Raw genomic sequence first — 54,844 nt, 5'->3', positions numbered from 1 at the left:
GCGAGGGGGCCGAGGTCGGCTCGGTCGGCGAGGGAGTGGGGGTCGGCGTCGGCGTCGGGGATCCGTTCGCGCCCATCCCCTCGCACGACAGGTCCGCCGCGAACGGGAAGTAGTGGATCTCCCCCGCGTTCACGTCCGTACGCCCGTCCGCCGCGAGCGGCCCGGCGACCAGGGACTTCACGATGATGTCGCCCTCCATGTTGGAGGCGTCGAGGTCGGTGAGGTCGGCGCTCGGGGCGAAGACCGTGCCCTCGATGGTGTCGCCGTCGGCGACGGTGATGGAGGTGGCGTCGGGGAAGTTCCAGAGCATGGAGGGCGCGGCGGCGCCGCCCGCCCCGGCGAGGGTCGGGGTGTGCCAGGTGAAGTCGCCGCCCTCGTCGGTGGTGTCGACGACGACGAGGAACGGGGTGTCCGCGGTGGGCGGGTTCGTGAACGTCAGGTCGCCGATGTTGTTCAGGTTCGCGCCCGTGATGTGCAGGACGTTCGTGATGCCCTCGGTGAGGGTGACCTTGAGGTTGGCGTTCGCGGGCACGGTGTCCTGGTCGGCCAGCGGGGTGCCGTTGCCGTCGCGGAGCACGACGTTGTCCGTGCAGCGGGCCATCTCCTGGGCGCGTTCCCGGTAGGTGGTGAACAGCGCGGGGAAGTCCATCAGGTCCGCGGGGCCGACGGACGACGCCGGTTGCGTGGTGGTCAGCTCGATGCGCGGGGTCGCGTCGTAGGAGCGGCCGGTGGCGTCGATGTGGGTGTGCACGATGGCGCCGTTCTGGTCCCGGTTCAGAGCCTGGCTGCCGGTCATGTCGCCGATCTTCACGTACGCGTCGCGCAGGACCTTCAGGACTCCGGTGGGGCTGCTGCCCGCGTAGTCGACGCTTCCGCCGACGAGGAGGGCGGTGGGCTCGGAGTCGCCGGGGGCGGTGTAGCCGCCGGTGTGGTTGAGAGCCACGTTGTAGCCGTCGCCGAAGCGGAGGTCGCCGCCGATCGCGACCGGCCCCTCGGACTCGGTGCTGCCCAGGGTCGCGTTCTGTTCGGTCACGACCCCGAAGCCGTTGTTGCCCGCCACGGGGTTGCCGATGGTGAGGGTGTCCTTGACGGCCAGGGGGGTCCCGGCGCCGGCCGTGCCCGGCAGGGAGAGGGCGAGGCACAGGGTGCAGGCCGCGCCCGCCGTCAGGGCGAGCGTCTTCGTCGCACGTGTCATCCCGCGACGCTAGGGGCGGGCCCGCGCCCGCCCGCGTATGTGGGCGGCGCGCCCCGGGAAGACAACCGGATCGTCGTATTCCCGGCGATGTCGGTACCGGCGACTACGCTCGCCCCATGGCTGCCAACACGTCTCCGGACGCCCCCCTCCCCGTGGGCGAGGTCTCCCGTCTCATCGGCGGCTGGATCGACCGGCTCGGCGCGGTGTGGGTCGAGGGGCAGATCACGCAGTTGTCCCGCAGGCCGGGCGCCGGCGTCGTGTTCCTGACGCTGCGCGATCCGTCGTACGACATCTCGGTCTCGGTCACCTGCTACCGGCAGGTGTTCGACGCGGTGGCGGACGTGGTGCGCGAGGGCTCGCGGGTCGTCGTGCACGCGAAGCCCGAGTGGTACGCGCCGCGCGGCCAGCTGTCGCTGCGCGCCGCCGAGATCAAGCCGGTCGGAGTCGGGGAGCTGCTCGCCCGGCTGGAGCAGTTGAAGAAGTCGCTGGCGGCGGAGGGGCTGTTCGCGGCGGACCGCAAGAAGCCGCTGCCGTTCCTGCCGCAGCTCATCGGCCTGGTCTGCGGTCGCGCTTCGGCGGCCGAGCGGGATGTCCTGGAGAACGCGCGGCACCGCTGGCCCGCCGTCCGCTTCGAGGTGCGCAATGTCCCGGTGCAGGGCGTGCACGCGGTGACCCAGGTCGTCCAGGCGGTCAAGGATCTGGACGCGCGGGACGACGTGGACGTGATCGTCGTGGCGCGCGGCGGCGGCAGCGTGGAGGACCTGCTGCCGTTCTCCGACGAGCAGCTCGTACGGGCCGTGGCCTCCTGCCGGACGCCCGTCGTCTCCGCGATCGGCCACGAGCCGGACAATCCCTTGCTCGACTACGTGGCCGACCTGCGCGCCTCCACCCCGACCGACGCGGCGAAGAAGGTCGTGCCGGACGTCGGCGAGGAGTACGAGCGGGTGCGGTTCCTGCGGGACCGGGCGCGGCGCAGCGTGGAGGGTCTCATCGACCGGGAGGAGCGCGGGCTCGCGTCGGCGCTCGCCCGTCCGTCGATGGAGGATCCGCACCGGATGATCGACGAGCGTGAGCAGCAGATCGCGGCGCTGGCCGAGCGCGGCCGCCGCACCCTCGGCCACCTCCTGGACCGCGCCGAGTCCGAGCTGACCCACACGCACGCGCGCGTGGTCGCCCTCTCCCCGGCGGCCACGCTCAAGCGCGGGTACGCGGTGTTGCAGAAGGCGGACGGGCATGTGGTGCGCGCGCCGGACGAGGCGGCGCCCGGCGACGAGCTACGGGCCCGGGTCGCCGAGGGCGAATTCACCGTACGCGTCACAGAACCAGCAGCGAACGAAGCGTGAGGACGGACAGCAGCATGGCCACGAAGACGGCACAGACGGCCGACGAGGCGCTCGGCTACGAGCAGGCGCGGGACGAACTGATCGATGTCGTACGGCGGTTGGAGGCCGGCGGCACGTCCCTGGAGGAGTCGCTCGCGCTGTGGGAGCGGGGCGAGGAGCTGGCGAAGGTGTGCCGGCGCTGGCTGGACGGGGCGCGGGCCCGGCTCGACGCGGCGCTGGCGCACGACGCCGAGGGAGAGGACGGCGAGGGCGGCGGGGGTGGCGAGGGTGGCGAGGACGGCGCCGACGAGGAGGTCTGAGGGCCCGGCGGGGTGCTTGTGAACAGGGTCACGAGAGGTTTTGTTGAAAGTTGAACCTCATCGGCGTACTGTCGTGACCGTCGGCAGGTCAGACGATCGCGCCGGCATTCGTATCGAAGTTCGTTTCGAAGTCGCACCGAGAAGGTTGATCGATGTCTCTCGTTCTTGACCCCGCCGCTCAGGACCTGCTCTTCCGCGAGGCCCGCACCGCGAACACCTTCACCGACGAGCCGGTGACCGACGAGCAGATCCAGGCGATCTACGACCTGGTCAAGTACGGCCCGACCGCCTTCAACCAGTCGCCGCTGCGCATCACCCTGGTCCGCTCCCCCGAGGCCCGCGAGCGCCTCGTGCGGCACATGGCCGAGGGCAACCAGCCGAAGACCGCCGCCGCCCCGCTGGTCGCGATCCTCTCCGCGGACAACGAGTTCCACGAGGAGCTGCCGCAGCTCTTCCCGCACTTCCCGGCCGCCAAGGACGCGTTCTTCTCCGAGCGCCCGGTCCGTGAGGGCGCCGCCGCCCTGAACGCGACGCTCCAGGCCGCGTACTTCATCATCGGTGTGCGCGCCGCGGGTCTCGCCGCCGGTCCGATGACCGGGCTCGACTTCGCCGGTGTCCAGAAGGAGTTCCTGGACGACGACCACACCCCCCTGATGGTCATCAACATCGGCAAGCCCGGCGAGAACGCCTGGTTCCCGCGCTCCCCGCGCCTGGAGCTCGACCAGGTCATCACCACCGTCTGAGCCACCGGCGTCCGTAGACGCACAGGAAGAGGGGCTCCCGGCATCGCGCCGGGAGCCCCTCTTCGCGTGCGTCCGGGACGGCTACGCGGCCGTCGCCCTCTTCATCTTCAGGGCGTCGGCCATCCGCGCCAGGCCGTCGAATCCCGCGGTGCCGGTGACCACGGTCGTGGCGCCGTTCTTCTCCAGCACCAGGGCGTCGTACTTCTCGCCCTTGTAGCGCTGCCACGTCTCACCGGCGATGCGCTGCGTGCGGCTGGTCTTCTCGGCGCCCTGACTCGCCTCGTCGATGAACCGGGACGGCCGGTCCGTCGACTGCTCGACGGCGACGTACTGCCCGTCGGGGTCGAGGAAGCCCAGGTGCCAGGACTCGTTCGACTCGCCCTGGTAGCGCACGGACGTCGGCTTCCACGCCTTCGGCAGGCCCTCGGGAGCGGCCACCGGGTACGACGCCGCACGGCGGGCCGTCAGCAGCTCGATCCTGTAGTCCACGCGCTTGATCGGCGTCTTCTGCGACTCGTCGTGCGGGACGAAGATGTAGATCACGCCGGCCGCGACGACGCAGGCGCCGAGGGAGAGGACGAGACTCCCGACCGTTTTCTTGCCGTTTCTAGCTGCCACGCGCCCCATCGTCGCAGGTCCCCCGATGATCTCCGCCGGGAGGTCCGGAAACGTCCGGTCTGACATGCACTCGCCCGCTCATCCGTGGGGCACCCTGCTCACATTGTCGGACTGGCGATAGAGTCACCCCCACACACCCTCGTCCGCCCGCCCGTCGCCGACCACCGCCCTTCGGGCGCTCCTCCTTTTTTGTCGCAACCCGGTGAAATCCGGAACAGAAAGGTGCGTCTCGATGACCGAGCATCACCAGCTTCCGTCCGAACTCGAGGTCCCCTCTGAGGCCCCCGACCGCAACCTCGCCCTGGAACTCGTCCGGGTCACCGAAGCGGCGGCGATGGCCGCGGGCCGCTGGGTCGGCCGCGGTGACAAGAACGGCGCGGACGGCGCGGCCGTCCGCGCCATGCGCACGCTCGTCTCCACCGTGTCGATGGACGGTGTCGTCGTCATCGGCGAGGGGGAGAAGGACGAGGCCCCGATGCTCTTCAACGGGGAGCGCGTCGGTGACGGCACCGGCGCCGAGTGCGACATCGCCGTCGACCCGATCGACGGCACGACCCTGACCGCGAAGGGCATGCCGAACGCGGTGGCCGTGCTCGCCGCCGCCGACCGCGGCACGATGTTCGACCCGTCCGCCGTGTTCTACATGGACAAGCTGGCGGCCGGCCCCGAGGCCGCGGACTACGTCGACATCAACGCCCCGGTGGCCGTCAACATCCGCCGCGTCGCCAAGGCGAAGAAGGCCTCCCCCGAGGACGTCACCGTCGTCATCCTCGACCGGCCGCGCCACGAGGGCATCATCAAGGAGGTCCGCGAGGCCGGCGCCCGGATCAAGCTGATCTCCGACGGCGACGTCGCGGGCTCGATCCTCGCCGTCCAGGAGGAGAGCGGCGTGGACCTGCTGCTCGGCATCGGCGGCACCCCCGAGGGCATCATCTCGGCGTGCGCGATCAAGTGCCTCGGCGGCGTGATCCAGGGCAAGCTGTGGCCCAAGGACGACGAGGAGCGCCGGCGCGCGCTCGACGCCGGGCACGACCTGGACCGGGTGCTGTCCACGGACGACCTGGTCTCCGGCGAGAACGTCTTCTTCGTCGCCACCGGCATCACCGACGGCGAGCTGCTCCCGGGCGTGCGCTACGGCTCGGAGCGCGCCCACACCTCGTCCCTCGTGATGCGGTCCAAGTCGGGCACCATCCGCCGGATCGACTCCACGCACCGGCTGAGCAAGCTGCGCGCCTACAGCTCGATCGACTTCGAGCGCGCCAAGTGAGCCACGCGCGGTGAGCCGCACCGCGTGACGGTCGTCCGTACGTGAGGGAGGGCGCCCGCGGTCCGCGGGCGCCCTCGACGCGTTCGGGCCGGTACGCCGCTACCCGGCCGCCGCGATCGTGTGGGCCGCCTTCTTCAGCTCCACGTCCCGGCGGCGGCGCCGGGCGAGGACGACGCGGCGCTCGGCGGCGGTGAGGCCGCCCCACACCCCGTACGGCTCCGGCTGGACCAGGGCGTGCTCACGGCATTCGACCATCACGGGGCAGCGCGCGCAGACCCGCTTGGCCGCCTCTTCGCGCGCCAGGCGCGCGGCGGTGGGTTCCTTGGATGGGGCGAAGAAGAGGCCCGCCTCGTCGCGCCTGCACACGGCCTCCGTGTGCCACGGTGCGTCCTGATCCCTGTCCTTCAGCGGCACCCGCTGCTGCGGAACGGTGGCGACCTGCAGGGACTGATGCGGCGGATGCAGCACGGTCTACTCCTGACGACGGCTTACGACGGCTTTCGCGAGCGAGAGACGATGCAGCAAGCTCTACCCGCTGTGTCGACGCCTATGCACTGAGTTCCGAAGCACGGAAGTTCCCCCGTGCATACGGGAGTTCGCCGCCGGAGCGCGACCGGTCAGTCGAGGTGCTTGCGCAGCTGCTTGTCGACGTACCGGCCGACGTACTTGTGGAGGTCCTTGACCAGCTTGCCGCGCTTGGGCTTCGCCTCGATGTTGCCCAGGACCGCGACGCCGTCCACGTAGACGACGGGGGCCTCGGCCTCGGTCGCGTCGAGCGTGTCCACCTCGAAGTTGCCGAGGACGCCGCCGCCGCTGCCGCGCAGCGAGATGTTCTCGGGGACGGTGATCTCCACGTTCCCGAAGACGGAGACCGCTTTGATGTAGATCTGCGGGTACTCGAAGATCGCCTCGCTGAGGTCGATCTCCACGTTGCCGAACACGGCGTACGCGTGCGTGCGGCGGCCCACGCGCCAGCGGCCCCGGCGGGTGGTGCTGCTGAACACCGCCACCAGGTTCTCGCCGGGCAGCTGCGGGATCGCGCCGGGCGCCGGCTGGTTCGGCGGCGGCCCGTGCGGGACGGACGGGCGCGGGGTGTGGGCGCCGGGCAAGTCCCTGACCAGCGGCTCCAGTTCGCCCACGGTCTTGGCGCGGTAGACGCCCTCGACCCGCTCCGCGTGCTCCTCCGCGTCGATCCGGCCCTCGGCGAGCGCCTCGCGCAGGATGTCCGCGACCCGGTCCCGGTCGGCGTCGGACGCGCGGAGGGCGGCGGGCTCGACAGGCTCCGCGGGTTGCGGGGCGGGGGCGGTCGGCTGGGGTCGCTTGTGAAGGTCCACGGCAGCAGCGTACCGAAACGCGATAGATCGCGACAGTCCCGCGGAAGGGCGAACTGAGCCTTACCTCACAGGTCCGGCGCGTCCGCCAGGTTCTACGCTGGTTGGCGCTGCCAACGGATGCCAGCTGCTACCCGGCCGAAAGAGGAATGGGCGAGATGCCTGAGTTCGCGTACACCGATCTGCTCCCCCAGGGCGAGGACACCACCCCGTACCGCCTGGTGACCTCGGAGGGCGTCTCCACCGCCGAGGGGCCGGACGGCCGTACGTTCCTGAAGGTCGAGCCCGAGGCGCTGCGCAAGCTCGCCGAGGAGGCGATCCACGACATCCAGCACTACCTGCGCCCGGCCCACCTCGCGCAGCTGCGCCGCATCGTCGACGACCCCGAGGCGTCGAACAACGACAAGTTCGTGGCGCTCGACCTGCTGAAGAACGCGAACATCGCGGCGGCCGGCGTGCTGCCGATGTGCCAGGACACCGGCACCGCGATCGTCATGGGCAAGCGGGGCCAGAACGTGCTGACCGAGGGCCAGGACGAGAAGGCGCTCTCCCGGGGCATCTACGACGCCTACAAGAACCTGAACCTGCGCTACTCGCAGATGGCCCCGCTGACCATGTGGGACGAGAAGAACACCGGCTCCAACCTCCCGGCGCAGATCGAGCTGTACGCGACCGACGGCGGCGCCTACAAGTTCCTCTTCATGGCGAAGGGCGGCGGCTCGGCCAACAAGTCGTTCCTCTACCAGGAGACGAAGGCCGTCCTGAACGAGGCCTCCATGATGAAGTTCCTGGAGGAGAAGATCCGCTCGCTCGGCACCGCCGCGTGCCCGCCGTACCACCTCGCCATCGTGGTGGGCGGCACGAGTGCCGAGTACGCGCTGAAGACCGCCAAGTACGCCTCCGCGCACTACCTGGACGAGATCCCGAGCGAGGGTTCCGAGCTGGGCCACGGTTTCCGTGACAAGGAGCTGGAGGAGAAGGTCTTCGAGCTGACGCAGAAGATCGGGATCGGCGCGCAGTTCGGCGGCAAGTACTTCTGCCACGACGTGCGCGTGGTGCGCCTGCCGCGGCACGGCGCGTCCTGCCCGGTCGCCATCGCCGTGTCCTGCTCGGCCGACCGCCAGGCCGTCGCGAAGATCACCGCCGAGGGCGTCTTCCTGGAGCAGCTGGAGACGGACCCGGCGCGCTTCCTGCCGGAGACCACCGACGAGCACCTCGAGACCGAGGGCGACGTCGTGCGCATCGACCTGAACCAGCCGATGGACGCGATCCTCGCCGAGCTCACCAAGTACCCGGTGAAGACCCGCCTCTCGCTGACCGGCCCGCTGGTCGTGGCCCGCGACATCGCGCACGCCAAGATCAAGGAGCGGCTCGACGCGGGCGAGGAGATGCCGCAGTACCTGAAGGACCACCCGGTGTACTACGCCGGTCCGGCCAAGACCCCCGAGGGCTACGCGTCCGGCTCCTTCGGCCCGACGACGGCCGGCCGCATGGACAGTTACGTCGCGCAGTTCCAGGCCGCCGGCGGCTCGAAGGTGATGCTCGCCAAGGGCAACCGCTCGCAGCAGGTCACCGACGCGTGCGACGCGCACGGCGGCTTCTACCTCGGCTCCATCGGCGGCCCGGCCGCGCGCCTCGCGCAGGACTGCATCAAGAAGGTCGAGGTCGTCGAGTACGAGGAGCTCGGCATGGAGGCGGTCTGGAAGATCGAGGTCGAGGACTTCCCGGCGTTCGTCGTCGTCGACGACAAGGGCAACGACTTCTTCCAGAACCCGGCCCCGGAGCCGACGTTCACGCACATCCCGGTGCGCCAGGGCTCGCAGCTGTCGTAGGGGCCGCTCAGGCGCCCGGCAGGAACAGGCAGAACGGGTGGCCGTGCGGATCGCGCAGCACCCGCACGTCCTTCTGCGGCTGGTACGCCTCCAGCGTCGCCCCGAGCGCGCAGGCCCGCTCCGTCTCGGCCTCCAGGTCGTCCACCTGGAGGTCGAGGTGCGCCTGCATCTGCTGGGTGCCGGGGCGCTGCGGCCAGACCGGCGCGGTGTGATCGGCCTCCAGCTGGAAACCCAGACCGGGACGCTCACGGCCCGGCTCGCCGAGTCGCACCCACGCGGGATCGCGCTCGATCTCCTCCCAGCCGAGCAGCGCGCGGTAGAAGTCGGCCAGGGCCGACGGGTCGGGAGTTCCCAGAACATATCCACCCAGAGTTGTCGTCATGGCCCACGGGTGCCCACGACACCGGCACGCCATACGGACGGAATACCGGCCGGGTGAGCGACGCTGGCAGGGACGGGGGCACGACGACACGAGGAGGACCACGGCCATGCCGAACGACGCCGGATTCCGGATCGAGCACGACTCCATGGGCGAGGTGCGGGTCCCCGCCGACGCCAAGTGGCGTGCGCAGACGCAGCGCGCGGTGGAGAACTTCCCCGTCTCCGGGCAGCGTCTGGAGCGCGCCCACATCGAGGCCCTCGCCCGCATCAAGGGCGCCGCCGCGAAGGTCAACGCGGACCTCGGCGTCCTCGACAAGGACATCGCCGACGCCGTCGCGGACGCGGCGGCCGAGGTCGCCGAGGGCCGCTGGGACGACGAGTTCCCCGTCGACGTGTTCCAGACCGGCTCGGGCACGTCCTCCAACATGAACACCAACGAGGTGCTCGCCACGCTGGCCACCGAGCGCCTCGGCCGCGACGTGCACCCCAACGACCACGTCAACGCCTCGCAGTCGTCGAACGACGTGTTCCCCTCCTCGATCCACATCGCGGCGACGGCCGCCGTCACCCATGACCTGATCCCGGCGCTCGAACACCTCGCGGCGTCCCTGGAGCGCAAGGCGGCCGAGTTCGCCGATGTCGTGAAGTCGGGCCGCACCCATCTGATGGACGCGACGCCGGTCACCCTCGGCCAGGAGTTCGGCGGGTACGCGGCGCAGGTCCGCTACGGTGTCGAGCGGCTCACCGCCTCGCTGCCCCGGCTCGCCGAACTCCCCCTGGGCGGCACGGCGGTCGGCACCGGCATCAACACGCCCCCCGGGTTCTCGGCCGCCGTCATCGCGGAGGTCGCGCGGGCCACGGGCCTGCCGCTGACCGAGGCCCGCGACCACTTCGAGGCGCAGGGCGCGCGCGACGGGATCGTGGAGACCAGCGGGCAGCTGCGCACCATCGCCGTCGGCCTCACGAAGATCGCCAACGACCTGCGGTGGGCCGCGTCCGGCCCGCGCACGGGGCTGGCCGAGATCAACCTGCCCGACCTCCAGCCCGGTTCGTCGATCATGCCGGGGAAGGTGAATCCGGTCATTCCCGAGGCGACCCTGATGGTCGCCGCGCAGGTGATCGGTAACGACGCGACGGTGGCCACGGCGGGCGCCGCGGGCAACTTCGAGCTGAACGTCATGCTGCCGGTCATCGCCAAGAACGTGCTGGAGTCGATCCGGCTGCTCGCGAACGTCTCCCGGCTCCTCGCCGACCGCACGGTCGACGGCATCACCGCCAACCGCGAACGGGCCCGCGAGTACGCCGAGTCCTCCCCCTCCGTGGTCACGCCGCTCAACAAGTACATCGGCTACGAGGAGGCCGCCAAGGTCGCCAAGAAGTCCCTCGCGGAGCGCAGGACGATCCGCGAGGTGGTCCTCGACGGCGGATACGTGGAGCGCGGCGACCTCACCGTCGAGCAGCTCGACGAGGCGCTGGATGTCCTGCGGATGACCCGCCCGTAACAGCGGGTGGCGTCCTGACGCATTCGTGACGCGGACCGCTGCGTCGTATGCCCTTGGCACCTAATATCTGCGCATGACAGACGACTACCGCAGCGGCGAGGGGCGCTGGGCGCCCGGGGAGCCGATCCTGTGGCGCTACCGCGCCAACGGCGGCGACGGCTTCCACATCTGCCGTCCGGTCACCGTCGTCGAGGACTCCCGCGATCTGCTCGCCGTATGGATGGCACCCGGCACGGAGTGCGTGAAGCCGGTGCTCGCCGACGGCACGCCGGTGCACCGCGAGCCGCTCGCCACCCGCTACACGAAACCGCGTGCGCTCCAGCGCGACCACTGGTTCGGCGCGGGCGTCCTGAAACTGGCGCGCCCCCACGACCCGTGGTCGGTCTGGCTGTTCTGGGACCAGGACTGGACGTTCCGGAACTGGTACGTGAATCTGGAGCAGCCGCGCGTGCGCTGGTCGGGCGGCGTGGACTCCGAGGACCACTTCCTCGATCTGTCGGTGTACGCGGACCGCAGCTGGCGCTGGCACGACGAGGACGAGTTCGCGCAGGCCCAGGCCGTGGGGCTGATGAGCGCGGGACAGGCCGAGTCCGTACGGGAGGCGGGGCGGGCGGCGGTCGAGGCGATCGAGCGGTGGGACAGGCCGTTCTCGGACGGCTGGCAGCACTGGCGGCCCGATCCGGGATGGCCGGTCCCGGCGCTTCCCGCCGACTGGGACCGTACGCCCGCGCACGTGTCCTCATGAGACCCTTGATGCGCCCCCATGGGGGAAACGTAGGATCGTCCTCCGCAAGTGCACAGGAAGGCGCACAGAGTCGCGCGGGATTCGTCACAGCCGACAACTCTTTGCGTGCGCCGCAGGTCTGACACGATGTCAATGAGGCCATCGAGGGGCGGCGGGACCGTGAACGTGGGTGGAACGGGCAGGACGGACCGGTCGGGACAGGCCGCGGCGTTCGACGCGATCGGCGGGCGCTACGACGAGGCCTTTCCGCACAAGGAAGGCCAACTGGCCGCCGTGGAGCGGATGCTGGACGGCCTCGGGCCCGCACCCCGGGTGCTCGACGTGGGCTGCGGCACGGGCGTTCCGACGTCCCGCCAGCTCGTCGACGCGGGCGCGCGGGTGGTCGGCGTCGACCTGTCGGCGGGCATGCTGGAGCTGGCCAGGAAGAACGTGCCGGAGGCGGAGTTCCACCACGGCGACCTGACCGACCTGACCGCCCAAGGCCCCGACGGTGTCGGCGAGTTCGACGCCGTCACCTGTTTCTTCACCCTGCTGATGCTGCCGCGCGCGGAGATCCCGGGCGCGCTGCGACTGCTGCACTCGTTGCTGCGGCCCGGTGGCCGGTTGGCGTTGTCGATGGTCGAGGCCGATCTGGACGACGCGGAGATTCCGTTCCTGGGGAACACAATCCGGGTATCGGGATTCCTGCGGGCCGAGCTTCATCAGGTCGTACGCGACACGGGCTTCGAGATCACCGGGGCGGAGACGTACGCGTACGCTCCGGCGAGCCCCGACGCCCCACCCGAGCACCAGCTGTTTCTCAACTGCCGGCGCACCGGCCAGTGACACGGCGCGCAGCCCCGGACGGACGGATTCGACACGCGTGACGGAGCACTCAGCCTCTTACCAAGGCTCCCACGAAAGCCGCCACCACGGCACGGCGGCCCGCCCCGCCGATCCCCGCGGGGCCCTGCGGCGTACCCCTGACGCGTCCGGAAACCCGGCGACGGGCGGCTTACCGGAACAGCCGCGCCGCGCCGCCGCACCGCCGCCCCCGCCGCCGCCCCCGGCGGACGCCGAGCACTCGCAGCCCGCGTCCCCCTCGCCCGAGCCGGTGCGCCCTCGGGACCCCCGGACGGGACCGAGCGGCGCTCCGGGCAGCCACGCCCGGCGGGGCAGCCGACCGCGATGCGGCGCGACGGGGACCGGCTGCGGTTCGTGGGCGCCGCGACCCGGCGGATCGCGCGCGGTATCGACCTCGACGAGATCGTCATGGGGCTGTGCCGGGCGACGGTGCCGACGTTCTCGGACGCGATCCTGGTCTATCTGCGCGAGCCGCTGCCCGTCGGCGACGAGCGTCCGACCGGACCCATGGTGCTGCGCCTGCGCCGCACCGACCGCATCCCCGACGCCGACGACACGGAGACGGAGAACGGCGCACCGGCCGCCGCGGTCTCGCCGCAGGGCGAACTGGCGGCGGGCTGCGCCGAGTTGTGCGAGGTCCAGGCGGGCGGGGCGCTCGCCGAGGTACTGCGGGGCGTGCGCCCGGTGTTCGCCGACTCGCCCGCGGCGCTCGCCGCGCTGCCCGAACTCCTCGGCGGGGAGCCGCCGTTGCCGACCGGGCACCGCGCGATCCTCGCGCCGCTGCGGGGGCGGCGCCGGGTGATCGGCGCGGCGGTGTTCCTGCGCCGCCCGGACCGGGCCGCGTTCGACGCCGACGACCTGCTGGTGGCGGGGCAGCTCGCCACGCACAGCGCGCTGGGCATCGACAAGGCGGTCCTGTACGGGCGCGAGGCGTACATCGCCGACGAGTTGCAGCGCACGATGCTGCCGGAGACGCTGCCCCGCCCGACGGGTGTGCGGCTCGCCTCGCGCTACCTTCCGGCGGCGGAGACGGCGCGGGTCGGCGGCGACTGGTACGACGCGATCCCGCTGCCGGGCAGCCGGGTCGCGCTGGTGGTGGGCGATGTCATGGGGCACTCCATGACCTCGGCGGCCATCATGGGCCAGCTGCGCACGACCGCGCAGACCCTCGCGGGGCTCGATCTGCCGCCGCAGGAGGTCCTGCACCATCTCGACGAGCAGGCGCAGCGGCTCGGCACCGACCGGATGGCCACGTGCCTGTACGCGGTGTACGACCCGGTCGCGCACCGCATCACCATCGCCAACGCCGGGCATCCGCCGCCGGTGCTGCTGCACCTGGGCGGGCGCGCCGAGGTGCTCCGGGTCCCGCCGGGGGCGCCGATCGGTGTCGGCGGCGTCGACTTCGAGGCCGTGGAGCTGGACGCGCCCGCGGGGGCGACCCTGCTCCTCTACACGGACGGGCTCGTCGAGTCCCGGCTGCGGGACGTGTGGACCGGGATAGAGCAGTTGCGGGAACGGCTCGCCGCGACCGCCCAGTTGACCGGACCGGACCACCCGCCGCCGCTCGAAGCGCTCTGCGACGAGGTCCTCGACATGCTCGGCCCCGGCGACCGGGACGACGACATCGCGCTGCTCGCCGCCCGGTTCGACGGGATCGCGCCGAGCGACGTGGCGTACTGGTTCCTGGACCCGGAGGACGCGGCGCCGGGCCGGGCCCGCCGGCTCGCCAGGAGCGCCCTGGCCCGCTGGGGCCTGGAGGAGCTGTCCGACTCGCTGGAGCTGCTGGTGAGCGAGGTCGTGACGAACGCGGTGCGGTACGCCTCCCGGCCCGTGACCCTGCGCCTGTTGCGGACCGACGTGCTGCGCTGCGAAGTCGGCGACGACGTACCGCAGTTGCCGCGCCTGCGGCAGGCCAGGGCGACCGACGAGGGCGGCCGCGGCCTCTATCTCGTGAACCGGCTGGCCCGGCGGTGGGGCGCGACGCGCCTGTCGACGGGGAAGGTCGTGTGGTTCGAGCTGCCGGTGCCGTAGGCGGCGAATCGGCCGGGCGGGTGGGTGCGGGGCCGTGCCCACCCGCTTCGGCGTGCGCGGCGTGCGCGGGCGGGCGGGGGCGTCTGCAATGGGGGGCATGTGCCACTACTGCGGTTGCCGTGAGATCCCGCTGATCAAGGAGTTCATCGCCGAGCACGAGCGCGTCACCGACGCCGCGGGGGACGCGGTGCGGGCCCTGGAGCGCGGTGACGCGGGGGCCGCGCGCGTGCTCGTCGACACGATGGCCGCCGAGCTGGCCGCGCACTGGAAGGGCGAGGAGGACGGGCTGTTCGCGGTGATGCGCGACGATCCGGCGAACCCCGAGTACGGGCCGTACATCGACGCCCTGGTCGCCGAACACCGCGAACTCGCGGCGCTGCTGCCCGCGTTGGACCTCACGGATCCCGGCGACGTACGGCGGTTCGTGGCGGCGGCCGACGAGCTGCACCGGCACATCGCCAAGGAGGAGGACGGCCTCTTCCCCGCGTCGCTGACCGCGCTGTCCGGTGACGACTGGGACGCGTCGATGGCGGCGTGGCGCGCGGCGCACCCGGCCTGAGCAGCCGGGGCGGCCCCGCTCACAGGCCGACCGGGACGTACCCGGTGGCTCGCCCGGTGTCGTCGAGCAGCCGCCCCATCCGCTTCACGGTCCGCAAGGTCACGGTGCGGTCCTCGACCCGGAGCCCCGGGAACCGGTCGTCGAGGTGGGACTCCAGCGCGGCCATGCCGTCGAGGTCGCGCAGCCAGACGGAGAAGAGCAGATTGCAGGACCCGGTGACCGAGGTGCACAGGCGCGTCTGCGGGAGCCGGGCCAGCGCGGCGCCGGTGGCGTCCAGTTCCCCGTGCGGGACGGTCGCCCGGTAGGTGGCGAGCGCGGGCCATCCGGCCAGTTGCTGGGCCAGGTCGCAGCGGAGCATGATCTCGCGGTCCCGCAGTTCGCGGGCGAGTCTGCGCCGTACGGTCGACTCGCCGATGCCGACCCGCTCGGCCAGCTCCGCGTATCCGGCGCGGCCGTTCGCGCCGAGGGCGAGCAGCAGCGCCCGGTCGACGTCGTCACGGGGCGGAACGCGCGCCGCGCCGGAACGTGCCCCCGGCCGGGGCGAGCCGGGCGCGGCCCGCGGGTTCCATGGCGCGCACCTTCCAGCCGCTGCCCTCCTGGTAGAGCCGCATGCTCAGCCGGGTCCGGGTGGCGCGCACCCCGGGCAGCCGGCCGATGGACTCGCTGACGCGGCGCCCGAGCGCGGGCAGGTCGGAGGCGGCGACGGACAGGAAGAGGTCGTAGTCGCCGACCACGTGTTCCGCGCTGAACACCCAGGGCAGGGTCACGAGCCGGGCCGTGAGTTCCTCCAACTCCCCCGGTGTGCAGGTGAGTTCGACGTAGGCGACGGTGGCCGTGGCCGGGCCCGCGTACGCCGTGATCCAGGCGAGGCCCTCGCGCTCCAGACGTGCCCAGCGCCGGGCCGCGGTCGTCGCGTCGATGCCGACGGCCGGGCCGATCCGGGTCCAGGGGGCGCGCGGATCGGTCTGGAGGGCGTCGATGAGGGCGAGGTCCGCCTCCTCGAAGGCCGCGGCGGATTCCGGCATGAGCGGTCCGATACCGCCGTTTACCTGCATCTGAGACACCCTCCCGTACGGCGGCCGGATTCTGTCCCCACTTCCGAGCCGCATCCCCGCACCAGCCCGCCCACTCTAGAAGGAGTGCCCGTGGCCATACCTGAGCGCGCCCGCACCAGGGAACGCCTCGACCGGAGCGCGAAGATCACGGTCGGGCTGCTCTTCGCCGCCTGGCTGATCGACTACGTCGACCGGCTCGTCATCAATCTCGCCCTGCCCTCGATCGGTGACGAGTTCGACCTCAGCCGCACCGAGCAGGGCATCGCGGTGTCCGTGTTCTTCGTGGCGTACGCCGCCTGCCAGATACCCGGCGGCATGCTGGCCGACCGCTTCGGCGCCAAGCGGGTCACCTGCTGGGCGCTGCTGATCTGGTCGGTGTTCACGGCGCTGACCGGACTCGCCGGGTCGTTCGCGATCCTGCTCGTGGTGCGCTTCCTGTTCGGGGTGGCCGAGGGCATCTTCCCCGGCGCCTCGATGAAGGCGGTCAGCGAGCGGACCACGCCGGGGCAGCGGATGGGCGCCAACGGCCTGGTGCAGTCCTCGAACGCGGTCGCGGCGGTCGTCGCGCCGCTGGTCGCCGCGCCGCTCATCGCGCACTTCGGCTGGCGCTCGGCGTTCTTCAGCGTCGCCGCCGTCGGTGTGTTCGTGTACGCGGCCGTGCGGCTGTGGCTGCCGGAGCCGCGCGCGGCCGTCGCCCCCGCCCCGGCGAGCGGCACCAGGACCGTGGTGCGCTCGGGAACGCTGTGGGCGTTCGCCGGGATGTTCTTCGGCTACGACATCATCGTGTGGGGCCTGAACACCTGGGTGCCGTCCTACCTCAACGACGAGCGCGGCCTCTCGCTGACCTCGTCGGGGGCGCTCGCGATCCTGCCTGCGGGCGCGGCCACGGTCGCGGTGATCGCGGGCGGGCGGCTCGCGGACCGCTTCGAGGGGCATCCGCGCAAGGTCGTCGTCCCCGCGATGGCCGTCTCCTCGCTGGCGCTGCTGCTGATGGCGACGGCGTCGAGCACGGTGGCGTTCGTCGCCTGGATGACCGTGGCGATCTCGGCCGCGTCCCTCTCGTACATGCCGATCTTCGCCGTGCCGCTGCGCAGCCTGCCGCCCGAACTGACGGGCGCCGCGGCCGGGCTGATCACGTTCGGCGGGCAGCTGGGCGGTGTCGTCGCGCCGACCGCGATGGGGCTGCTCGCGGACGCGGCGGGGTTCGGCGCCGCGTTCGGGTTCCTCGTCGTCGGCGCCGTCGTCGCCGCCGTCCTCGCGTGCGTCACGCCGCAGGACACCGTCTCCTTCCGGCGGGCGCTGCGGCTGCCCGATCCGGCCCCCTCGGACCGACCCGTCACCGTAGAGCGCGTAGAGAGCGAGCAGGCATGACCACGCACACGACCACCGGACAGGACCTCGCCGACGGACTCGACGCCCGGCTGCCCGGCCTGCGCGAGCTGTACCAGGACCTGCACGCCCACCCCGAGCTGTCCCTCCAGGAGACCCGCACCGCGGGGATCGTCGCGCGGCGGCTGCGCGCGCAGGGCGGCTGGGAGGTGACGGAGGGCGTCGGCGGCACCGGGGTCGTCGGGGTGCTGCGCAACGGCGAGGGCCCGTCGTCCTGCTGCGCGCCGACATGGACGGGCTGCCCGTCCTGGAGGCGACCGGCCTGCCGTACGCGTCCGTGGCGCGCGGCACGGACCGCGACGGCAACGACGTACCGGTGATGCACGCCTGCGGCCACGACATGCACGTCACGTGTCTGCTCGGCGCGGCGGCGCAGCTCGTCGCGCACCGTGACGGCTGGCGCGGCACCGTCGTCGCCGTGTTCCAGCCCGCCGAGGAGATCGGCGAGGGCGCGCGGGACATGCTCGCGGACGGGTTCGCGGAGCGGTTCCCGACCCCCGACGTGTGCCTGGGCCAGCATGTGGGCCCGTTCCCCGCGGGGGTCGCGGTGACCCGGCCCGGCCCGGTCATGGCGGCCTCCGACAGCTACCGCGTACGGCTCTTCGGGCGCGGCGGGCACGGGTCGACGCCCGAGTCGACCGTCGACCCGGTGGTGATGGCGGCGGCCGTGGTGCTCCGGCTCCAGACGGTGGTCGCGCGGGAGGTCGGCGCCTCGCAGGCCGCGGTCGTGACGGTGGGCTCGATCCACGCCGGCACGAAGGAGAACATCATCCCGGACGAGGCCGAGCTGAAGCTCAACATCCGGTCCGTGGACCCCGTCGTGCGCGAGCGGGTGCTCGCCGCGGTGCACCGGATCGTCCGGGCGGAGTGCGTGGCGTCGGGCGCGCCCAGGGAACCGGAGTTCACCTCGCTCGGTTCGTTCCCCGTGACGGTGAACTCGGCGGAGGCCACCGCGACGACGATCGAGGGGCTGCGCCGGGTCCTGGGCGAGCAGGCCGTGCTCGTGCTGCCGCAGCCGATCAACGGCAGCGAGGACTTCGGTCTGTTCGGTGACGTGCTCGGGGTGCCGTCGGTGTTCTGGCACTTCGGCGGGGCGGACCGGGCGGCGTTCGAGGGCCTCGAACCCGGGACGCTCGCGACGCGCGGACTGCCGCCGGAGGTCGCCGTGAACCACTCCCCGCAGTACGCGCCGCTCCAGGACCCGACGATCGAGCTGGGGGTACGGGCGATGCTGGGGGCGGCGCGCTCCTGGCTCGGCTGAGCACGCCGAAGGGGCGCCGAGAACCCCGCGGTTCCCGGCGCCCCTTCGGCGTGCCTGCTCAGTTCCTGCCGTTGCCGTTGCCGTTGTTGTCCTGTGGATCGACCGGGTCCAGCGTGATCCCGCCGGTCGGATCCCCGGTGTCGGTCGGGTCCGTGGTCGGCTCGGTCGGCTCGTCCGTCGGCGGCTCGGTGGTCGGCTCCTCGGTCGGCGACGTCGTGGTCGACGGCGGCTCCGTGGACGGCTCCTGCGTCGGCGACGACGGGGTGGACGGCTCCTGCGTCGGCGTGACCGGCGCCGTCGTGGTCGGCTCGACGCCCGCACCCATGTCGGTGTCGAGGTCGAACGTGCTGTTGGAGCTCGACGAGTTGAAGGTGTACTGCGCCCAGATCCGGGCCGGGAAGCTGCCGCCGTCGACGCGCGGCAGGCCGCCGGCGCCCTTCATGGAGACATGCGCGCCCGCCTCCGACGTCTTCAGCGCACCCTCGCCGAACAGGCCGACCGAGGTGACCAGGTCCGGTGTGTACCCGGTGAACCAGGCCGACTTGTTGTCGTCGGAGGTACCGGTCTTGCCCGCGACCTGCTGGCCGTCGCGCGCCGGGTTGTCGCGCACCGACGCCTTCGCCGTACCGTCGTCGACCACACCGGTCAGGACCGAGGTGACCGAGTCGGCGGCGCCGCGGCTGATGACCTGGTCGCCGACGGCGTCCGGCAGCGCGACCTTCTCGCCCTTGACGGTCACCGACTTCACGATCTGCGGGGTGACTTCCTTGCCGTGGTTGTCGAGGGTGGCGTAGACGCCGGCCATCTCCATCGGGCTGGCGCCCATGGTGCCGAGAGTCTGGGCCGCGTACGGCTTGAGGTCGTCCTTGTCCATGCCGAGCTTCTCGGCCGTGTCCATCACCTGCTGCATGCCGACGTCGGCGCCCATCTGCGCGAAGACGGAGTTGATGGACTTGTTCATGGCGGTCTGCACGGTGACCGGGCCGTAGCTGCGGTCGTCCTCGTTCGGCGGGGCGAAGCCGACCTTCTGGCCGTCGTTGACGACCGGCCGCTTGTTGGTGCCGTCGTAGATCGTGCTCGCCTTGATCGACGAGCCGTTCTGCGTCTTGGCGTTGTTCTCCAGGGCCGCCGCGAGGATCAGCGGCTTGAAGGTGGAGGCGGGCTGGTAGTCGTCGCGGGTGGCGTTGTTGACGTAGTGCTCGCTGAGCCCCGCGCCGCCGTACATCGCGAGCACCCTGCCGGTCTTCGGGTCGACGGAGACGGCGCCGGCCTGCACGCGCGCGTCGGCCTTCTTGCTCTTGGGGTCGAGGTGGTCGGTCAGCTGCTCCTTGACCGACTTCTCCAGCTGCTTCTGCTTCTTGCGGTCGACGTTCAGGGTGATGGTGTAGCCGCCGGCCTCGAACTGGTCGTCCGTGAGGTTCAGGTCCTTCATCACCTCGGCCTTGGCGGCCGTGTAGAGGTACCCCTCCTGGCCTTCGAGGCCCGCGGCGGCCTTCGGCTGCATCGGCTTGGGGAACTTCGTCATGGCCTGGCGGGCGCTCGCGCTGAGCCAGTGCTTGTCGACCATGTTGTCCAGGACGTAGTTCCAGCGCGCCGTGACGAGCCTCTTGCCGGTGTCCGAGGCGTTGGCCCAGTCGTACTGGCTGGGGGCCTGGAGCAGCGCGGCGAGGTAGGCGCCCTCCTCCACCGTCAGCTTCGAGGCGTCCTTGTCGTAGTACGCGTGGGCGGCGGCCTGGATGCCCCAGGCGCCGCGGCCGTAGTAGCTGGTGTTGATGTACCCGGCGAGGATGTCGTCCTTGGACTTCTTCTGGTCCACCTTCAGCGAGATGACCAGTTCCTTCAGCTTGCGCGAGACGGTCTGGTCCTGCGTGAGGTAGTAGTTCTTCACGTACTGCTGGGTGATCGTCGAGCCACCCTGCTTGCCCTTGCCGGTGACCGTGTTGAGCATGCCGCGGGCGGTGCCCTTCAGGTCGATGCCCTGGTCGCTGTAGAACGACTTGTTCTCGGCGGCGACGAACGTCCGCTGGACGTCCTTGGGCACCTCGGCCAGGTCCACCAGCTCCCGGTTGACCGTGCCCGTGCGGGCCATGGTCGAGCCGTCGCTGTACTGGAAGATGTTGCTCTGCTTCTCGGCGTCCGGGTTGCCCTCGGGTATGTCGATCACCAGGTACAGCACCACGAACGCGCCCATGCACAGCAGCACGAGCCCGAAGAACGCACCCAGGAGCTTCTTCCAGGAGAAGAAGCGGCGTATGCCCGAAGGCCGCGACGCGCGCTTCTGCGCTTTCCTCGCATCGGCTCGGCCCATGACCTCAGTTGCTCCGCATCTCGTTCGGGTACCGGTTTGTGTACGCGTGGGTACGTGGTCGTCTTCTGCGTCTTCCGTGCTGAATCAGCTCATGAAGCTAACACCGTCACTTATGTCAAAACCCTGCTGATCCGGTCATTTCAGGACGTGACAATCAGCACCTACCCCATGGGAACCGACGATCGGGACGTGCGGATGGTTGCCGTCGGGCATAATGTGCTATCACTTTGATAGATCGGTTCGCGTCACACGTTTCGCGAACCCACAGCTCAGAGAGACGGGGACCGCCATGTCCGAGACGGACGCCACATCCGCCACTCCCGACGTACCGCAGATGCCCAAAGCCCGGGTGCGCGAGGTCGCGGCGCACAGCATCGGCGGTGGACTCGCCCTGCTGCTCGGGCTCGTCGGCCTGCTCGTGGGGGCCGGCCTGATCGCGATCGGCGCGGCGAGCACGTCGGCGGGGGCCAAGGCGGCGCTGATCATCGTCGGCGTCGTGATCGCGATCGCGGCGTTCTTCGCCATGTGCGGCCTGAACATGGTGGCGCCGGGCGAGGCCCGCGTCGTCCAGCTCTTCGGGCGCTACCGGGGCACGATCCGCACGGACGGCCTGCGCTGGGTCAACCCGCTCACGTCCCGTACGAAGATCTCGACGCGCGTGCGCAACCACGAGACGGCCGTGCTGAAGGTGAACGACGCCTACGGCAACCCGATCGAGCTCGCCGCGGTCGTGGTGTGGAAGGTCGAGGACACCGCGCAGGCCAGCTTCGAGGTCGACGACTTCCTGGAGTTCGTCTCGACCCAGACCGAGGCGGCCGTACGCCACATCGCCATCGAGTACCCCTACGACGCGCACGACGAGGGCGGCCTGTCGCTGCGCGGCAACGCCGAGGAGATCACCGAGAAGCTCGCCGTCGAACTGCACGCGCGCGTCGAGGCGGCCGGCGTCCAGATCATCGAGTCCCGCTTCACGCACCTCGCGTACGCGCCCGAGATCGCCTCGGCGATGCTCCAGCGCCAGCAGGCCGGGGCCGTGGTCGCCGCCCGCCGGCTGATCGTGGACGGCGCGGTCGGCATGGTCGAGGACGCGCTCGCCCGCATCACGGAGCAGGACTTCGTGGCGCTGGACGAGGAGCGCAAGGCGGCGATGGTCTCCAACCTGCTGGTCGTGCTCTGCGGTGACCGTGCCGCGCAGCCGGTCCTCAACACCGGGACGCTCTACCAGTGACGCCACCACCGCCTCCGGCGCGCAAACAGGTGCTGCTGCGGCTCGACCCCGCGGTGTACGAGGCGCTGGCCCGCTGGGCCGGGGACGAGCTGCGCTCCGCGAACGCGCAGATCGAGTTCCTGCTCAGGCGTGCCCTCGCGGAGTCCGGACGGCTGCCCGGCTCGGCGGGGCCCATCCCCCGACGAGGGCGGCCGCCCAAGAGTCCGGAGGGCCCGGCGGGACCGGCGGGACCGGCGTCCGACGGGTGAGCGGGGCTGGTCGTCAGCGTTCCCCGCACCCCTGACGGGGGCGGGGAACGCGGCGTATACACCCCGGGTATACACACGGTGTACAGTCACCGTCATGTCCATCGGCCACACCCTCCTCGGGCTCCTGGAATCCGGACCCCGGCACGGATACGACCTCAAGCGCACCTTCGACGAGACGTTCGGGCACGACAAGCCGCTGCACTACGGACAGGTCTACTCGACCATGTCCCGCCTCCTGAAGAACGGCCTCGTCGAGGTCGACGGGATCGAGGCCGGCGGCGGCCCCGAGCGCAAGCGGTACGCGATCACCGAAGCCGGCGTCACCGACGTACGGCAGTGGCTCGCGACGCCGGAGAAGCCGGAGCCGTACCTCCAGTCGACGCTCTACACGAAGGTCGTCCTCGCCCTGCTGACCGAGCGCGACGCCGCCGAGCTGCTCGACGCGCAGCGCTCCGAGCACCTGCGGCTGATGCGCACGCTCACCGACCGCAAGCGCAAGGGCGACCTCGCCGACCAGCTGATCTGCGACCACGCCCTCTTCCACCTCGAAGCCGACCTGCGCTGGCTGGAACTGACCACCGCGCGCCTCGACAAGCTCGCCGCGGAGGTCCGCCCCTCATGAGCACCGCAACGCCACCCCCCGGCTCCCTGCTCACCGCGACCGATCTCCACAAGGCGTACGGGCCCACACCCGCGCTCGACGGCGCCTCCTTCTCCGTGCACCCGGGTGAGGTCGTCGCCGTGATGGGCCCCTCGGGCTCGGGCAAGTCGACCCTGCTGCACTGCCTCGCGGGGATCGTCACGCCCGACTCCGGCACGGTCGTGTACGGCGGCCGCGACCTGGCCGCGCTCTCCGACGCGGAGCGCAGCGCGCTGCGCCGCGGCGAGTTCGGCTTCGTCTTCCAGTTCGGCCAGCTCGTACCGGAGCTGACCTGCCTGGAGAACGTCGCGCTGCCGCTCCGGCTGAACGGCGTCAAGCGCAAGGAGGCCGAGCGCCGGGCCGCGGCACAGCTGGAGCGCCTGGAGGTCGACGACCTGGCGGCCAAGCGGCCCGGTGAGATATCCGGCGGCCAGGGACAGCGCGTCGCCGTCGCCCGCTCGCTGGTCACGAACCCGCGCGTGCTCTTCGCCGACGAGCCGACCGGCGCCCTCGACTCGCTCAACGGCGAGCGCGTCATGGAACTGCTCACCGAGGCCGCGCGCGGCGCGAACGCCGCCGTCGTCCTGGTCACCCACGAGGCCCGGGTCGCCGCCTACTCCGACCGCGAGGTCGTCGTGCGCGACGGCCGCTCCCGCGACATGGAGTTCGCCCGATGACCCTGCTCGACGAGCGGCCCGCACGGGCCGCCGACGCCGGCGCCCCACCCGGTCTCGGGGGCCGCCTGCGCGACCTCGGCCTCGGCCTGCGCTTCGCCGCGTCGGGCGGCCGCGAGGGCTGGGTCCGTACGCTGCTCACCGCGATCGGCGTCGGGCTCGGTGTGGCCCTGCTGCTCGGCGCGGCCTCCGTCCCGACGTTCCTGAACGAGCGTGACGTCCGCCTGAACGCCCGCCAGGTCGGCATGAGCGACGCCACCACCCACCTGGAGCCCGGCGACCGGACCCTGCTGTACCTGGACGCCTCGTCCGAGTACCGGGACGGCAGGGTCGGCGGCTTTCTGCTGCGCCCCGACGGCGCGCACCCGCCGCTGCCGCCCGGCGTCGACCATCTCCCCGGGCCCGGCGAGATGGTGGTCTCCCCCGCCCTGAAGGACCTGCTCGACTCCCCCGAGGGCCAACTCCTCAAGGAGCGCTACGACTACCGCGTCGTGGGCACGATCGGCGACGCGGGCCTGGGCGACCCCTTCGACCTCTACCTGTACGCGGGCAGCGACACCCTCGACACCGAGCACGGCGCCTACCGCATCGACCGCTTCGGGCACCACGACCCGTCGGAGCCGCTCGACCCGGTCCTCGTCCTGATGGTCGTGCTGGCCTGCGTCGTCCTCCTCGTCCCGGTCGCCATCTTCATCGCGACGGCCGTACGGTTCGGCGGTGAGCGGCGCGACAAGCGGCTCGCCGCGCTGCGCCTGGTCGGCGCGGACATCCGGATGACGCGCCGTATGGCGGCGGGCGAGGCCCTGTTCGGCACGCTGATCGGCCTGGCGCTCGGCATCGTCTTCTTCCTGGCCGGACGGCAGATGTTCGGCTTCGTGGAGATCTGGCGGCTCGCGGCGTTCCCGGCCGACTTCTCGCCGGTGCCCGCCCTCGCCGCGCTGATCCTCGTCGCGGTGCCGCTCGCGGCGATCGTCGTCACCCTGCTCGCGCTGCGCTCGGTGGCGATCGAGCCGCTGGGCGTCGTGCGCAGCGCCCGCACCCGGGCCCGCCGCCTGTGGTGGCGGCTGCCGGTGCCGGTCGCCGGAACACTGCTGCTGCTCACGGCGGGCCCCGTCTCCACGGTGGACACACTCGGCGTCGTGCACATCGCGGCGGGCATCACGCTCACCCTGATCGGCCTGGTCCTGGTGCTGCCGTGGCTGGTCGAGGCGGTCGTACGACGGCTGCGGGGCGGCCCGGTGCCGTGGCATCTGGCCGCGCGCAGGCTCCAGTTGAGCAGCAGCGGCGCGAGCCGCGCGGTCGCCGGGATCACCATCGCGGTCGCGGGCGGCATCGCCCTCCAGATGTTCACCGTCGGCATCAACGACGACTTCGAGAAGACGACCGGCGAGGACCCCAAGCGGGCCCAGATGGGTGCCATGGCCGACTTCCCGAGTGGCAGGCTGGCGCAGCGGATGGTCGACGAGTTCAGTGCGGCCAAGGGCGTCAAGAAGGTCATCGGCACCGTCGACAGCTGGGCGAACCCGGCGGGCGTGAAACCGGACGCCGACGGCGCCGTCCCGACCCTCTCGTTCTCCGTCGGCACCTGCACCGCGCTGCGCGAGCTGGCGAAGCTGCCCTCCTGCGCGGACGGCGACGTGTTCCGGGTGACGGGATCCCACGACGCGTACAGCGACGGCCAGTTGGAGAAGTACGGCCGACCGGGCTCCCGGCTCGCCATCGACGACGCGAGCGACTACGACCCCGGCGCCCCGAAGGCGGTCCGCTGGACGATCCCGGCGGACACCCGCACCGTCGACTCCCGGCGCGACCCGGGGGGCGCCCGCTTCGGCGGCATCCTGGCCACGCCGGGCGCCTTCGACGCGGAGTCCCTGCACAACGCGTCGACGTCCGCGCAGATCCAGATCGACGAGAGCGTGCCGGACGCCGTCGAACACGCGCGCACCGCCGCCTACAGGATCGACCCGGGGATGCGGGTGTGGACGTACCGGTCGGTCGAGCGGAACCGGCAGTACGAGAGCGTCCGCTCGGGCCTGTTCACCGCGGCGGCGCTGACGATGACGCTGATCGCGGCCTCGATGCTGGTCTCGCAGATCGAGCAACTGCGGGAGCGCAGGCGCCTGTTGTCGGTCCTCGTCGCCTACGGGACCCGCCGCTCGACGCTGGCCTGGTCGGTGCTGTGGCAGACGGCGATCCCGGTCGTCCTCGGCATGGCGCTGGCCGTCACGGGCGGCCTGGGTCTCGGGGCGCTGATGCTCCGCATGATCCACAAGCCGGTCACCGACTGGTTCCTGTTCCTGCCGCTGGTGGGCGTGGGCGCGGCGGCGATCGTGGTGGTCACCCTGCTGAGCCTGCCGCCGCTGTACCGCCTGATGCGGCCGGAGGGCCTGCGCACGGAGTAGCGCGGGCACCCCCGGCCGGCTCACGGATCGCGGGTCAGAGGCTGTACTCCCGGACGACTCGGCGTACTTGGGCGACCAGCATGCCCACGTTCACCGACTTGCGGCACACCGTCACGGCGACGATGTCCTGCTGCTCGGTCAGGCGCACGAACAGATGGGTGATGTTGTCGCTGTTGACGAGGATCTCCTGGAAGAAGTGGTTCTCGTGCTCCTGGCCGCGCCGCTCCTTCCAGACGTCCTCGATCATCAGGACGGTGCGGCCCTGGAACAGGTCCAGGGTCGCACCGGCCAGCAGGTCGAGGACTTCGGCGGGGTGGTTGTCGACGGTCTCGTAGGCCAGGAGCATGCCGGTGGACATGTCGACGACACCGGCGGCGACGCACTCGGGGGCTTCCGTGCGCAGGCTCTTGACCATGCTCACGACCTGGTCGGAGAAGCTGGCGTTCAATCGCTTCGCGGCCATGCGGTCACACCCCTTCCGGGGTCTTGGCGGCGAGGATCGACTCGATCCGGTCGAGGGCGGGGCGGGTCGCCGCGTGCAGGCGTTCCACGTCCAGGCCCTCGTCGCCGAGGACGACCATCAGGGCGGTGTCGCCGACCGCGTAGAAGGCGGCGCAGCCCCGGCTGCCGTACGTCACGGTCCGGCGCAGCGAGCCGCGGGCCGTGAGTTCGGCGGTGCGCCGGGCGAGGCCGAGTCCGGCCGCGGCGACGGCGGCGAGGCCCTCCTGGTCGATGGCGTCGGCGGTGTCGGCCGCGATGAGCAGCCCGTCCGCCGCCGCGACCGCCGTGTCGGTGATGCCGGTCACCTGCTCGCGCAGGTCGCGCATCTCCTGCGCGAGAGCGTTGTGGTCCATGAGTTCAACCCCCCAGATGCGCAGCGCATCTGATCGTCACTGTTTGATGGACTGTCGTGATCGGAACGGACAGGAATGGGCGGGGAGCGGCGGTCGACGCCGGATTCAACTCGCCTGGCTGGGATGGGCGTTGAGGATCTCGTTGATGCCACTGGCGCCGGGGCTGCGGCGCGGCAGGTCGTCCGGTTCCTCCAGGGGCGCGGGCAGGGCCCGCAGCCGCCGCCGCACCATCCCGGGCCGCACGCCGGGCAGCCGGACCGGTGCGGACGCCGGTGCGCACTCCAGGAGTCCTTCGGCGAGCATCCGGGCGACCTCGACCGTGACGGCGTAGACGCCGCGTCCGGTGCGGAAGGCCAGATCGCGGGCGGTGCGGCGGCCGTCGGCGTGCGTGAGCAGTTCGCGCCGCGGGGCGGTGAGCCCGGCGGCCCGGTCGGCGCCGGGCGCGGGTGCGGGGCGCTCGCGGTCGGGGCTCACGGGGTACGGGAGTTCGCCGATCGCGAGGACGCGGCGTGCCGCGTCCTGGAGCAGCCGTCCGGGCACCTCACCGACCGGCGTCACGGCGGCGGGCGCGGCCGCGTCGGCGCGCTCGCAGTCCGCCACCTCCCCGCGATGATCCCGAACGCCGCGTCCCGCATCGCCAGCAGGCAGATCACCCGCAGTTGCGCGGCCCCGACGTACCCGTGCGCGACCAGTCCGGCGGCCGGCCAGGGCGATCCGTCGGCCTCCCGCACCAGTGCGGTCCACTGCTCGTCGCTCACCCGGCCGGAGCGCAGGAGCAGCGTCTCGGGCCCGGGGGCGCCGGGGCTCTCCACGGCGACGACCAGGCCGCTCCGCAGGTGCAGGGTGCCGCCGGGGCTGCCCGCCACCCGCACCCGGCCGGTGAACTCCTCGTGCCCACAGGCGATCAGGGTCTGGGCCAGCAGATCACAGCCGGCCTGCCCGAGAGGCCCCCAACCGTCCCATCGCATTCCCGCCATCGCACCCCCCGGCTTTTCGTACTGACGCCTGATGCGTCGCACTCAAGGGGGATGTTGTATCAGCCGTGACGCACGGCTTCGTGGCTCATTTCCTACCTGCCCCTACCTGACGCGAGTTGTTCCATCGCGCGGCACAACTGGCAGTGTCCCGGGCATATTTGACCGCTTGTCAGGTGGCTGGCACCCCAGCCGGAAGCACTCGCACGGGCAGCGGCCGCAGCGCCTCGCGCAGCGCCTCGGCCAGTTCCTCGTACTCCGTGGCCCGCGCGGCACCGGCCCGCATGGCGAGGGCGACCCGGCGCGAGGGCGCGGGCTCGGCGAAGGCGCCGGTGAGCAGCTGGGAGCTGCGGGCCGTCTCGACGCGCAGGGCCGTACGGGGCAGCAGCGTGCACCCGAGGCCGCCCGCGACGAGCTGCACCAGCGTCGAGAGCCCGGCAGCGGTCGTCGTCACGTCGACGCCGTCGCGCCCCGCCTCGCGGCAGATGTCGAGCGCCTGGTCGCGCAGGCAGTGCCCCTCGTCGAGGAGCAGCAGATCCAGCTCGCGCAGCGCCTCGCGCGGGATCCCCTCCCGGCCGCCGAGCCAGTGGTCGAGCGGCGTGACGAGCACGAAGTCCTCGTCGAACAGCGGGAGTTCGACGACGCCCGGGACCCCGAGCGGCACCGCGAGCAGCAGCAGATCGAGCCGCCCGGCAGCGAGCCCGTCGATCAGCGACGAGGTCTGCTCCTCGTGCACCTGGAGATCCAGATCGGGGTACGTGTCGTGGACCAGCCGCAGCACGGTCGGCAGCAGGTACGGCGCGACGGTCGGGATCACCCCGAGCCGCAGCGCGCCCGTGAACGGCGCGCGCACCGCCTCGGCCTCCTCCATGAGCGCGCCGACCTCGCCGAGCACGGCCTTGGCCCGCACCGCGATCCGGGCTCCGGCGGGCGAGAGCAGTACTTTGCGCGTCGTACGCTCGACAAGGGTCACCCCGAGCGTCTCCTCCAGGGCCGACACGGCCCCGGACAGGGCGGGCTGGCTCATGCCGATCGCGGCCGCCGCGTCCCTGAAATGCAGATGCTCCGCGACCGCGGCGAACGCCCGCAGCTGCGCCAGGCTCGGCTGCCTGCGCCGCCCACCCGCGGGCTTTCCACTCTGTACGGCCACTGATAGCCACCTCCGATCAACACGACCGAGTCTAGCTATTTCCGTAATCAATGCACCCTGTGCCACGATCAACAGCAGTCCAACCCACGGAAAGGCCCCCCAAAAGGGGACGTTTCCAAGCTGCAAGGAGTGCGTGTGCTCACTGTCGGTGACAAGTTCCCCGAGTTCGACCTGACTGCCTGTGTCTCGCTGGAGAAGGGCAAGGAGTTCGAGCAGATCAACCACAAGACCTACGAGGGCAAGTGGAAGATCGTCTTCGCGTGGCCCAAGGACTTCACCTTCGTGTGCCCCACCGAGATCGCCGCCTTCGGCAAGCTGAACGACGAGTTCGCCGACCGTGACGCCCAGGTCCTCGGCTTCTCCGGTGACTCCGAGTTCGTGCACCACGCCTGGCGCAAGGACCACCCGGACCTGACGGACCTGCCCTTCCCGATGCTGGCCGACTCGAAGCACGAGCTCATGCGTGACCTCGGCATCGAGGGCGAGGACGGCTTCGCGCAGCGCGCCGTCTTCATCGTCGACCAGAACAACGAGATCCAGTTCACGATGGTGACCGCCGGTTCCGTCGGCCGTAACCCCAAGGAGGTCCTCCGGGTCCTCGACGCGCTCCAGACGGACGAGCTCTGCCCGTGCAACTGGAGCAAGGGCGACGAGACCCTGGACCCGGTCGCGCTGCTCTCCGGCGAGTGAACGGAGCCCTCTGACATGGCACTCGACGAACTGAAGTCCGCCATACCGGACTACGCCAAGGACCTGAAGCTCAACCTGGGCTCGGTCATCGGCAACTCCGACCTGCCGGCGCAGCAGCTGTGGGGCACCGTCCTCGCGACCGCCATCGCCTCCCGCTCGCCGCGCGTCCTGCGCGAGCTGGCGCCGGAGGCCGAGGCGAACCTGTCGCCGGAGGCCTTCAAGGCCGCCAAGTCGGCCGCCGCGATCATGTCGATGAACAACGTCTTCTACCGCACGCGTCACCTGCTCTCCGACGAGGAGTACGGGACGATGCGCGCGGGCCTGCGGATGAACGTCATCGGCAACCCGGGCGTCGACAAGGTCGACTTCGAGCTCTGGTCGTTCGCGGTCTCCGCGATCAACGGCTGCGGAATGTGCCTCGACTCGCACGAGCAGGTGCTCCGCAAGGCCGGCGTCGACCGCGACGTCGTCCAGGAGGCGTTCAAGATCGCGTCCGTCATCCAGGCCGTCGCCGTCACGGTCGACGCCGAGGATGCCCTGGCGTAAGCACGTGAGCAGAAGTCCGGCCCCGTCGCTCGTGCGACGGGGCCGGACTTCTGCGTTCTGCGGGCGCGCGCGGCCCTACAGGCGGTCGGTCGGGTCGGCCCGGTCGGTCGGCGGTTCGACGGGCGCGAGGTCCACGGCGGTCGCACCGCGCGGCGCGGGCGCCTGCCGCAGCGACGCCTCCCGCGACCAGGCCCGCAGATAGACCACCACCGTGTTGGTCACGGCGACGAGCGGCACCGCCACCACGGCCCCGCCGATCCCCGACACCATCCCGCCCGCGGCGACGGACAGCACGACGGCCAGCGGATGCACCCGCACCGCGCGGCCGAGGATGAAGGGCTGGAGGATGTGCCCCTCGATCTGCTGCACGGCGAGCACGACGGCGAGCACCATCACCGCCGCGAAGACGCCCTGGGTCACCAGCGCGACGACGACGGCGAGCGCGCCGGAGACCACCGCGCCGACCAGCGGGATGAACGCGAACAGGAAGATGAAGACGGCCAGGGGCACGGCCATCGGAACGCCGAGGAAGAAGATCCCGAGCCCGATGAAGATGGCGTCGATCAACGCGACTATCACCGTCCCGCGCACGTACGCCGTCAGCGTCCGCCACGCCCTCGGGCCGGCCCCCGCGATCCCGGGCCTGGCCTGCGCCGGGACGAGCTTGAGCGTCCACTCCCAGATGCGCCGGCCGTCGTAGAGCAGGAAGAGCGTCGAGAACATCGTGAGGAGGATGCCCGTCATCGCCTCGACGATGACCGTCACGCCTTCGAGGCCCGCCGACGTGATCTCGTCCGTGTTGGCGCCGATCGCGTCGCGCAGCGACTTCGCGATGTCGTTGATCTGACCCTCGGTCACATGGAACGGGCTGTTGAGGAGCCACTTCCGCAGCTCGTCGATGCCGTCCTGGACCTGGTCGGAGAGGTTGTCGATGTTCTCCTGGACCTGCCAGACGACGAACCAGCCGACGAGCCCCATGATGACGAAGCCGAGGATGGCCGTCAGTGCCGTCGCCAGTCCCCGGGGCACACCGCGGCGGCGCAGCCGGGCCACCGTCGGCTGGAGCAGCGCGGTGATGAGCAGTGCCGCGACGAACGCGAACACCACCAGCTGCACCGAGCTGATGACCTTCATCAGGACCCAGACCGTGCCGGCGAGGACGAGCAGGCGCCAGGCCGCCTCGGCGGCGACCCGAAGTCCCCAGGGCACGGCGGCGACCGGTTCGGGCCGGGGTGCCACGTTCGGCGCGTACGCGGGAGGCGCGGGCACCTGCTCGTAGGCGTCGTCCGGCGACACCGGTCCGGCCCCTCGGTCGGATGCCACGTCGTCGGACTTCTCGTCCTCCGCGCGGCGCTCCTCAAGGCGCTCACCGACCTTGCTGATTCCGGCTCCGACTCGGCCGAGCCAGCCTGGAACTCGCGACATGATCCGTCCTCTTCGTTCCCCCGTGCGCACTCACCACTCCCCCCGGAGCCGTGGACTAGACCGTACATCGAGAAGCGGCGGAAGCCCCCCACCGTAGGACGGTGAGGGGCTTCGCGGGGTTGAGCCGGTCCCGGCTCAGTACCAGTGGTTGGCCTGCCAGAAGGACCAGGCCTCGCACGGGCTGCCGTAGCGGCTGTCCATGTAGTTGAGGCCCCACTTGATCTGAGTGGCCGGGTTCGTCTGCCAGTCGGCGCCCGCCGTGGAGTACTTGGAGGCGGGAAGTGCCTGGAAGAGACCGTACGCACCGGAGGAGGCGTTGACCGCTTTGTAGTTCCAGCTGGACTCGTGGTCCACGATGTTGCTGAAGCACTGGAACTGACCGGACGGCACCATCTGGCGCGCCATCGCCTGGATCTGCGAGACGGAGTACGAGGACTGCGTCGAGAAGCTGGAGGCGTCGCGCGTCGCGGAGCGGCTCGCGGCTTCCTTCTTCGCCTCTTCGCGCTCCTTGGCCTCCTTCTCGGCCTTCTCCTTGGCCGCCTGCGCGTCCTTCTGCTTGGCGATCGCGTCCTCGGCGGCCTTCTTACGGGCCGCTTCCTCCGCGGACTTCTGAGCCGCATTGTCGGCCGCGATGGCCTGCGTCTGTGCCTGCTGGGTCAGCGACGCGGTCTGAACCTGCGCCTGCTGACCGGCGGGTATGTCGGCGAGGAGGGTCGCGTCGCCTGCCGTGGCCTCAGCCTCGTTCGAGGGCTGAGCGGTGCTGCCCGAGGCAACACCCACGACGGCTCCGACGGTGGTGACCGCGGTGGCCGAAGCCACTGCGAATCCCCGGACCGAGATCCGGCTCACACGGTTTCCTTCCAGCATCGCCCGCTGTGGTGTGACCCTCGCGGACGCAATCGTGCCCCTGGCACTGGCCTCCCAACTGACGGGTCACGGGAGGCACGGGCCCGGTGGGCAACTCCCGCTGGGAGAGCGCCGCGTGGTGCTCGGGCGGCATACGACGACCTCTATGAAGTTCAGATGCAGCCGGGGCTGCGGTGGTGCATGTCCGCTGAGGGGACACAAGTGTCGTATGCGGGGCCTGACAGGACCGTGACTCTGCCGTATGCGGACGTCGCAAGGCAATTCTGTGTTGCGTGGGATACGTCACACCCCGTTTGCCCCAAGGGATTTGAGGAAACGAGCACGCAGAAAGACGCCGTCCGGCTAAGCTCTCTCGCTTTGCCGAACGGCGCCAATTCGGGTGAAACGGCCTAGATTTGGCCGTCCTCCAGCATTTCGGTCACCAGGGCCGCGATCTGCGACCGCTCCGACCGCGTGAGCGTGACGTGCGCGAACAGCGGATGACCCTTCAGCTTCTCGACGACCGCGACGACACCGTCGTAGCGGCCGACCCGGAGGTTGTCCCGCTGGGCGACGTCATGAGTGAGGACGACACGCGAGTTCGCCCCGATTCGGGACAGAACGGTCAACAGAACGTTCCGTTCCAGGGATTGGGCCTCGTCCACGATCACGAACGCGTCGTGCAGCGAACGCCCGCGGATGTGCGTGAGGGGCAGTACCTCCAGCATCCCGCGCGCGGTGACCTCCTCGATCACCTCGCGCGACGTGACGGACGACAGGGTGTCGAAGACGGCCTGCGCCCACGGCCCCATCTTCTCGGCCTCGCTGCCCGGCAGATAGCCGAGCTCCTGCCCGCCCACCGCGTACAGCGGACGGAAGACCATCACCTTCTGGTGCTGGCGTCGCTCCAGCACCGCTTCGAGGCCCGCGCAGAGCGCGAGCGCGGACTTTCCGGTGCCGGCCCGGCCGCCCATCGAGATGATGCCGACGTCCGGATCGAGGAGCAGATCGAGCGCGATCCGCTGTTCGGCGCTGCGTCCCTTGAGGCCGAACGCCTCCCGGTCGCCGCGCACCAGGCGGACGTTGCCCTCCGGCGTGACACGGCCGAGGGCCTTGCCGCGCTCGGAGTGGATCGTCAGCCCGGTGTGCACGGGAAGCTCGGCGGCCTCCGGTACGTACACGCTGTCCTCGTCGAAAAGCAGGTCGACCTGCTCGGCGGGGAGGGTCAGTTCGGACATTCCGGTCCAGCCGGAGTCCGTGATGGCCAGTTCGGCGCGGTACTCCTCGGCGAGGAGACCGACCGACGAGGCCTTGATCCTGAGCGGCAGGTCCTTCGACACGACGGTGACGTCGTATCCCTCGGCCTGCAGATTGCGCGCGACCGCGAGGATGCGCGAATCGTTGTCGCCCAGGCGGTAACCCGAGGGCAGGACGCTGGGGTCGGAGTGGTTGAGCTCGACGCGCAGCGTGCCACCCAGCTCCCCGGTGGGGATCGGGGCGTCGAGGCGTCCGAAGCGGATGCGGTAGTCGTCGAGCAGGCGCAGGGCCTGCCGGGCGAAGTACCCCAGCTCCGGATGGTGCCTCTTGGCCTCCAACTCCGTGACCACGACGACAGGAAGGACCACTTCGTGTTCGTCGAATCGGGTCATGGCGTTCGGATCGGCCAGCAGGACGCTGGTGTCGAGAACATAGGTGCGCCGGTCGGGCTGGCGCTTGTTGCTGGTCACCACGGAAGGACGTACCCCCTCGGATGAGGTCGGGGAGCGACGGAGGGTGCAGGACCGGTCAACGGCCCCCGTGCGCGGGCCGAGAACCGGCCCTCCAAGTCGTCGTCCGTACCCATCGGCATACGGTCGTCCTGGTGCAAAGGGCCTCCCGGGCGGACGGCCCCGAGCCGCCCGCTGAGATCCGGCGTCCGTGGTTCGGACGCCGACCTGGAAGGCTTATTCCCTCGAACACGCGCAGCCATGCCAGGGCATATGACGACGCGTGCGTTAACTCCTGATGACCTACGTCCCGCGGTGACTCGGTGTCAGCCGCCGAAGCGGCGGCCGCGCGCCGCGTAGTCGCGCAGCGCGCGCAGGAAGTCGACCTTCCGGAACGCCGGCCAGAAGACGTCACAGAAGTAGTACTCGGAGTGGGCCGTCTGCCACAGCATGAAGCCCGAGAGGCGCTGCTCACCGCTGGTGCGGATGACGAGATCGGGGTCCGGCTGCGCGCTGGTGTAGAGGTGCTTGCCGATGAGGTCGATGTCGACGGCCTCGGCGACCGCTTCGAGGGAGTCGCCCTTCTCGGCGGCGTCCAGGAGCATCGAGCGGACGGCGTCGGCGATCTCCTGGCGGCCGCCGTAGCCGATCGCGACGTTGACCACTATCCCGTCGACGTGGGCCGTGGCCTCGTCGGCTTCCTTCAGGACGGTCTGGAGCCCCGACGGGAGGATGTCGGTGGCGCCCACGTGGTGCACGCGCCAGCGGCCGTCGGCGGCGAGCGAGCGCACGGTGTCCTCGATGATGCCGAGGAGCGGGACCAGTTCGGCCTGGGGGCGGTCGAAGTTGTCCGTCGAGAGCAGCCAGAGCGTGACGACCTCGACGTCCGTCTCGCTGCACCAGCCGAGGAACTCCTCGATCTTGTCCGCGCCGGCCTGGTGGCCCTGGGCGGTGGTGGACCCGGCGGCCTTCGCCCAGCGCCGGTTGCCATCCATGATGACCCCGATGTGCTTGGGCACCTGGTCATGGTCCAGGTGGCCTTCCACCCGGCGCGCGTACAGCCTGACCAGCAGGCCGCGCAGCCTGTCGCGCAGGTTCACGGTCTTTTTGCCCCTCCGTGCAGATGGCGGTCCCCGAAGGCGAAAGCCTACCGCCGTGAGACGGGGTCCCAGCTATGGGGTGTCAGTGCACTGACGTAGTTTCGTACCCATGAACGACACCTCTCCTTACGTCGCCTCCGCGGACCGGTACGACTCCATGGAGTACCGGCGCACCGGCCGCAGTGGCCTGAAGCTGCCGGCGATCTCGCTCGGCCTGTGGCACAACTTCGGGGACGACCGCACCCTCGACTCCCAGCGGGCGATCCTGCGCCGCGCCTTCGACCTGGGCGTCACCCACCTCGACCTGGCGAACAACTACGGACCGCCGCCCGGTTCGGCCGAGTTGAACTTCGGCAAGATCTTCGCCCAGGACTTCGCCCCGTACCGTGACGAGTTGGTCATCTCGACCAAGGCCGGGTACCTGATGCACCCCGGCCCGTACGGCGAGTGGGGCAGCCGCAAGTACCTGATGTCGTCGCTCGACGCGTCGCTGAAGCGGATGGGTGTGGACTACGTCGACATCTTCTACTCGCACCGCTTCGACCCCGAGACGCCGCTCGAGGAGACGATGGGAGCGCTCGCATCGGCGGTCCAGCAGGGCAAGGCGCTCTACGTGGGTGTGTCCTCGTACACCAGCGAGCAGACCGCCGAGGCCGCGCGGCTGCTCAAGGAGATGGGCGTCCCGGCGCTCATCCACCAGCCGTCGTACTCGATGATCAACCGCTGGACGGAGGACGACGGGCTGCTCGACACCCTGGAGGCGGCCGGCATGGGCTGCATCTCCTTCGTGCCGCTCGCGCAGGGTCTGCTCACGGGCAAGTACCTCAAGGGCATCCCGGAGGGTTCGCGGGCGACGCAGGGCAAGTCCCTCGACCCGGACCTGCTGAGCGACGAGGTCGTGCGCCGGCTGAACGGCCTGAACGACATCGCCAAGCGCCGCGGTCAGTCCCTGGCGCAGCTCGCGCTCAACTGGGTGCTGCGGGACGAGCGGATGACGTCGGCCCTGATCGGCGCGTCCAGCGTGAAGCAGTTGGAGGAGAACGTGGCGGCGCTCGCCGCTCCGAAGCTGACCGCCGACGAGCTGACCGAAATCGACTCGTTCGCCGTCTCGACGCCCGGCACGAACATCTGGGCCGGCCGGAGCTGATCCCCCGATCGGGCCGCAGCCCCGCGACCGGGGCCTTGTCCGGACAAAAAAACGGGCCGGTCCGTGGGGGGGAGACGGACCGGCCCGAGGGGGGGTTTCCACCATAACCCTTCGTAAGTGATGCTGCGCGCATCGGCATGCCACAACTACTCTCCGGAGTCGCCCGGCGACTCCTGGAGGTAGGTTTCCGGCCGCCTCACAGCAGGCCCACGAGCGGCTTCGGCCTCGTTCCCGTGACGGCGACGCCAGAGGTTCGGCGTCCCTCTCCCGTGTCATCCGCGCGGTTGACGCACCGCTTCACGGGCGCGGCGAGGCCGCAGATATGGCGCATTCGATGCGCGCCCGAACGGGCGAGGGGGCATGCGGTACCGCGCAGCCCCCTCCGCCGCGCGGTACCGCCGCGCAGCTTTGCTCACGCGAATTGCCGTTGGTCTGAACTTACGTGAGGTTTACGTGAGGATCGAGCCAGGATCGATAACGATGCGGAATCGGTTGCCCCGGGCTGCTACTTCGAGCGTCACCCCGTCCAGGCCCACCAGGACGGTGGAACCCTCGTGCCCCCGCGACGCCCAGCGGCAGCGGGAGGTGCCCTGCCAGGTCGGAGCCGCCGCAACCCATGGCCACGCCGGTGTGCGCGGGGCGTCGTCGGGGACGGGGCCGTGCCGCCGCCACGATCGCCCGGCCCACCGGATGCTCGCTGCACTGTTCCGCCGAGGCGGAGAGGCTCGGCAACTCGTCTTCTTCGTGAGGGAGTTGAGGGACGACCGGCGTGATCCGTCACCGCGGCCGACTTGATCAGCACACCGTGGCGGCCCGCGTTCGCGATCGCCGACAGCAACGGCGGCATCGTCGCGAGGACGACGGCCCACGGCGAGGCCACGATCATGAAGGTCATGGCCGCCGGTCTCGAACAGTCGGCGTGCCCGCACGAGTTGCGGCTGTTGCGCGATCTCGATCGTCCACGCCCTGTACGACCACCACGTCGCCCGTCACGTCAGAGGCTTGCGGGCCTCGATGAGGTGGCGGGTGCTGTGGGCCACGAACGGGCCCTCCTTCTCCATCCGCTCGTGCAGCGCGCGGAGCTGGGGCTCGTACGCCTCGGCCGTGAAGCCCGGGACCATCCAGACGACCTTGCGCAGGAAGTGGACGACGGCCCCGATGTCGTAGAACTCGATGCGCAGGCGCTCGGCGCGCAGGTCGACGATCTCCAGGCCCGCCGCCTCGGCCTCGGCCCGTTCGATCTGCGGGTCGCGGCCGTTGCGCACCTCCTGCGGCTGCGGTCCGACGAAGTGCTCGACGAGCTCGAACACGCTGCTGGGGCCCACGTGCTGGGCGAAGTACGTGCCGCCGGGCCGCAGCACGCGGGCGATCTCGGGGAACGGGGCCTTGACCGGGTGGCGGGCCGTGACCAGGTCGAAGGCGTCGTCGGCGAAGGGCAGCGGGGCGTCGGAGGCCGACGCGACGACGACCACGCCACGCGGGCCGAGGAGGCGGGTGGCCTTCGCCACGTTCGGCGGCCAGCCCTCGGTCGCGGCCATCAGGGGCGGCAGCTTCGGGGCGAGGTTCAGGACCTCGCCGCCGCCGGTGTCCAGGTCGAGCGCGGAGTGCACGCGGCCGAGGCGCTCCCCCAGCAGACGGGCGTATCCCCAGGTGGGGCGCTGTTCGGTGGCCCGGCCGTCGAACCAGGAGAAGTCCCAGCCGTCGGTGGGCGCGGCGACGGCTTCCGCGACGAGCTCCTCGTAGGGGCGTCCGGTGTGCGTGGGGCGAGGGTGATCGGCGCTGGTCATGGCCGCCATGGTCGCAGGGGAACCCGGAGCGGCTCATCTTCTTTTCCCGACGGCGACGGCGGCACGGCCCTGAGCACGGGCCGTCGGCACGCTCGATGGCGCTGTCAGTGGCGCTGTCGGTGGGCGCTGCTACTTTCATGCGACCAGATCGAGCGGGACAGCGGAACAACGGGGGACACGGCATGGGCACGGAGCGGATCAGGCAGGTCCCGTTCGAGGGCGACGAGAAAGAGAGCCTGCACATCGCGCTCGACCGGCACCGGGACGTGGTCGTCTGGAAGCTGGCCGGGCTCGACGAGGAGCAGGCGCGGCGCCCCCTGACTCCCTCGGGGACGAGCCTGCTCGGGCTGGTGAAGCACCTGGCGTCCGTCGAGTACGGCTGGTTCTGCGAGACGTTCGGGCGGGAGAGCGAACCGCTGTGGTTCGACCCGTTCGAGAACGAGGACATGGCCGCCACCGACGACGAGACGACGGCGGACATCCTGGCCTTCTTCGCGCGGGCGCGCGCCGCCGCCGACCGGGCCGTCGCCGAGCTGCCGCTGGACACGGTCGGTACGGCGTGGGACGGGCGGAAGGTGTCGCTGCGCTGGGTGCTCGTGCACATGGTCGAGGAGACGGCGCGGCACGCGGGCCACATGGACATCCTGCGGGAACTGATCGACGGGACGACGGGCGGCTTCCCGGCCCTGCCCGCGAAGTGAGCGGCCTCCGGTAGGGGTGGCCCCCGGGGCGATTCGGGGGAAGTCCCCTCTTCCGTTGCCCCCAGGGTCCGCACGTACTCTTGGCGGACCCCACGCCCCGCTCCGCTCTCTTCTCCCCTCATCCCGCACATTTCCCCCCGCACGACCCGTCCGTCCCCCCGCCTCACCGCAGAAATGCGAGCACATGTCCGTACGTTCCGCGATAGCGACCTGGCTGACCCGTCTCTACTTCTCCCGGCTGCGGAAGAAGGGGGGAAGCCTCGATCTGTCCGTCCTGTCGAAGCTGCCCGACGGGGCGCTGCTGCCCCTGCGACGTGAGGGCGTCGACCCGGTTCCCGAGATCGGCGCGCTGCGCGACAGCGAGCCCGTCAGCAGACTGCCGATCCCCGGCATGACGGTCTGGCTGGTGTCCGGGTACGACCAGGCGAAGGACGTCCTGGGCAACGCCAAGGCGTTCAGCAACGACTTCCGGCACCTGGTCGGCGTGGGCGGCGCGGGGGCGGACCAGAACCCGGGCGGTCTCGGCTTCTGCGACCCGCCGGACCACACGCGGCTGCGCCGGCTGCTGACCCCCGAGTTCACGATGCGCCGGCTGTCGCGTCTGACGCCGCGCATCCACGCGATCGTCGAGGAGCAGCTCGCGCACCTGGAGAAGGCGGCGCACGAGTCGCCCGACGGCACGGCCGACTTCGTCGAGCACTTCGCGATGCCGGTCCCGGCCCTCGTCATCTGCGAGCTGCTCGGTGTCCCGTACGAGGAGCGCGACGCGTTCCAGCGGTTCTCGGTCGCCCGGTTCGACGTGCTCGGCGGCGCGGGCGCGTCGTTCGGCGCGGTGTCGCAGTCGCTCGACTATCTGCGCGGCGTGGTCGCCGAGCAGCGCCGCAATCCCGGCGAGGGCCTGCTCGGCATGCTCGTGCGGGAGCACGGCGACAACATCACCGACGAGGAGCTGACGGGGCTCGCGGACGGTGTCCTGACCGGCGGTCTGGAGACCACGGCCAGCATGATCGCGCTCGGCACCCTGATCATGCTCAAGGACCGCGAGCACTTCGAGGCGCTGCGCGACGCGGAGGACCCGGCGACGGTCGCGGCGCCCTTCGTCGACGAACTCCTGCGTCATCTCACCGTCGTGCAGACGGCGTTCCCGCGGTTCGCCCGTGAGGACATCGAGATCGGCGGCGTGCCGATCGCGGCCGGCGACATCGTGATCGTCTCGCTGAGCGCCGCCGACCGTGACCCGCGGCTCGGCCCGGACATGGACGCCTTCGACCCGTCGCGCCCGCCGGCCGCCTCTCACCTGGCCTTCGGCTACGGCATCCATCGCTGCATCGGCGCCGAGCTCGGCAAGATGGAGTTGCGCGCCGCGTTCCCCCAACTGGTCGGCCGTTTCCCGGAGTTGAGCTTGGCGGTGGAGCCTGCCGAGCTGGAGTTCCGGAAGCTGTCGATCGTGTACGGGGTCGAGCGACTGCCGGTGCGGGTCGGCTGAGGGGTTCCCTTCCACGCGCCGGGCCGCCAGCGATCTCTGACAGCCCGGCGCTTAGGCTGCTGCCGTCCGCGGTTGACCGTTGAACGGCTGCCGCGGTTCGACTCGGGAGTGGGGGGAGCGCCGGTGAACGACGCGAGTGGGGTGTTCAAGCCGCTTCTGGCGGACGATCCGACGGTGGTGGCGGGTTACCGGATCGCCGCCCGGCTCGGTGCCGGCGGCATGGGCCGGGTCTATCTGTCGCACACGCAGGGCGGGCGCCCCGTGGCCCTCAAGGTCGTACGGCCCGAACTCGCCGACGATCCCGACTTCCGGCGGCGCTTCCGCCGGGAGATGGAGGCGGCCCGCCGGGTGCGCGGCGCGTACACCGCCGAGCTGATCGACGGCGACGCGGACGGCACTCCGCCCTGGCTCGCCACGCTGTACGTCCCCGGGCCCTCGCTCGCCGAGGCCGTCGCCCGGCGCGGACCGATGCCGGTGCCCGCGGTGCTGTGGCTGATGGCGGGGGTGGCCGAGGCGCTGCACGCCATCCACGGCGCGGGGATCGTGCACCGCGATCTGAAGCCGTCGAACGTCCTGCTCGCGTCGGACGGCCCGCGCGTCATCGACTTCGGCATCTCGCTGGCCTCCGGCATCAGTTCGCACACCGTGACGGGCACCTCTATCGGAACGCCGCAGTTCATGGCGCCGGAGCAGGCGGCCGCGGGCCAGGTGACGGCGGCGACCGATGTGTTCGCGCTCGGTCAGACGGCGGCGTTCGCGGCGCTCGGCGAGCCGCTGTACGGGGACGGTCCGGCGGTCAGCGTGCTGTACCGGATCGTGCACGAAGCACCCGATCTGTCCGGACTCCCGGCGGAGTTGCGGCCGTTGATCTCCCGATGCCTGGCCGCCGATCCGGCGGACCGGGCGGGGCTCACGGAGATCGTGGAGTGGTGCCGCAGGGAACTGGGCCCGGACGCCGACGCGGGGACCGGTCTCTCGGTGTGGCGTGAGGTGACGGGCCCCGAGGTGACGGTGCCACGCCCGGTCCCGGCGCCCGCCCCGGCCCCCCTGGGCACGCGCGTCTACGCCACCGAGCCGCTCTCCCCGTGGCGGGCACCGGACGCGGGACCCACCGGTCCGACCTGGGCCGACCCGGAGACGCGGCGGTCCCGAAGACGCCGGAACGCGCTGATCGGGGTCGCGGGCGCGGCGGTGGGTCTGCTGCTGCTGGGCGGTCTGGGCTGGGGGCTGTACGAGGGGATCGACCGGGCGCGGGCCGCGCGGTCGAACGGGGCGGCGTCGCAGTCGTCGGGATCGTCGGGCCTGACGGGCACATCGGGTTCGTCGGGCTCATCGGGTTCGTCGGCAGGGTCCGACTCCTCCGGAGCCAACGCCACTTCAGGCACGACGGACGCGGCGGGCTCCGCCGGTAGCTCAGGGAACTCCGGGTCCTCCGCGTCCTCCGGGTCGGGCGGGTCCTCCGCGTCGCCGCGGGCGGCCACGCACCCGATGCAGATGCTGCGGGAGGACAACTCCCTGCGCCTCAGGGACGGCTCCGAACTCAACAACCGTAAGGGCGACATCCGCTTCACCTGCGCCAAGGAGACCAGCTGCGCGTTGGAGAGCGACAAGACCATGATCGCGCCGGCCTGGAAGCGAGACGGCTCGGCCCTCGACAACTGCCGCGGCTACCTCGCCGGTACGGGTGCCGACAAGCGCATGCCGCTGGCGGCGATCACGACGGAGAGCGAGATCTGTTTCGAGCAGCCCGACGGCACCATCGGCCTGTTCGTGGTCCAGACGAAATCCACCGCGCTGCCCGAGGGCAAGGGCAACTTCCTGACCGGCAACCTGACGGTGTGGCCGGCGTCCTAGGGGTGTGTGCCGGAAAATGTCGCGGCGGCGGGCCCGGTGCGACATTTCTGCGGAGGGGTGGGGGGGAGCCGGGGGTGCGGCCGGACCCTCCGCCCGGACCCCGACCGCCTCAGTCCTCCAGGGTGTCGCCGCGCCGCATCGCGCGCCGTACCTCCTGGTCGACGGCCCACGCGTCCGCCACCGGCCCGACGTGCCGCAGCTTGTCGGGGTTGATGACGGACCGGATCGCCTGGATCCGCCCGTCCGCGATGTCGAGGGCCAGGGCGTTGAGGACCTTGCCGTCCCGGTCGCGGAAGATCGCGCCCGGCTGGCCGTTGACCTCGTGCTGCTCGAACGACACCTCGACCCTGGCCATCCCGGGGAAGACGGAGGCGAGGAGCCGGGCCACCTTGTCGGCGCCGATGATCGCGCGGGCCAGCTGCGGGGCCTTCCCGCCGCCGTCGCCGACCATGGACACCTCGGCGGCGAGCAGTTCCTGGAGTCCGAGGACGTCGCCCTCGCGCAGCGCGTCGAAGAACTGCGCCGCCAGCTCCTCGCGTTCGCCGCGGTCCGCCTCGAACCGGGGCCGCCCCTCGGACATGTGCTTACGGGCCCGCACGGCGAGCTGCCGGCACGCGGACTCGGAACGCCCCACCGCCTCCGCGACCTCGGGATACCCGAAGTCGAACACCTCGCGCAGCACGAACACGGCCCGCTCCAGCGGACTCAGCCGCTCCAGCAGCAACAGGGCGGCCATGGACACGGAGTCCGCCAACTCCGCGGATCGCGCCGGGTCTTCGTACGGATCGGAGAGCAGTGGCTCGGGGAACCAGGCCCCCACGTACCGCTCCCGGCGTACCCGCGCCGAGCGCAGCACGTCGATCGAGATCCGGGTGACGGTGGCGGACAGGAACGCCTTCACCGACCGCGGCACGGTCGCCGACGCCTCGAACCGCAGCCAGCTCTCCTGCACCGCGTCCTCGGCCTCGCTCACACTGCCGAGGATCCGGTACGCGATGGAGAACAGCAGCGGCCGCAACTCCTCGAACTCATCGGTCCTGCCACCCATCCCGGCTCCCCCGCCTAGCCCGACACCCTCTGGAACAACGCCGTTCACGCACGCTCACCCGCCGAAGGACTCGGGGCCGAGGCGACCCCACACGATAAGCGCCGCGAGCACGAGATAGATCAGGTTCACCCCGACGAGCCCGATCTCGCCCCGCCGCCCGTGCGTGGCCATGGCGCCGACCATCAGCACGACCCAGCAGGCGGCGGTCACCGGCACCATCACGGTCCCGACCCCGACGAGCGCGGGCAGCACGAGCCCGACGGCGGCGAACAGCTCGACCACCCCGAGCCCCTTCACGAACAGCCCCGGCACGTCACCGGTCCATCCCCCACCGTGCGCGGCGGCGAGCTTCTCCGTCGGCACGAACGCCTTGCTGACACCACCGCCCAGAGCCACCAGGGCCAGCAGGCCGGTGCAGATCCACAACGTGACATTCAGACTCATGAGCCCTCGCTCCTCCACCGGACATCGCCTACACGCCTTACGACGAGAGGGGGCGGCTCCCTGTGACATGCCGTACGGGATCGGGAGACGGTTGCAGGCGACAGCTCACCGACTCCTCCGCTGTTCTGCTGAGCGAGTTCCGGCGTAGCGGTAGGAGGCCGAGGCAGGCGCATGCCCTACGGCCCCGAGCCGTTCCGACTCACCCCGCATGCCGCGCATTCGTCGGCCGAACGAAACGCGGGCCCGCGACGTCTGGGGCGTATGACACTGTCGCGGCGTGCCGCCGTCCTGGTTCTGAGCGTCGGGCTGTTGCTCGTCGGCTGTTCGTCCTTGTCCGACGACCCCGGCGACGACCCGTACACCGGGCCTACGCTGCCCGCACGTACCGAGGCCAAGGGCGAGAACGGCGAGTGGGAGAAAGGGCCGGCGCATCCGAAGGACCACAAGCCGTACCCGTACGACATCTACACGCACTGCGGAATCAAGTGGGTGGAGTTCGGCGGGCGTTGGCGGGTGCTCGACTCCGTGTTTCCGGGGGCGCCACAGGTCAAGGGTGACCCGCCCTCGCAGTACAGTCAGCGGCTCGCCGGTCATATGACCCTGATCGGGCCGGACACCGCCAACTTCGACGCCGCCGGAATGCCGACCATGCGGTTCGTGCCGACCGAGCGGAAGCCTCCCGGCTGCCGATGAGAGTCGGCCTCTCCGTCCAGTACTCCACCTGTAGTTCCTGATGTGACGGTCGGCGTTGGCCTCTCGCAGGGGCCCGATCACAGGGTCTACAGGTCCAGCCTCTTCTGTTGATCAGAAACCGCTCGGGTTCTGATCAACAGAAGAGGTCTTCACCGGGGTCGCCTGATCCGCCTCGACGGTCCTGGCGGCTTCGGCTGTTTCCCGGAAGGTGACGACCGCCTCGCCGTTCTCCTGCGCCCATGCGGTGAGCATCCTGATGGGCTCCTCCAGGGTTCGCCCGAGATCGGTCAGGCTGTACTCCACGCGCGGCGGGGCCTCGGCGTACGCGTGCCGCTCGACGAGCCCGTTCGCTTGGAGCCGGCGCAACGTCTGGGTCAGTACCTTGCGCGAGATGCCACCGCTCAGCTCGACCAGCTCGCCGTGGCGCAACGGGCCGTCGGTCAGCGCGAAGAGCGTGACCATGGACCATTTGCTGGCGATGATCTCCATGGCCAGGAGAGCGGGACAGTCGGCGAGGAAGACGATTCCGGGACGCAGGCTCACGCCTCGAAGGTTACCTGGAGGTACCTGATGGCCGCCTATCGTCGTCGAGGTGCGCACGCTCCCTGACTCGCATCTCGCACGATTGAGGTTTCAGCCATGTTCGTCTCGCTTGCCGTCGTCACCGTGCTCATGTCGGCGCTTCTCCTGATATCGGCCGGGGCCAAGTCTCTGCGGACGCCGCACATCACGCAGCAGATGTCCACCCTCGGAGTGCCGCAGCGCATGATGGCTTTCCTGATCGGCGCTCAGATCGCGGGCGCGGCCGGTGTGATCGCCGGACTCTGGTGGGGACCCGTCGGAATCGCCGCCGCGATCGGCCTGACGTTCTACTTCGCCGGGGCGGTCGCCTTCCACCTGCGCGTCGGCGACCGCAAGGGCGCGTCCCCGGCGGCGGTCCTCGCTATGGCCTCCGTCGCCCTGATTGTGCTGCGTGCCGCCACCCTCTGACAGCGGACAGCCGTTCCGACGCCGGTCTTGATCGTGCCGAGTGAGGCCCGCTCGGACCGGCCCGGGACCTTGCCCACCGCCTGCACCGGTCCGACCATCAACCCCACGTGTTTGGGCTTGAGTTGACGCGCCTTGATGCGGGCCGCGAAGAGATCGGTCGCCATCGAGCCGAGTACGCCGAGAATGATTCAGGCGCTGCCCGAAGGGGTTCGTCATGCTCGGTCCCGCCGGCGTCCAACTCCACTTCGCCGACCTCCAGGACGGCATCGTCGATCTCAGTGACACGACCCCGCCGGCCACCATCAGGCGATCCGTGGGGATCCTCGCCCGCATGGCCCAGCTTCTCGAACTGCCGGTCATCCTCTCGGCTGCGCCGCGCCCCGGCGGCCCCGCCGTCGTCGAGGAGGCGGCCGTCCCCCAGGCGCCGGTCTTCGTCCGTGACGGACCGTGCGCCTGGGACGACACCCCCACCCGTCGCGCCCTCACCGCCCAGCCGCGCAAGCACCTCGCCCTCTGCGGCGTGACCAGCGAGATCGTCGTGCTGCACACGGCACTCGACGCCCTCGCGGCCGGGTACGAGGTCTCCGTGCTCCTCGACGCCTGCGGCGGCCTCTCCTCGCGCACCGAGCAGGCCGCCTTCCGTCAGATCGAACTCGCCGGAGGCCGCGTCATCGGCGTCGCCGGCTTCGCGACCGACCTCGTACGCGACTTCACCACCCCGGTGGGCCGGGAGGTCATCACCGCCCTGCACGGCCTGGTCCAGGAGCCGGTGGTCGAGGGGGCGCGTTACCCCCTCGACCGCGACCGCAGGGTCGTCGACTACTCGGGCCCGCCCGTGGCATCACACCGGGGGCAGCGGCACGGCAGCGCGGTCGGCGTGCGCGGCTGCGGGTCGCCCGGCGCCGCCACCACCTCCCGGACCGGCCCGCACTCCCCGACCCTGCGCCCGTGCGCGTCCACCCGGTAGACGGCGAGCGTCAACCGCGATGCCTGGCGCTGGAGTTCAGGCTCCGGCCGTCCCCGTCGGGTCTCGTCGAGGAGTTTCAGGGCGTCGGTGAGGGGCGGGTAGTGGCGGGCGCAGTCCGGGCACGCGTAGACGTTGAAGCCGGGGCCCGTCGGGGCGTGGACCTCGTGGACCAGGACCGGCTCCTCGGTCGTGCGCTGGCAGCGGGCACACATGCGCATCGTCATCGCGCGCCTCCGTGGATCAGCTCCGGGCGCGGTCCTACGTCGATGCCGAGCGTCGCCAGGTAGAGGGCTCGGCGGCGGTCGCGTTGCTGTCGACGCCGGTGCTCGTGTTCCGCCGCCGACAGGACGTAGGGGCGTACGAGGTGGGAGGCGGCGCCGTCGAGGCGTTCCGTGTAGCGGGGTGGCGGGGGCGGGGTCGGCGCCGCCAGGGCGAAGGGGGCCCGGTGGCGGCCGGACGGTGCGGGCATGCAGATCCGCAGGACCCAGGCCAGGGCCCTGAGAGTAAGGTCGAGCACGTTGACGCTCCTTGCAGCGTTGGCCGTGCCCCGGGACGGTTGCCTCCGTCGCCGGGGTCTCGCATGCCCACCGTAGAGGTAGAAGCTGAGCTCTGTATAGCGCATGTGGGCGACCTGGCAATAAGCGCAGGTCACAGGCGTCGTACAGTGTTCGAATGGCATCGGACTCTGGACGCAATCGCTCGCCGATTGACCCGACCAAGATCGCGTACGTCTACATGCAGCTGGCGGACTACATCGCCGGGCAGATCGCCGACGGCACGCTTCAGCCGGGAGCTCGCCTCCCCGGCGAGCGCGATCTCGCCGAGGAGTACGGCGTTGCCCACCTGACCATCCGCCGCGCCACCAAAGAGCTCCGTGAACGCGGTCTCGTCGTGACCCTCCCCGGGAAGGGCAGCTACATCGCCTACCCGGAGAATGCGGACGAGGGTGGCGACGGCGACAGCTGACGAGGATGACTCAACTCCCCTGCCCGAGCCGCTAGTTCGCGCCGCCACCCACAAGGGTGATCACCCGGCGAATCCCGCATGCCCTCGCGCGAGCGGACCTACGGTCTCGCCCATGGTCACCAGCAGCCACGAGTTCATTCACCGGATCTTCCAGGACCACCCGGAAGTCCTGGGGCCGGTCCTGTGCGCGCTTGGCGTGCCGGTTCCCCCGGCGCCCGAGATCAAGGTGATCTCTCCGGATGCCACGGAGCACAAGCCGCTGGAGCGCCGCGCCGACAGCGTGCTGCACGTCACCTGGGCGGGCTCCGAAGACGTCACCGTGATCGTCGAGTCGCAGCAGCGGGTCAAGCCGGACAAGCCGGCGAGCTGGGCCTACTACCTCGGCTATTACGCGACGAAGTACGAGCGCCCCGCTCTCCTCCTGGTGACGACACGGGACCGCGCCACCGCGCGCTGGGCGGCGGGGCCCTTTCACTTCGGTGCGGCCGGTTGGACCTCCCACACGGTGCATCCGCTCGTGCTGGGCCCGGACAGTATTCCCGCGATCACCAGCCCGGATGCGGCCGCCGAGAATCTGGCCGTGGCTGCACTGGCCGCCGTTCTGCGCAGCGAGGATCCGGAATCTCCGGCCATACTGGAGTCGCTGGCTCTGGCCCTGGCCGCGATTCCTGTCGAGAACAGCGGGTATTGGTGGGAATCGCTCGACTTCAGCCTCGGCAAGGGCCGGGCTCACGACATCTGGAGGGATCTGATGGCAACCATCCACTTCCCCGGTCATGGCACCTTCGCCGAGGAGCAGTACCTCGCCGGCGAGGCACAGGGAGAGGCGAAGGGCGAGGCGAAGGGCAAGGCGGAGGGGGTCCTGCGCATCCTCGATCACCGCGGGATCGACACCACCGCCGAGGACCGTCGACGGATCGCCGAGTGCACGGACCTCGACACGGTCGACCGCTGGATGGACCGCGCTTTCAGCGTGGCCTCTGCCACAGAGCTCTTCGCCGAGAACGAGTAGCGGCGCCCGCCCTGGCGGGCGGCGGGTGCCGTCAGTCGCTCTTGGGGAACGAGACTTCTACTCGGCGGTTCTTCTTTCGGCCCTGTTCTGAGCTGTTGTCCGCGATCGGGTAGTCCTCGCTGTAGCCGCGCACCTGGAACGTGACGTTGCCGCCGTCCGCGCCGAGCGCCGCCGTGAGTGCGTCGTGGACCGCCTCCGCACGCTTCTTGGACAGGGTCAGGCCGTGGGCGTATGAACCCAGGTTGTCCGTGAAGCCGAAGACGCGGACGGTGCTGGCCTTCTGGGTGTTGATCTCGTCCGCGATCGCCTGGATACGGGACTTCGCGTCCGGGTTCAACTTGGAACTGTCCTTGGGGAACAGGACCTCCGCCTGGAGCGCGAAGGTGACGTCTTCGTTGGTGTCGGTTCGGCGCTCCTCACCGGACAGGTCCTCCACGACCGACTTGATGTCCAGGACCTTCGCCGGAGCCAACGTCGCGCCGTCGGCGAGCTTCAGCCCCGGGCTGTTGGCGTCCACCTTGGGAGGGGCGGACGTGGTGGTGCTGCCAGGTGGGGCGCCGGTGGGGTCGTCGTCGGCGTGGGCGACGGTTCCTGTGGCGAGGAGGACCGTCGTCGCTGCGGCGAGCGCTGTGGTCGTCAGGGGGCGTCGGGGCATGTCATTCGCCCTCGGTGATGTCGATCGGGGCGGGGGGCATGGTCGGTACCTGGAGTTGGACCGAGGTGGTCTCCTCAGGCGGCGCCGGGAACTGGGCAAACCAGTCGACGGTCTTGCCCTGGTTCACTCCGCCCTCGAACTTGGTGCAGAGGCACCGCCCCTGGGTGTCTCGCAGGACCAGGTACTTCTTCTTGCCTGCCTGATCGACAACGCTGGCCCCGGCGAGAGAGCCGCCGTTGACCTGCATCTCGCTTTCGTCGCTCTTCCACTCCGTAGCGAGCCAGATACCGGAGGTCCCGTTCGTCACAGTCCCCGTGACATTGAGGTAGCCGCCCTCATCCCGGGTGACCGAAGTGACCGTGAGCGTGATCCCGTTGCTCTTCACCTCAGCCAGGGTCTTACCCGTCGCTGGCGCCTGCGACGTCTCCGACTTGTCGTCGCTGCCCTTCGCGGGCGGCGCCGACGACTTCGCGGCCTCACCACTCTTGTCATCGTCTCCACTACCGCAACCCGCGACGGAGAGAAGCAACCCAGTCGCGATCATCACCGCGGCCAGTGCTCGACGGGTCGTCGTCGTACGCCGAAGATTCATGGCTGGGGCTTCCCTCTTTCTCGTCGTGCGCATCGTCAGTCGGCCAGGTGGACGGAGAACAGGTCAGACGCGTCCGGCAGGTCCAGGGGATCGAAATCCTTAGGATCGATCTCGAACTCGGTCCCATCGCAGTCGAGTTCGACCGGCTTCTCAGGGTCGGCGTCCAGCGGGAAGTCGCAACGTGGTTCGATCACGGCAGTGGCGTGCGCCTTTGCCCGCTTCGTCTCCGTACCGGGGATCACCGTGTCACCCACCGTGTACCGGGTCTGCACCTCGACCCAGTAGCCAGGAAAGCCGTTGACCTCTCGGTCCTCCGGTCCACCGACGACGTCGGAGTCGTTCTGCGCGGCGAGGTCACCCGCCGCAGCCGCAGCGTCAGCGCCGTCGAACCCCTTGCCGTCGAGCCAGTCCAGCCAGTTCTCGTCATTGCCGACGGCCTTGCCGAGACCTTCCAACAGCTCGTCGCGTGACGCCTGCGCAGCAGCCAGCGCGGCAGCGTCCGCAGCGGACTGAGCGCCATTGCGGGCTGAGGCCGCCTGCGCGAAGGCGAAGAACGCGAGCGCGGCAAAGAGCAGGGCCCCCGTCAGCCAGATGTAGATGGGCAACGTTGATCCGCGATCCCCGCTGGGGAGACGGGAGGTCAGCCACCCGTGACGTTGTTGACCGCGTTGCCGATCGCCTGCGAGATCTTTCCGTCCAAGCCCAACTGATCTATGGCCACGAAGATCCCGGCGATCAAAATCATCAACCCCGCATACTCCACGAACCCCGCGCCCGCGTCCCCCCGGGCCCTCTCCCCCACCGAAGTTGTCCACTTCACCCACACCCCGAGCAGTCGGTCCTTGATCACGGGAGCCCCCTTCCACCACGGCATCCAGAACAACACACGCAACGTACGCGAGGTGCGACCGTGCGCACTCGGTTTCGGCGATTAAGGGGCGATGCTTGACCGGAAGTTGTCGGCCCGTTGCCTCGTCGTACGACATCCGTATCCCCCGCTGTCGCCGCCTGATTCGCTCGCGCTAAGCACTCGGTGTGACTGACGTTCGGTTGCCGTTGGGCCACTATAGCCAGCCGGGGGGCGGCAGAGGAGGGTCTTAACGTGCCAATGTGGAGCGGGAGTTGACTCCCCGCGTTGCCCGCTTCGCTTCCGCCAACGGTCAGCGCGTCAGTGGGCCGCGAACTGGGCTCCCGTGCGCTGCACCGTATCGGGACTGAGGGCGATTCCGGTGACGGTGACCTGTTCGCCGTAGATGTCGGTGAGACGGATCGCGGCGCCGCAGCCGTTGCCGTCCTCGGCGAGGAAGTAGTTGTACTCGGTGCGCGGGAGGCCGCGCCAGCCCGAGGAGGTGCGGAGCTCCAGGCGGGCCAGGGGGTTGCGGTGGTCCAGGGCCTGGATGCCGCACCAGTTGCGCGAGGAGCCCGTCTTGTAGCGGATCGCGATCGCCTGGGACCGGGGCGGGCTGACCAGGGACCAGGTGATGGGGATCTGGCCCTTGACGGGTGCGGCCAGTCGCGCGAACGCCTCCGCGCTGAGGTCGAGTTGGCCGGGGGCGCAGGGGGCCGGGCACTCGTTCGTGATGCGGACCGTGATGGTGGCCCCGGATGCCGCGCGGACGCGTACGTACGCTCCGCATGCTTTCGACGTCTCGTAGTCGGCCGTGTTCATCGCGGCCGTCATCGTGGTGCCCGCGGGGCCGTACGTGCAGGCTCCGTCGCCGTCCCCCGCGTCGTAGAAGGTCGCCACGCCGTTGTACGTCGCGCCGGGGCGGATGCGGCCCGCCAGTGGCGCCGTGCGCGACGACCCGGCAGCGGGCGCGGCCGTCGTTCCGGCCGTCGCCGGTGATGTGGACCTGGACTTCGCCCGGGAGTGGGCCGGCTTGCGCTGGGGGGACGCGCTGCCGTGCCGCTTCGGCTTGCTCGCGGACGGGGAGGGCGATGTGGTCCACGGCTTGAGTGTCGTGGTGGTCGAGCGGGGTGTGGGGGACGTGGTGGACGTCGCTACGGACGTGGCGTCGTCGCCCGTGTCGAGGGCCACGAGGAGTGTGGCGAGGAGGACGACGAGAGTGCCGGCCGCCAGGAGCGCGTACGGGGTCAGGGCCGCGCGGGGGCCGCGGCGGTGCGGGCGTCGGCGTCGTGCCACAGGGGTTCCTCACAGGAGTCGTACGGGGCGTGCCGCCTCTGTGTGGTCGCCGGTGCGGGAAAGGTTGCCGTCCGCCGGGGGGTTCAGCGGCCCAGGATCGAGCCGAAGTCCGAGCCCGAGCCGAGGAACATGCCCGTCGCGATCAGGATCATCGTGGCCGGGAGCATGAAGACCAGGGTGACCATGGTGGCCTTGGGGATGGTCTTCGCGGCGCGGCGGCGGGAGTTCTGGGCGTCGGTGCGGCGCATGTCCGTGGCGAGCTGGATGAGGGTGTCGGCGATGGGTGAGCCGAGCTCCTCGCCCTGCTGGAGGGCCGAGACGAACTGGGCGACCTGTTCGGAGGCGTTGCGGCGACGGAGTTCGTCGAAGGCCTGGCGGCGCGGGACGCCCATGTCCATCTGGCGCAGGGTGATGCGCAGTTCGTCCGCCCAGGGGCCCTCGTACTTCTCCGAGACGCGGTCGAGGGCCTGGCGGAAGCCGAGGCCGGCCGAGACGACGACCGCGAGGACGTCGAGGAAGTCGGGGAGCGTGCGGTCGATGACGTCCTTGCGGTCCCGGACCGCCTGCCAGATGAGGGCGTCCGCCGCGACCGCTCCGAAGACCAGTGTCAGCAGGGCGAAGAGCGGCTGGCCGTTGGTGAGGAAGACCAGGCCCATGACGAGGCCGAAGGCGCCGTAGACGGCGCGGCGGGCCGCGTAACGGTCGACGGTGAGGCCGCCGGGGTTGCCCGCCATGTCGATCCTGCGGCGCTTGGCGTCGACGCGGCGCGGGCCCATCAGGCGCAGGACCAGGGGGGCGAAGCGCATGCCCAGGCGGTCGACGGCCGAGCCGGTCGCCGAGACGCGGGTGGCGCCGACCTCCAGGGCGAGGGCGAGGTCGTCGGGGACCTTGGCGTCGGCGCGGTACATGCGGACGCCGGTGAGGATGCCGAGGACCGCGAGACCGGAGAGAGCGGCGAGCAGGAGGCCGATGAGCGTGGTCGACATGCTCACACCTCGATCTTGCCGAGGCGGCGGATCACGAAGAAGCCGATGGCGTAGAGGCCGAGGGAGACCAGGATGAGGGTCTGGCCGAGGCCCGAGCCTGTCACCTTGGCCAGCGCGCCCTCGTTCGACGAGTTGATCAGCAGCAGGGATCCCAGGCCGAGCAGCGGGACCGTGAACGCCGTCGCGTTGACCTCGGAGAGCATGGTGCGGATCTCGCGGCGGGTCTCCTTGCGGTCCTCCAGGGTCTGGGTGAGGTTGCGCAGCGAGGAGACGACCGTGCCGCCCGCCTTGTTGGCCAGGACCAGGGTGGTGACGAGGACGATGAGTTCGCGGGACGGGAGGCGGGCGGCGAGTTCGTCGAGGGCGTCGTCGACGGAGTGGCCGAGCGCCAGCCGGTCGGAGACGCGGGAGAGTTCCTCGCCCGCGGGGGCTTCGAGCTCCTCTGCGGCCATCGCGAGGGACGTGCGCAGGGCGAGGCCCGCCGCCGTCGCGTTGGCCAGGAGCCGCGCCACGTCCGGGAGTTGGTTGATGAACGCCTCGATGCGCTTCTGGCGTTGCCAGTTGAGGAAGATGACGGCCGCCCAGATCGCCACCGCTCCCGCGATCGGGCCGAAGAACGGGGCGAGCGTCGTCGCCGCGAGGAGCCACAGACCGGCGACGACCGCGGCCACGTAGACCGAGAACTCGCCCGCGGTCAGGTCGAGGCCGGTCGCCGAGAGGCGGAGGTGGACGGCCTTGCCCAGGCGGGTGCGGCGCAGCCGGCGGTCGACGCCGGTGAAGCGGCGGGCGCGGCTGCCGCCCGCCGGGCCGTAGCCGCCGGCCGGGTAGCCGTCGAGCCGGTCGACGAGAGCTTGGCGCTGGGCGCGGCCCGACGCGAGGGCGTGGACGGCCGCGACCGCGACCACGCAGGTCAGAACGGTCGCGCCGAGGGCGATGAGGGCGGGATTCGTCATGACCCGTCACCTTCCGTGGCGGACAGGGGTGTGCGGGGTGTCATCCCGTCGCCTTCCATGACGGACAGGAGTGTGCGGGGTGTCATCCCGTCGCCTTCCATGACGGACAGGAGTGTGCGGGGTGTCATCCCGTCGCCTCTCTCGTGTTCTGTACGTCGACGGACTCGACGACGCCGAACGCCGGCGGGACCGCCTCCCCCGCGATGTACAGCCGGTCGGCGACGCGGCGCGGCAGCGGCAGGTGTTCGTAGTAGCCGTGGACCCGGCGCTGTTCGAGGTCGGAGGCCCCGGAGAGGTACGGCTGGGAGACGAAGCGGGTCACGGTGGCGATCGTGAACTGTTCGCGCCCGTGCGAGACGAGCAGCGCGATCTCGCTGACCCGGCGGGAGCCGTCGGCGTGCCGGGTGAGCTGCACGAGGACGTCGACGGCCGAGTTGATCTGGTCGCGCAGCGCCTCGAAGGGGACGTCGACCTCGGACATGGAGCCGAGGGTCTGGAGGCGGGTCAGGGCGTCCTCGGCGGTGTTCGCGTGGACCGTGGCGAGGGAGCCGTCGTGGCCGGTCGACATGGCCTGGAGCATGTCGAGGGTCTCGCCGCCGCGGACCTCGCCGACGATGATGCGGTCGGGGCGCATGCGCAGGCTGTTGCGGACCAGGTCGCGGATGGTGACCTGGCCCTTGCCCTCGACGTTCGCCGGCCGTGATTCGAGGCGGATGACGTGGTCCTGCTGGAGCTGGAGCTCCGCCGAGTCCTCGATGGTGATGATGCGCTCGTGGGACGGGATCAGCGCGGAGAGGGCGTTGAGGAGGGTCGTCTTGCCCGAGCCGGTGCCGCCGCTGACGATGATGTTGAAGCGGGCCCGTACGCAGGCCGCGAGCAGCATCAGCATGTGCTCGTCGAGCGAGCCGAGTTCGAGGAGTTCGGTGAGGCTGTACGCGCGCGGGAAGCGGCGGATGGTGAGGGTCGCGCCCGTCAGGGCGAGCGGCGGGATGATCACGTTGACGCGCTCGCCGGTGGGGAGGCGGGCGTCGACCATGGGGTTCGACTCGTCGACGCGGCGGTTCACCGTGGAGACGATGCGCTCGATGGTCTGCATGAGCTGCTCGGCCGACGCGAAGCGGATGGGGAGCTGCTCGACCCGTCCCGAGCGCTCCACGAAGATGGAGTCGGGGCCGTTGACCATGATCTCGGTGATGGAGGCGTCCGCGAGGAGGGGCTCCAGGATGCCGAGGCCG

Annotated in this window: 56 protein-coding genes and 3 pseudogenes (2 of these 59 only partly in view); 28 read left to right on the top strand and 31 right to left on the bottom strand. The window is 70.8% G+C overall.

All coding sequences use genetic code 11. The features are described 5' to 3' along the window. Positions 1-1,195 carry the 5' portion of a choice-of-anchor A family protein gene (locus V2W30_RS25490; protein ID WP_338700082.1) on the bottom strand. 299 nt of this gene lie to the left of the window's left edge, so 1,195 of the gene's 1,494 nt are visible here — the first part of the coding sequence; its start codon is at positions 1,193-1,195; the stop codon falls past the left edge of the window. Positions 1,196-1,311: 116 nt separating this feature from the next. Between V2W30_RS25490 and xseA the strand changes: the two genes are divergently transcribed. The 3 genes from xseA (at position 1,312) to V2W30_RS25475 (ending at position 3,580) form a co-directional block, all read left to right on the top strand. After that, positions 1,312-2,538, top strand: a complete 1,227-nt coding sequence (gene xseA / locus V2W30_RS25485) for an exodeoxyribonuclease VII large subunit (RefSeq protein WP_338700080.1) — start codon at positions 1,312-1,314, stop codon at positions 2,536-2,538. Between the two features lie 14 nt (positions 2,539-2,552). Continuing rightward, entirely contained in the window at positions 2,553-2,837 is a 285-nt protein-coding gene (locus V2W30_RS25480) for an exodeoxyribonuclease VII small subunit (protein WP_338700078.1), read from the top strand. Positions 2,838-2,989: 152 nt separating this feature from the next. After that, a complete protein-coding gene (locus V2W30_RS25475; protein WP_338700076.1) occupies positions 2,990-3,580 on the top strand; it encodes a malonic semialdehyde reductase in 591 nt (196 codons plus the stop codon). An 81-nt stretch (positions 3,581-3,661) separates the two neighbouring features. Here V2W30_RS25475 and V2W30_RS25470 read toward each other — a convergent pair whose 3' ends face one another. Next, positions 3,662-4,198 carry a DUF4245 domain-containing protein gene (locus V2W30_RS25470; protein WP_338700074.1) on the bottom strand — a complete coding sequence of 179 codons (537 nt, stop codon included), beginning with the start codon at positions 4,196-4,198 and terminating at the stop codon, positions 3,662-3,664. 232 nt (positions 4,199-4,430) lie between these two features. Between V2W30_RS25470 and glpX the strand changes: the two genes are divergently transcribed. Next, positions 4,431-5,465 carry a class II fructose-bisphosphatase gene (gene glpX, locus V2W30_RS25465; RefSeq protein WP_338700072.1) on the top strand — a complete coding sequence of 345 codons (1,035 nt, stop codon included), beginning with the start codon at positions 4,431-4,433 and terminating at the stop codon, positions 5,463-5,465. A gap of 99 nt (positions 5,466-5,564) precedes the next feature. Here the strand turns inward: glpX and V2W30_RS25460 are convergent, their stop codons facing one another. Both V2W30_RS25460 and V2W30_RS25455 read right to left on the bottom strand, forming a co-directional pair. Continuing rightward, entirely contained in the window at positions 5,565-5,933 is a 369-nt protein-coding gene (locus tag V2W30_RS25460; RefSeq protein WP_338700070.1) for a WhiB family transcriptional regulator, read from the bottom strand. 149 nt (positions 5,934-6,082) lie between these two features. Continuing rightward, on the bottom strand, positions 6,083-6,799 hold the full coding sequence (locus V2W30_RS25455; RefSeq protein ID WP_338700068.1) for a DUF1707 SHOCT-like domain-containing protein: 717 nt from the start codon (positions 6,797-6,799) through the stop codon (positions 6,083-6,085). A 155-nt stretch (positions 6,800-6,954) separates the two neighbouring features. Here V2W30_RS25455 and V2W30_RS25450 point away from each other — a divergent pair, with 155 nt between their 5' ends. Next, positions 6,955-8,628 carry a fumarate hydratase gene (locus V2W30_RS25450; protein WP_338700066.1) on the top strand — a complete coding sequence of 558 codons (1,674 nt, stop codon included), beginning with the start codon at positions 6,955-6,957 and terminating at the stop codon, positions 8,626-8,628. Positions 8,629-8,635: 7 nt separating this feature from the next. On the opposite strand, the gene V2W30_RS25445 is transcribed toward V2W30_RS25450, so the two are convergent. Continuing rightward, positions 8,636-9,010 (bottom strand): VOC family protein, encoded by a 375-nt coding sequence (locus V2W30_RS25445; protein WP_338700064.1) that lies wholly within the window; start codon positions 9,008-9,010, stop codon positions 8,636-8,638. Between the two features lie 106 nt (positions 9,011-9,116). Here V2W30_RS25445 and V2W30_RS25440 point away from each other — a divergent pair, with 106 nt between their 5' ends. The 5 genes and pseudogenes from V2W30_RS25440 to V2W30_RS25420 all read left to right on the top strand — a co-directional run bounded on the left by V2W30_RS25440 (position 9,117) and on the right by V2W30_RS25420 (position 14,689). After that, entirely contained in the window at positions 9,117-10,511 is a 1,395-nt protein-coding gene (locus tag V2W30_RS25440; protein ID WP_338700063.1) for a class II fumarate hydratase, read from the top strand. A 73-nt stretch (positions 10,512-10,584) separates the two neighbouring features. Further along, positions 10,585-11,256: a cytidylyl-2-hydroxypropylphosphonate hydrolase gene (gene fomD, locus V2W30_RS25435; RefSeq protein WP_338700062.1), complete on the top strand. Its 672-nt coding sequence runs from the start codon at positions 10,585-10,587 to the stop codon at positions 11,254-11,256. A gap of 132 nt (positions 11,257-11,388) precedes the next feature. After that, positions 11,389-12,081 carry a class I SAM-dependent methyltransferase gene (locus tag V2W30_RS25430; RefSeq protein ID WP_338700061.1) on the top strand — a complete coding sequence of 231 codons (693 nt, stop codon included), beginning with the start codon at positions 11,389-11,391 and terminating at the stop codon, positions 12,079-12,081. A 37-nt stretch (positions 12,082-12,118) separates the two neighbouring features. Continuing rightward, positions 12,119-14,130 (top strand): annotated as a pseudogene (locus tag V2W30_RS25425) (ATP-binding SpoIIE family protein phosphatase). Positions 14,131-14,227: 97 nt separating this feature from the next. Continuing rightward, positions 14,228-14,689, top strand: coding sequence for a hemerythrin domain-containing protein (locus tag V2W30_RS25420; RefSeq protein ID WP_338700060.1), 462 nt, complete (start codon positions 14,228-14,230; stop codon positions 14,687-14,689). Positions 14,690-14,708: 19 nt separating this feature from the next. Here V2W30_RS25420 and V2W30_RS25415 read toward each other — a convergent pair whose 3' ends face one another. Continuing rightward, positions 14,709-15,047 (bottom strand): Lrp/AsnC ligand binding domain-containing protein, encoded by a 339-nt coding sequence (locus V2W30_RS25415; protein ID WP_338700059.1) that lies wholly within the window; start codon positions 15,045-15,047, stop codon positions 14,709-14,711. 136 nt (positions 15,048-15,183) lie between these two features. Further along, on the bottom strand, positions 15,184-15,714 hold the full coding sequence (locus V2W30_RS25410; RefSeq protein ID WP_338700057.1) for an Lrp/AsnC family transcriptional regulator: 531 nt from the start codon (positions 15,712-15,714) through the stop codon (positions 15,184-15,186). Positions 15,715-15,834: 120 nt separating this feature from the next. Between V2W30_RS25410 and V2W30_RS25405 the strand changes: the two genes are divergently transcribed. Then, positions 15,835-17,115, top strand: a complete 1,281-nt coding sequence (locus V2W30_RS25405; protein ID WP_338700055.1) for an MFS transporter — start codon at positions 15,835-15,837, stop codon at positions 17,113-17,115. Beyond that, positions 17,112-18,394 (top strand): annotated as a pseudogene (locus tag V2W30_RS25400) (amidohydrolase). Before V2W30_RS25405 ends, V2W30_RS25400 begins: the two are co-directional and overlap by 4 nt. Before the next feature lie 58 nt (positions 18,395-18,452). Here V2W30_RS25400 and V2W30_RS25395 read toward each other — a convergent pair. After that, a complete protein-coding gene (locus V2W30_RS25395) occupies positions 18,453-20,702 on the bottom strand; it encodes a transglycosylase domain-containing protein (protein WP_338700053.1) in 2,250 nt (749 codons plus the stop codon). A gap of 289 nt (positions 20,703-20,991) precedes the next feature. On the opposite strand from V2W30_RS25395, the gene V2W30_RS25390 reads away from it, so the two are divergent. From V2W30_RS25390 to V2W30_RS25370, 5 genes are all read left to right on the top strand, one after another. Further along, a complete protein-coding gene (locus V2W30_RS25390; RefSeq protein ID WP_338700052.1) occupies positions 20,992-21,930 on the top strand; it encodes an SPFH domain-containing protein in 939 nt (312 codons plus the stop codon). After that, positions 21,927-22,178 carry a hypothetical protein gene (locus V2W30_RS25385; protein WP_338700050.1) on the top strand — a complete coding sequence of 84 codons (252 nt, stop codon included), beginning with the start codon at positions 21,927-21,929 and terminating at the stop codon, positions 22,176-22,178. The genes V2W30_RS25390 and V2W30_RS25385 overlap by 4 nt, the downstream gene beginning before the upstream one ends. Before the next feature lie 94 nt (positions 22,179-22,272). Further along, on the top strand, positions 22,273-22,800 hold the full coding sequence (locus V2W30_RS25380) for a PadR family transcriptional regulator (protein WP_338700049.1): 528 nt from the start codon (positions 22,273-22,275) through the stop codon (positions 22,798-22,800). Then, on the top strand, positions 22,797-23,495 hold the full coding sequence (locus tag V2W30_RS25375) for an ABC transporter ATP-binding protein (RefSeq protein WP_338700048.1): 699 nt from the start codon (positions 22,797-22,799) through the stop codon (positions 23,493-23,495). Before V2W30_RS25380 ends, V2W30_RS25375 begins: the two co-directional genes overlap by 4 nt. Then, on the top strand, positions 23,492-25,894 hold the full coding sequence (locus V2W30_RS25370; RefSeq protein ID WP_338700046.1) for an FtsX-like permease family protein: 2,403 nt from the start codon (positions 23,492-23,494) through the stop codon (positions 25,892-25,894). Before V2W30_RS25375 ends, V2W30_RS25370 begins: the two co-directional genes overlap by 4 nt. Positions 25,895-25,928: 34 nt before the next feature. On the opposite strand, the gene V2W30_RS25365 is transcribed toward V2W30_RS25370, so the two are convergent. The 5 genes from V2W30_RS25365 to V2W30_RS25345 form a co-directional block, all read right to left on the bottom strand. Further along, a complete protein-coding gene (locus V2W30_RS25365) occupies positions 25,929-26,357 on the bottom strand; it encodes a hypothetical protein (RefSeq protein WP_338700044.1) in 429 nt (142 codons plus the stop codon). 4 nt (positions 26,358-26,361) lie between these two features. After that, a complete protein-coding gene (locus V2W30_RS25360; protein ID WP_338700042.1) occupies positions 26,362-26,748 on the bottom strand; it encodes a roadblock/LC7 domain-containing protein in 387 nt (128 codons plus the stop codon). A 105-nt stretch (positions 26,749-26,853) separates the two neighbouring features. Then, on the bottom strand, positions 26,854-27,348 hold the full coding sequence (locus V2W30_RS25355; RefSeq protein WP_338700040.1) for a hypothetical protein: 495 nt from the start codon (positions 27,346-27,348) through the stop codon (positions 26,854-26,856). Further along, the gene (locus tag V2W30_RS25350) at positions 27,303-27,725 is read right to left on the bottom strand and encodes a hypothetical protein (RefSeq protein ID WP_338700038.1); all 423 of its coding nucleotides are present in this window, start codon (positions 27,723-27,725) and stop codon (positions 27,303-27,305) included. Before V2W30_RS25350 ends, V2W30_RS25355 begins: the two co-directional genes overlap by 46 nt. Before the next feature lie 169 nt (positions 27,726-27,894). Then, positions 27,895-28,872, bottom strand: coding sequence for a LysR substrate-binding domain-containing protein (locus V2W30_RS25345; RefSeq protein ID WP_338700036.1), 978 nt, complete (start codon positions 28,870-28,872; stop codon positions 27,895-27,897). A gap of 135 nt (positions 28,873-29,007) precedes the next feature. Between V2W30_RS25345 and V2W30_RS25340 the strand changes: the two genes are divergently transcribed. Together V2W30_RS25340 and V2W30_RS25335 are read left to right on the top strand one after the other, a co-directional pair. Continuing rightward, positions 29,008-29,562, top strand: a complete 555-nt coding sequence (locus V2W30_RS25340) for a peroxiredoxin (protein ID WP_016641682.1) — start codon at positions 29,008-29,010, stop codon at positions 29,560-29,562. Between the two features lie 15 nt (positions 29,563-29,577). Next, positions 29,578-30,108, top strand: coding sequence for an alkyl hydroperoxide reductase (locus tag V2W30_RS25335; protein WP_338700030.1), 531 nt, complete (start codon positions 29,578-29,580; stop codon positions 30,106-30,108). A 75-nt stretch (positions 30,109-30,183) separates the two neighbouring features. Here the strand turns inward: V2W30_RS25335 and V2W30_RS25330 are convergent, their stop codons facing one another. From V2W30_RS25330 to V2W30_RS25315, 4 genes are all read right to left on the bottom strand, one after another. Then, entirely contained in the window at positions 30,184-31,533 is a 1,350-nt protein-coding gene (locus tag V2W30_RS25330) for an AI-2E family transporter (RefSeq protein WP_338700028.1), read from the bottom strand. Positions 31,534-31,668: 135 nt separating this feature from the next. Further along, the gene (locus tag V2W30_RS25325) at positions 31,669-32,400 is read right to left on the bottom strand and encodes a lytic transglycosylase domain-containing protein (RefSeq protein WP_338700026.1); all 732 of its coding nucleotides are present in this window, start codon (positions 32,398-32,400) and stop codon (positions 31,669-31,671) included. A gap of 389 nt (positions 32,401-32,789) precedes the next feature. Then, positions 32,790-34,109, bottom strand: coding sequence for a PhoH family protein (locus V2W30_RS25320; protein ID WP_338700024.1), 1,320 nt, complete (start codon positions 34,107-34,109; stop codon positions 32,790-32,792). A 302-nt stretch (positions 34,110-34,411) separates the two neighbouring features. Next, entirely contained in the window at positions 34,412-35,185 is a 774-nt protein-coding gene (locus tag V2W30_RS25315) for an isoprenyl transferase (RefSeq protein ID WP_338700022.1), read from the bottom strand. A 109-nt stretch (positions 35,186-35,294) separates the two neighbouring features. Between V2W30_RS25315 and mgrA the strand changes: the two genes are divergently transcribed. Next, on the top strand, positions 35,295-36,332 hold the full coding sequence (gene mgrA, locus V2W30_RS25310; protein WP_338700020.1) for an L-glyceraldehyde 3-phosphate reductase: 1,038 nt from the start codon (positions 35,295-35,297) through the stop codon (positions 36,330-36,332). A gap of 651 nt (positions 36,333-36,983) precedes the next feature. Here mgrA and V2W30_RS25305 read toward each other — a convergent pair. Continuing rightward, positions 36,984-37,230, bottom strand: a pseudogene (locus V2W30_RS25305) (heavy metal translocating P-type ATPase); the annotation flags it as partial. Between the two features lie 91 nt (positions 37,231-37,321). Then, positions 37,322-38,119, bottom strand: a complete 798-nt coding sequence (locus V2W30_RS25300) for a class I SAM-dependent methyltransferase (RefSeq protein WP_425244593.1) — start codon at positions 38,117-38,119, stop codon at positions 37,322-37,324. 182 nt (positions 38,120-38,301) lie between these two features. Here V2W30_RS25300 and V2W30_RS25295 point away from each other — a divergent pair, with 182 nt between their 5' ends. The 3 genes from V2W30_RS25295 to V2W30_RS25285 all read left to right on the top strand — a co-directional run bounded on the left by V2W30_RS25295 (position 38,302) and on the right by V2W30_RS25285 (position 42,160). Further along, a complete protein-coding gene (locus V2W30_RS25295; protein ID WP_338700016.1) occupies positions 38,302-38,820 on the top strand; it encodes a DinB family protein in 519 nt (172 codons plus the stop codon). 184 nt (positions 38,821-39,004) lie between these two features. Further along, on the top strand, positions 39,005-40,306 hold the full coding sequence (locus tag V2W30_RS25290) for a cytochrome P450 (RefSeq protein ID WP_338700014.1): 1,302 nt from the start codon (positions 39,005-39,007) through the stop codon (positions 40,304-40,306). 123 nt (positions 40,307-40,429) lie between these two features. Then, positions 40,430-42,160, top strand: a complete 1,731-nt coding sequence (locus tag V2W30_RS25285; protein WP_338700013.1) for a serine/threonine-protein kinase — start codon at positions 40,430-40,432, stop codon at positions 42,158-42,160. 109 nt (positions 42,161-42,269) lie between these two features. Here the strand turns inward: V2W30_RS25285 and V2W30_RS25280 are convergent, their stop codons facing one another. Further along, positions 42,270-43,208 carry an RNA polymerase sigma-70 factor gene (locus tag V2W30_RS25280; RefSeq protein ID WP_338700011.1) on the bottom strand — a complete coding sequence of 313 codons (939 nt, stop codon included), beginning with the start codon at positions 43,206-43,208 and terminating at the stop codon, positions 42,270-42,272. Between the two features lie 54 nt (positions 43,209-43,262). Next, complete coding sequence (locus tag V2W30_RS25275) at positions 43,263-43,652, bottom strand: DoxX family protein (protein WP_338700009.1); 390 nt, start codon at positions 43,650-43,652, stop codon at positions 43,263-43,265. A gap of 261 nt (positions 43,653-43,913) precedes the next feature. Between V2W30_RS25275 and V2W30_RS25270 the strand changes: the two genes are divergently transcribed. Then, positions 43,914-44,345, top strand: coding sequence for a hypothetical protein (locus V2W30_RS25270; protein ID WP_338700008.1), 432 nt, complete (start codon positions 43,914-43,916; stop codon positions 44,343-44,345). A 111-nt stretch (positions 44,346-44,456) separates the two neighbouring features. Here the strand turns inward: V2W30_RS25270 and V2W30_RS25265 are convergent, their stop codons facing one another. Next, a complete protein-coding gene (locus V2W30_RS25265; protein WP_338703754.1) occupies positions 44,457-44,834 on the bottom strand; it encodes a helix-turn-helix domain-containing protein in 378 nt (125 codons plus the stop codon). Positions 44,835-44,984: 150 nt separating this feature from the next. Here V2W30_RS25265 and V2W30_RS25260 point away from each other — a divergent pair, with 150 nt between their 5' ends. Beyond that, positions 44,985-45,335 carry a DoxX family protein gene (locus tag V2W30_RS25260; RefSeq protein WP_338700007.1) on the top strand — a complete coding sequence of 117 codons (351 nt, stop codon included), beginning with the start codon at positions 44,985-44,987 and terminating at the stop codon, positions 45,333-45,335. A 214-nt stretch (positions 45,336-45,549) separates the two neighbouring features. Continuing rightward, entirely contained in the window at positions 45,550-46,302 is a 753-nt protein-coding gene (locus tag V2W30_RS25255; RefSeq protein WP_338700006.1) for an isochorismatase family protein, read from the top strand. A 220-nt stretch (positions 46,303-46,522) separates the two neighbouring features. Here the strand turns inward: V2W30_RS25255 and V2W30_RS25250 are convergent, their stop codons facing one another. Beyond that, a complete protein-coding gene (locus V2W30_RS25250) occupies positions 46,523-46,819 on the bottom strand; it encodes a hypothetical protein (protein WP_338700005.1) in 297 nt (98 codons plus the stop codon). A gap of 155 nt (positions 46,820-46,974) precedes the next feature. On the opposite strand from V2W30_RS25250, the gene V2W30_RS25245 reads away from it, so the two are divergent. Continuing rightward, on the top strand, positions 46,975-47,268 hold the full coding sequence (locus V2W30_RS25245; protein ID WP_338700004.1) for a winged helix-turn-helix domain-containing protein: 294 nt from the start codon (positions 46,975-46,977) through the stop codon (positions 47,266-47,268). 112 nt (positions 47,269-47,380) lie between these two features. Further along, positions 47,381-48,280, top strand: coding sequence for a hypothetical protein (locus V2W30_RS25240; RefSeq protein ID WP_338700003.1), 900 nt, complete (start codon positions 47,381-47,383; stop codon positions 48,278-48,280). 31 nt (positions 48,281-48,311) lie between these two features. Here V2W30_RS25240 and V2W30_RS25235 read toward each other — a convergent pair whose 3' ends face one another. The 8 genes from V2W30_RS25235 to V2W30_RS25200 all read right to left on the bottom strand — a co-directional run. Continuing rightward, complete coding sequence (locus V2W30_RS25235; RefSeq protein WP_338700002.1) at positions 48,312-48,935, bottom strand: OmpA family protein; 624 nt, start codon at positions 48,933-48,935, stop codon at positions 48,312-48,314. A gap of 1 nt (position 48,936) precedes the next feature. Beyond that, positions 48,937-49,527, bottom strand: a complete 591-nt coding sequence (locus V2W30_RS25230; protein WP_338700001.1) for a hypothetical protein — start codon at positions 49,525-49,527, stop codon at positions 48,937-48,939. A gap of 35 nt (positions 49,528-49,562) precedes the next feature. After that, positions 49,563-50,132, bottom strand: coding sequence for a pilus assembly protein TadG-related protein (locus tag V2W30_RS25225; RefSeq protein WP_338700000.1), 570 nt, complete (start codon positions 50,130-50,132; stop codon positions 49,563-49,565). Between the two features lie 35 nt (positions 50,133-50,167). After that, the gene (locus V2W30_RS25220) at positions 50,168-50,377 is read right to left on the bottom strand and encodes a hypothetical protein (protein WP_338699998.1); all 210 of its coding nucleotides are present in this window, start codon (positions 50,375-50,377) and stop codon (positions 50,168-50,170) included. A gap of 318 nt (positions 50,378-50,695) precedes the next feature. Then, complete coding sequence (locus tag V2W30_RS25215; RefSeq protein ID WP_338699996.1) at positions 50,696-51,670, bottom strand: expansin EXLX1 family cellulose-binding protein; 975 nt, start codon at positions 51,668-51,670, stop codon at positions 50,696-50,698. An 83-nt stretch (positions 51,671-51,753) separates the two neighbouring features. Next, positions 51,754-52,656 carry a DUF5936 domain-containing protein gene (locus V2W30_RS25210; protein WP_338699995.1) on the bottom strand — a complete coding sequence of 301 codons (903 nt, stop codon included), beginning with the start codon at positions 52,654-52,656 and terminating at the stop codon, positions 51,754-51,756. Between the two features lie 2 nt (positions 52,657-52,658). Beyond that, the gene (locus V2W30_RS25205) at positions 52,659-53,609 is read right to left on the bottom strand and encodes a type II secretion system F family protein (RefSeq protein ID WP_338699994.1); all 951 of its coding nucleotides are present in this window, start codon (positions 53,607-53,609) and stop codon (positions 52,659-52,661) included. 124 nt (positions 53,610-53,733) lie between these two features. After that, positions 53,734-54,844 carry the 3' portion of a CpaF family protein gene (locus tag V2W30_RS25200; RefSeq protein ID WP_338699993.1) on the bottom strand. It continues 254 nt past the right edge of the window, so 1,111 of the gene's 1,365 nt are visible here — the last part of the coding sequence; its start codon lies off the right edge, out of view; its stop codon occupies positions 53,734-53,736.

The sequence above is a fragment of the Streptomyces sp. Q6 genome, assembly GCF_036967205.1.
GTDB classification, from domain to species: domain Bacteria; phylum Actinomycetota; class Actinomycetes; order Streptomycetales; family Streptomycetaceae; genus Streptomyces; species Streptomyces citrinus.
The sequence above is the reverse complement of the archived record's forward strand: the minus strand, read 5'-3'. Positions and strand labels throughout refer to the sequence as shown.

Excerpts from the sequence above, each read along its gene's own strand:
- V2W30_RS25280 (WP_338700011.1), bottom strand. The coding sequence starts at position 43,208 with ATGGGTGGCAGGACCGATGAGTTCGAGGAGTTGCGGCCGCTGCTGTTC.
- xseA (WP_338700080.1), top strand. The coding sequence starts at position 1,312 with ATGGCTGCCAACACGTCTCCGGACGCCCCCCTCCCCGTGGGCGAGGTC.
- V2W30_RS25245 (WP_338700004.1), top strand. The coding sequence starts at position 46,975 with ATGGCATCGGACTCTGGACGCAATCGCTCGCCGATTGACCCGACCAAG.
- V2W30_RS25480 (WP_338700078.1), top strand. The coding sequence starts at position 2,553 with ATGGCCACGAAGACGGCACAGACGGCCGACGAGGCGCTCGGCTACGAG.
- glpX (WP_338700072.1), top strand. The coding sequence starts at position 4,431 with ATGACCGAGCATCACCAGCTTCCGTCCGAACTCGAGGTCCCCTCTGAG.
- V2W30_RS25440 (WP_338700063.1), top strand. The coding sequence starts at position 9,117 with ATGCCGAACGACGCCGGATTCCGGATCGAGCACGACTCCATGGGCGAG.
- V2W30_RS25350 (WP_338700038.1), bottom strand. The coding sequence starts at position 27,725 with ATGGCGGGAATGCGATGGGACGGTTGGGGGCCTCTCGGGCAGGCCGGC.
- V2W30_RS25450 (WP_338700066.1), top strand. The coding sequence starts at position 6,955 with ATGCCTGAGTTCGCGTACACCGATCTGCTCCCCCAGGGCGAGGACACC.
- V2W30_RS25205 (WP_338699994.1), bottom strand. The coding sequence starts at position 53,609 with ATGACGAATCCCGCCCTCATCGCCCTCGGCGCGACCGTTCTGACCTGC.
- V2W30_RS25260 (WP_338700007.1), top strand. The coding sequence starts at position 44,985 with ATGTTCGTCTCGCTTGCCGTCGTCACCGTGCTCATGTCGGCGCTTCTC.
- V2W30_RS25325 (WP_338700026.1), bottom strand. The coding sequence starts at position 32,400 with ATGCTGGAAGGAAACCGTGTGAGCCGGATCTCGGTCCGGGGATTCGCA.
- fomD (WP_338700062.1), top strand. The coding sequence starts at position 10,585 with ATGACAGACGACTACCGCAGCGGCGAGGGGCGCTGGGCGCCCGGGGAG.
- V2W30_RS25290 (WP_338700014.1), top strand. The coding sequence starts at position 39,005 with ATGTCCGTACGTTCCGCGATAGCGACCTGGCTGACCCGTCTCTACTTC.
- V2W30_RS25300 (WP_425244593.1), bottom strand. The coding sequence starts at position 38,119 with ATGACCAGCGCCGATCACCCTCGCCCCACGCACACCGGACGCCCCTAC.
- V2W30_RS25335 (WP_338700030.1), top strand. The coding sequence starts at position 29,578 with ATGGCACTCGACGAACTGAAGTCCGCCATACCGGACTACGCCAAGGAC.
- V2W30_RS25265 (WP_338703754.1), bottom strand. The coding sequence starts at position 44,834 with ATGGAGATCATCGCCAGCAAATGGTCCATGGTCACGCTCTTCGCGCTG.
- V2W30_RS25370 (WP_338700046.1), top strand. The coding sequence starts at position 23,492 with ATGACCCTGCTCGACGAGCGGCCCGCACGGGCCGCCGACGCCGGCGCC.
- V2W30_RS25445 (WP_338700064.1), bottom strand. The coding sequence starts at position 9,010 with ATGACGACAACTCTGGGTGGATATGTTCTGGGAACTCCCGACCCGTCG.
- V2W30_RS25395 (WP_338700053.1), bottom strand. The coding sequence starts at position 20,702 with ATGGGCCGAGCCGATGCGAGGAAAGCGCAGAAGCGCGCGTCGCGGCCT.
- V2W30_RS25375 (WP_338700048.1), top strand. The coding sequence starts at position 22,797 with ATGAGCACCGCAACGCCACCCCCCGGCTCCCTGCTCACCGCGACCGAT.
- V2W30_RS25275 (WP_338700009.1), bottom strand. The coding sequence starts at position 43,652 with ATGAGTCTGAATGTCACGTTGTGGATCTGCACCGGCCTGCTGGCCCTG.
- V2W30_RS25330 (WP_338700028.1), bottom strand. The coding sequence starts at position 31,533 with ATGTCGCGAGTTCCAGGCTGGCTCGGCCGAGTCGGAGCCGGAATCAGC.
- V2W30_RS25240 (WP_338700003.1), top strand. The coding sequence starts at position 47,381 with ATGGTCACCAGCAGCCACGAGTTCATTCACCGGATCTTCCAGGACCAC.
- V2W30_RS25365 (WP_338700044.1), bottom strand. The coding sequence starts at position 26,357 with ATGGCCGCGAAGCGATTGAACGCCAGCTTCTCCGACCAGGTCGTGAGC.
- V2W30_RS25270 (WP_338700008.1), top strand. The coding sequence starts at position 43,914 with ATGACACTGTCGCGGCGTGCCGCCGTCCTGGTTCTGAGCGTCGGGCTG.
- V2W30_RS25230 (WP_338700001.1), bottom strand. The coding sequence starts at position 49,527 with ATGAATCTTCGGCGTACGACGACGACCCGTCGAGCACTGGCCGCGGTG.
- V2W30_RS25295 (WP_338700016.1), top strand. The coding sequence starts at position 38,302 with ATGGGCACGGAGCGGATCAGGCAGGTCCCGTTCGAGGGCGACGAGAAA.
- V2W30_RS25255 (WP_338700006.1), top strand. The coding sequence starts at position 45,550 with ATGCTCGGTCCCGCCGGCGTCCAACTCCACTTCGCCGACCTCCAGGAC.
- V2W30_RS25210 (WP_338699995.1), bottom strand. The coding sequence starts at position 52,656 with ATGTCGACCACGCTCATCGGCCTCCTGCTCGCCGCTCTCTCCGGTCTC.
- mgrA (WP_338700020.1), top strand. The coding sequence starts at position 35,295 with ATGAACGACACCTCTCCTTACGTCGCCTCCGCGGACCGGTACGACTCC.
- V2W30_RS25360 (WP_338700042.1), bottom strand. The coding sequence starts at position 26,748 with ATGGACCACAACGCTCTCGCGCAGGAGATGCGCGACCTGCGCGAGCAG.
- V2W30_RS25410 (WP_338700057.1), bottom strand. The coding sequence starts at position 15,714 with ATGCCGGAATCCGCCGCGGCCTTCGAGGAGGCGGACCTCGCCCTCATC.
- V2W30_RS25235 (WP_338700002.1), bottom strand. The coding sequence starts at position 48,935 with ATGCCCCGACGCCCCCTGACGACCACAGCGCTCGCCGCAGCGACGACG.
- V2W30_RS25390 (WP_338700052.1), top strand. The coding sequence starts at position 20,992 with ATGTCCGAGACGGACGCCACATCCGCCACTCCCGACGTACCGCAGATG.
- V2W30_RS25475 (WP_338700076.1), top strand. The coding sequence starts at position 2,990 with ATGTCTCTCGTTCTTGACCCCGCCGCTCAGGACCTGCTCTTCCGCGAG.
- V2W30_RS25430 (WP_338700061.1), top strand. The coding sequence starts at position 11,389 with ATGAGGCCATCGAGGGGCGGCGGGACCGTGAACGTGGGTGGAACGGGC.
- V2W30_RS25420 (WP_338700060.1), top strand. The coding sequence starts at position 14,228 with ATGTGCCACTACTGCGGTTGCCGTGAGATCCCGCTGATCAAGGAGTTC.
- V2W30_RS25380 (WP_338700049.1), top strand. The coding sequence starts at position 22,273 with ATGTCCATCGGCCACACCCTCCTCGGGCTCCTGGAATCCGGACCCCGG.
- V2W30_RS25415 (WP_338700059.1), bottom strand. The coding sequence starts at position 15,047 with ATGCTCCGCTGCGACCTGGCCCAGCAACTGGCCGGATGGCCCGCGCTC.